This window comes from Caulobacter radicis (genome assembly GCF_003094615.1).
Taxonomy (GTDB): domain Bacteria; phylum Pseudomonadota; class Alphaproteobacteria; order Caulobacterales; family Caulobacteraceae; genus Caulobacter; species Caulobacter radicis.
In genome coordinates, this window is record NZ_QDKO01000023.1 from 1 (window position 1) to 57,019 (window position 57,019).

48 protein-coding genes (1 of these 48 cut by a window edge) are annotated in these 57,019 nt (G+C 69.1%); 20 read left to right on the forward strand and 28 right to left on the reverse strand.

Annotated features, from left to right (window positions below; genetic code table 11):
* A partial coding sequence (locus tag DDF62_RS14320; RefSeq protein WP_133244926.1) for a cation:dicarboxylate symporter family transporter occupies positions 1-229 on the forward strand: 229 nt, incomplete at its 5' end.
* 103 nt (positions 230-332) lie between these two features.
* Positions 333-1,778, forward strand: a complete 1,446-nt coding sequence (locus DDF62_RS14325) for an OprO/OprP family phosphate-selective porin (RefSeq protein WP_116489718.1) — start codon at positions 333-335, stop codon at positions 1,776-1,778.
* Here DDF62_RS14325 and DDF62_RS14330 read toward each other — a convergent pair.
* The 5 genes from DDF62_RS14330 to DDF62_RS14350 all read right to left on the reverse strand — a co-directional run bounded on the left by DDF62_RS14330 (position 1,775) and on the right by DDF62_RS14350 (position 8,058).
* Positions 1,775-2,734, reverse strand: coding sequence for an alpha/beta hydrolase fold domain-containing protein (locus DDF62_RS14330; RefSeq protein WP_116489719.1), 960 nt, complete (start codon positions 2,732-2,734; stop codon positions 1,775-1,777). The two genes, DDF62_RS14325 and DDF62_RS14330, sit on opposite strands and share 4 nt — an antisense overlap.
* Before the next feature lie 69 nt (positions 2,735-2,803).
* On the reverse strand, positions 2,804-3,364 hold the full coding sequence (locus tag DDF62_RS14335; protein ID WP_116489720.1) for a winged helix-turn-helix domain-containing protein: 561 nt from the start codon (positions 3,362-3,364) through the stop codon (positions 2,804-2,806).
* Positions 3,365-3,529: 165 nt separating this feature from the next.
* Positions 3,530-6,001, reverse strand: coding sequence for an ATP-binding cassette domain-containing protein (locus DDF62_RS14340; protein WP_208866866.1), 2,472 nt, complete (start codon positions 5,999-6,001; stop codon positions 3,530-3,532).
* A complete protein-coding gene (locus DDF62_RS14345; protein ID WP_116489722.1) occupies positions 5,998-6,876 on the reverse strand; it encodes a branched-chain amino acid ABC transporter permease in 879 nt (292 codons plus the stop codon). Before DDF62_RS14345 ends, DDF62_RS14340 begins: the two co-directional genes overlap by 4 nt.
* A 3-nt stretch (positions 6,877-6,879) precedes the next feature.
* Positions 6,880-8,058 carry an ABC transporter substrate-binding protein gene (locus DDF62_RS14350; RefSeq protein WP_208866867.1) on the reverse strand — a complete coding sequence of 393 codons (1,179 nt, stop codon included), beginning with the start codon at positions 8,056-8,058 and terminating at the stop codon, positions 6,880-6,882.
* A 273-nt stretch (positions 8,059-8,331) separates the two neighbouring features.
* On the opposite strand from DDF62_RS14350, the gene DDF62_RS14355 reads away from it, so the two are divergent.
* From DDF62_RS14355 to DDF62_RS14370, 4 genes are all read left to right on the forward strand, one after another.
* Positions 8,332-9,117 carry a GntR family transcriptional regulator gene (locus tag DDF62_RS14355; RefSeq protein WP_101719162.1) on the forward strand — a complete coding sequence of 262 codons (786 nt, stop codon included), beginning with the start codon at positions 8,332-8,334 and terminating at the stop codon, positions 9,115-9,117.
* 8 nt (positions 9,118-9,125) lie between these two features.
* Positions 9,126-9,758: a flavin reductase family protein gene (locus DDF62_RS14360; protein WP_116489724.1), complete on the forward strand. Its 633-nt coding sequence runs from the start codon at positions 9,126-9,128 to the stop codon at positions 9,756-9,758.
* 401 nt (positions 9,759-10,159) lie between these two features.
* Positions 10,160-13,453, forward strand: coding sequence for a TonB-dependent receptor (locus DDF62_RS14365; RefSeq protein WP_208866868.1), 3,294 nt, complete (start codon positions 10,160-10,162; stop codon positions 13,451-13,453).
* Between the two features lie 8 nt (positions 13,454-13,461).
* Positions 13,462-14,865: an amidohydrolase gene (locus tag DDF62_RS14370; protein WP_208866869.1), complete on the forward strand. Its 1,404-nt coding sequence runs from the start codon at positions 13,462-13,464 to the stop codon at positions 14,863-14,865.
* An 87-nt stretch (positions 14,866-14,952) separates the two neighbouring features.
* On the opposite strand, the gene DDF62_RS14375 is transcribed toward DDF62_RS14370, so the two are convergent.
* From DDF62_RS14375 to DDF62_RS14395, 5 genes are all read right to left on the reverse strand, one after another.
* Positions 14,953-15,777 carry an alpha/beta fold hydrolase gene (locus DDF62_RS14375; protein WP_116489726.1) on the reverse strand — a complete coding sequence of 275 codons (825 nt, stop codon included), beginning with the start codon at positions 15,775-15,777 and terminating at the stop codon, positions 14,953-14,955.
* Between the two features lie 147 nt (positions 15,778-15,924).
* The gene (locus tag DDF62_RS14380; protein WP_116489727.1) at positions 15,925-16,896 is read right to left on the reverse strand and encodes an MBL fold metallo-hydrolase; all 972 of its coding nucleotides are present in this window, start codon (positions 16,894-16,896) and stop codon (positions 15,925-15,927) included.
* 34 nt (positions 16,897-16,930) lie between these two features.
* Positions 16,931-17,782, reverse strand: coding sequence for a fumarylacetoacetate hydrolase family protein (locus tag DDF62_RS14385; RefSeq protein ID WP_116489728.1), 852 nt, complete (start codon positions 17,780-17,782; stop codon positions 16,931-16,933).
* Positions 17,783-17,823: 41 nt separating this feature from the next.
* Positions 17,824-19,509 carry a D-lactate dehydrogenase gene (dld, locus tag DDF62_RS14390; protein WP_116489729.1) on the reverse strand — a complete coding sequence of 562 codons (1,686 nt, stop codon included), beginning with the start codon at positions 19,507-19,509 and terminating at the stop codon, positions 17,824-17,826.
* Between the two features lie 2 nt (positions 19,510-19,511).
* Complete coding sequence (locus DDF62_RS14395; RefSeq protein WP_116489730.1) at positions 19,512-20,375, reverse strand: alpha/beta fold hydrolase; 864 nt, start codon at positions 20,373-20,375, stop codon at positions 19,512-19,514.
* A gap of 295 nt (positions 20,376-20,670) precedes the next feature.
* On the opposite strand from DDF62_RS14395, the gene DDF62_RS14400 reads away from it, so the two are divergent.
* On the forward strand, positions 20,671-21,564 hold the full coding sequence (locus DDF62_RS14400) for a LysR family transcriptional regulator (RefSeq protein WP_116489731.1): 894 nt from the start codon (positions 20,671-20,673) through the stop codon (positions 21,562-21,564).
* A 38-nt stretch (positions 21,565-21,602) separates the two neighbouring features.
* On the opposite strand, the gene DDF62_RS14405 is transcribed toward DDF62_RS14400, so the two are convergent.
* From DDF62_RS14405 to DDF62_RS14430, 6 genes are all read right to left on the reverse strand, one after another.
* Positions 21,603-23,042, reverse strand: a complete 1,440-nt coding sequence (locus DDF62_RS14405; protein WP_116489732.1) for a TolC family protein — start codon at positions 23,040-23,042, stop codon at positions 21,603-21,605.
* Positions 23,042-24,109, reverse strand: a complete 1,068-nt coding sequence (locus tag DDF62_RS14410; protein WP_116489733.1) for an efflux RND transporter periplasmic adaptor subunit — start codon at positions 24,107-24,109, stop codon at positions 23,042-23,044. The genes DDF62_RS14405 and DDF62_RS14410 overlap by 1 nt, the downstream gene beginning before the upstream one ends.
* Entirely contained in the window at positions 24,093-25,790 is a 1,698-nt protein-coding gene (locus tag DDF62_RS14415) for an ABC transporter transmembrane domain-containing protein (protein ID WP_208866870.1), read from the reverse strand. Before DDF62_RS14415 ends, DDF62_RS14410 begins: the two co-directional genes overlap by 17 nt.
* A gap of 191 nt (positions 25,791-25,981) precedes the next feature.
* Positions 25,982-26,677, reverse strand: coding sequence for a hypothetical protein (locus tag DDF62_RS14420; protein ID WP_116489735.1), 696 nt, complete (start codon positions 26,675-26,677; stop codon positions 25,982-25,984).
* An 18-nt stretch (positions 26,678-26,695) separates the two neighbouring features.
* Positions 26,696-28,009, reverse strand: coding sequence for an ABC transporter ATP-binding protein (locus DDF62_RS14425; protein WP_116489736.1), 1,314 nt, complete (start codon positions 28,007-28,009; stop codon positions 26,696-26,698).
* A 12-nt stretch (positions 28,010-28,021) separates the two neighbouring features.
* Positions 28,022-29,779, reverse strand: a complete 1,758-nt coding sequence (locus DDF62_RS14430; RefSeq protein ID WP_116489737.1) for an ABC transporter permease — start codon at positions 29,777-29,779, stop codon at positions 28,022-28,024.
* A 442-nt stretch (positions 29,780-30,221) separates the two neighbouring features.
* On the opposite strand from DDF62_RS14430, the gene DDF62_RS14435 reads away from it, so the two are divergent.
* On the forward strand, positions 30,222-30,956 hold the full coding sequence (locus tag DDF62_RS14435; protein WP_116489738.1) for a hypothetical protein: 735 nt from the start codon (positions 30,222-30,224) through the stop codon (positions 30,954-30,956).
* On the opposite strand, the gene DDF62_RS14440 is transcribed toward DDF62_RS14435, so the two are convergent.
* A complete protein-coding gene (locus tag DDF62_RS14440; RefSeq protein ID WP_116489739.1) occupies positions 30,906-31,646 on the reverse strand; it encodes a hypothetical protein in 741 nt (246 codons plus the stop codon). The genes DDF62_RS14435 and DDF62_RS14440 overlap by 51 nt on opposite strands.
* A 516-nt stretch (positions 31,647-32,162) precedes the next feature.
* Between DDF62_RS14440 and DDF62_RS14445 the strand changes: the two genes are divergently transcribed.
* The 10 genes from DDF62_RS14445 to DDF62_RS14490 are packed head-to-tail and all read left to right on the forward strand — an operon-like array spanning position 32,163 to position 40,172.
* Entirely contained in the window at positions 32,163-32,969 is an 807-nt protein-coding gene (locus DDF62_RS14445) for an N-formylglutamate amidohydrolase (RefSeq protein ID WP_116489740.1), read from the forward strand.
* A complete protein-coding gene (locus DDF62_RS14450) occupies positions 32,959-34,152 on the forward strand; it encodes a carboxylate-amine ligase (protein ID WP_116489741.1) in 1,194 nt (397 codons plus the stop codon). The genes DDF62_RS14445 and DDF62_RS14450 overlap by 11 nt, the downstream gene beginning before the upstream one ends.
* Before the next feature lie 10 nt (positions 34,153-34,162).
* The gene (locus DDF62_RS14455) at positions 34,163-34,930 is read left to right on the forward strand and encodes a 2OG-Fe(II) oxygenase (protein WP_165832251.1); all 768 of its coding nucleotides are present in this window, start codon (positions 34,163-34,165) and stop codon (positions 34,928-34,930) included.
* Between the two features lie 9 nt (positions 34,931-34,939).
* A complete protein-coding gene (locus tag DDF62_RS14460) occupies positions 34,940-35,356 on the forward strand; it encodes a DUF2000 family protein (protein WP_116489743.1) in 417 nt (138 codons plus the stop codon).
* Positions 35,357-35,408: 52 nt separating this feature from the next.
* Positions 35,409-35,789 carry a hypothetical protein gene (locus DDF62_RS14465; RefSeq protein ID WP_116489744.1) on the forward strand — a complete coding sequence of 127 codons (381 nt, stop codon included), beginning with the start codon at positions 35,409-35,411 and terminating at the stop codon, positions 35,787-35,789.
* Between the two features lie 35 nt (positions 35,790-35,824).
* Positions 35,825-36,304, forward strand: coding sequence for a hypothetical protein (locus tag DDF62_RS14470; RefSeq protein ID WP_116489745.1), 480 nt, complete (start codon positions 35,825-35,827; stop codon positions 36,302-36,304).
* A 29-nt stretch (positions 36,305-36,333) separates the two neighbouring features.
* A complete protein-coding gene (locus DDF62_RS14475; RefSeq protein WP_133244927.1) occupies positions 36,334-36,792 on the forward strand; it encodes a hypothetical protein in 459 nt (152 codons plus the stop codon).
* Between the two features lie 60 nt (positions 36,793-36,852).
* Positions 36,853-38,094: a hypothetical protein gene (locus DDF62_RS14480; RefSeq protein ID WP_116489747.1), complete on the forward strand. Its 1,242-nt coding sequence runs from the start codon at positions 36,853-36,855 to the stop codon at positions 38,092-38,094.
* 18 nt (positions 38,095-38,112) lie between these two features.
* Positions 38,113-39,234, forward strand: a complete 1,122-nt coding sequence (locus DDF62_RS14485) for a hypothetical protein (RefSeq protein WP_116489748.1) — start codon at positions 38,113-38,115, stop codon at positions 39,232-39,234.
* Positions 39,231-40,172 (forward strand): helix-turn-helix domain-containing protein, encoded by a 942-nt coding sequence (locus DDF62_RS14490; protein WP_116489749.1) that lies wholly within the window; start codon positions 39,231-39,233, stop codon positions 40,170-40,172. The genes DDF62_RS14485 and DDF62_RS14490 overlap by 4 nt, the downstream gene beginning before the upstream one ends.
* A gap of 84 nt (positions 40,173-40,256) precedes the next feature.
* Here DDF62_RS14490 and DDF62_RS14495 read toward each other — a convergent pair whose 3' ends face one another.
* Genes DDF62_RS14495 through DDF62_RS14510 form a run of 4 tightly spaced genes read right to left on the reverse strand, consistent with a single transcriptional unit; the run spans position 40,257 to position 46,000 of the window.
* Complete coding sequence (locus tag DDF62_RS14495) at positions 40,257-41,339, reverse strand: Gfo/Idh/MocA family protein (RefSeq protein WP_116489750.1); 1,083 nt, start codon at positions 41,337-41,339, stop codon at positions 40,257-40,259.
* Positions 41,340-41,353: 14 nt separating this feature from the next.
* Positions 41,354-42,640 carry an MFS transporter gene (locus DDF62_RS14500; RefSeq protein ID WP_116489751.1) on the reverse strand — a complete coding sequence of 429 codons (1,287 nt, stop codon included), beginning with the start codon at positions 42,638-42,640 and terminating at the stop codon, positions 41,354-41,356.
* 2 nt (positions 42,641-42,642) lie between these two features.
* A complete protein-coding gene (locus DDF62_RS14505; RefSeq protein WP_116489752.1) occupies positions 42,643-43,707 on the reverse strand; it encodes an LLM class flavin-dependent oxidoreductase in 1,065 nt (354 codons plus the stop codon).
* A 16-nt stretch (positions 43,708-43,723) separates the two neighbouring features.
* Positions 43,724-46,000, reverse strand: a complete 2,277-nt coding sequence (locus tag DDF62_RS14510) for a TonB-dependent receptor (protein WP_116489753.1) — start codon at positions 45,998-46,000, stop codon at positions 43,724-43,726.
* Positions 46,001-46,170: 170 nt separating this feature from the next.
* Here DDF62_RS14510 and DDF62_RS14515 point away from each other — a divergent pair, with 170 nt between their 5' ends.
* Positions 46,171-47,061 carry an alpha/beta hydrolase gene (locus DDF62_RS14515; RefSeq protein WP_116489754.1) on the forward strand — a complete coding sequence of 297 codons (891 nt, stop codon included), beginning with the start codon at positions 46,171-46,173 and terminating at the stop codon, positions 47,059-47,061.
* Here the strand turns inward: DDF62_RS14515 and DDF62_RS14520 are convergent.
* From DDF62_RS14520 to DDF62_RS14550, 7 genes are all read right to left on the reverse strand, one after another.
* The gene (locus DDF62_RS14520) at positions 47,055-47,849 is read right to left on the reverse strand and encodes an ABC transporter ATP-binding protein (protein ID WP_208866871.1); all 795 of its coding nucleotides are present in this window, start codon (positions 47,847-47,849) and stop codon (positions 47,055-47,057) included. The genes DDF62_RS14515 and DDF62_RS14520 overlap by 7 nt on opposite strands.
* On the reverse strand, positions 47,846-48,844 hold the full coding sequence (locus DDF62_RS25860; RefSeq protein WP_116489756.1) for an ABC transporter permease: 999 nt from the start codon (positions 48,842-48,844) through the stop codon (positions 47,846-47,848). Before DDF62_RS25860 ends, DDF62_RS14520 begins: the two co-directional genes overlap by 4 nt.
* Positions 48,845-48,854: 10 nt before the next feature.
* Positions 48,855-49,922: an ABC transporter substrate-binding protein gene (locus tag DDF62_RS14530; protein WP_116489757.1), complete on the reverse strand. Its 1,068-nt coding sequence runs from the start codon at positions 49,920-49,922 to the stop codon at positions 48,855-48,857.
* A gap of 188 nt (positions 49,923-50,110) precedes the next feature.
* Positions 50,111-50,869, reverse strand: coding sequence for an SDR family NAD(P)-dependent oxidoreductase (locus DDF62_RS14535; RefSeq protein WP_116489758.1), 759 nt, complete (start codon positions 50,867-50,869; stop codon positions 50,111-50,113).
* Between the two features lie 9 nt (positions 50,870-50,878).
* Positions 50,879-53,146 (reverse strand): TonB-dependent receptor, encoded by a 2,268-nt coding sequence (locus tag DDF62_RS14540; protein ID WP_116489759.1) that lies wholly within the window; start codon positions 53,144-53,146, stop codon positions 50,879-50,881.
* A gap of 236 nt (positions 53,147-53,382) precedes the next feature.
* Positions 53,383-54,216, reverse strand: coding sequence for a phosphate/phosphite/phosphonate ABC transporter substrate-binding protein (locus tag DDF62_RS14545; protein ID WP_116489760.1), 834 nt, complete (start codon positions 54,214-54,216; stop codon positions 53,383-53,385).
* Positions 54,213-55,040 (reverse strand): fatty acid desaturase, encoded by an 828-nt coding sequence (locus tag DDF62_RS14550; RefSeq protein WP_208866872.1) that lies wholly within the window; start codon positions 55,038-55,040, stop codon positions 54,213-54,215. Before DDF62_RS14550 ends, DDF62_RS14545 begins: the two co-directional genes overlap by 4 nt.
* A 509-nt stretch (positions 55,041-55,549) precedes the next feature.
* On the opposite strand from DDF62_RS14550, the gene DDF62_RS14555 reads away from it, so the two are divergent.
* A protein-coding gene (locus tag DDF62_RS14555; protein WP_116489762.1) for a TonB-dependent receptor plug domain-containing protein crosses the window boundary here: on the forward strand, positions 55,550-57,019 show its 5' portion. Its footprint extends 1,164 nt past the window's final position; the window shows 1,470 of its 2,634 coding nt (coding positions 1-1,470); its start codon is at positions 55,550-55,552; its stop codon lies off the right edge, out of view.

Consider the following 57,019-nt stretch of genomic DNA (forward strand, 5'->3'; position numbering starts at 1 on the left):
CACCCTCTCGGTGGTGCCCAGCGTCCCCGTCGCCGGCATGGCCCTGATCCTCGGCGTCGACCGCTTCATGAGCGAGTGCCGATCCCTGACCAACTTCATCGGCAACGCCGTGGCCACCGTCGTCGTCGCCCGCTGGGACAAGGCCCTGGACAAGGAGCAGCTGGACGCCGCCCTGGCCGGCCGGGCCGCGCCGATCGACGCCGAGCCGCTGCCGGCGCCCGCCGAGTAGGCCGCTCCACTTGCCCGCAAGCTGGGCCGCTTCCGTGGCGGCCTTTCCATCCCTCTTCGTCTCCCTCCCGCGCCCCCGCGCGGGAGGCGGGGAGAACGCAGCCATGTGCATGCTTTTCGCCACCACGGCCCTCGTGGCCGCCAGCGCCGCCGGCGCGGCACAGGCCCAGGACGCCGACCTCGCCCTCCTGAAAGCCCAGATCCATGCCCTGCAGGCGCGCATCGACGTGCTGGAGCGCCAGGCGCCCGTCACGACCGCGCCCCAGGCGGTTTCCGCGCTGGTCGCCGCCGCCGCGCCGGTCATCCAGACCACGCCGCCCAAGGCCGCGCCGGAGCCGATGCGCTGGGAGAACGCGCCGCGCTTCACCGATCCCTCGGGCGCGACGTTCAAGCTGCGCGGGCGGATCCTGCTGGACGCCGTCGACGCCTTGGCCCAGCGCGACGGCCTGGCCGACTATCACGCCCGCGAGCTTCGGGCCCGGCAGCTGTTCCTCGGCGTCGAGGGGCAGAACGGCCGTTGGGGCTATCGCCTGGAAGGCGGCGCGGTCAGCGGCGGCGCCTGGGGCTGGGACGACGCCATCATCGACTATCGCCTCGACAAGCAGACCAGCCTGCTGGTCGGCAACCAGAAGGCCGCCTCGCTGGAGGGGCTGACCTCGTTCAAGTCGATCACCTTCATGGAGCGCGGCGCCTATGGCGACGTGATCGACGCCGGCTACGTGCTGGCGCTGCAGGCGGTGCGCACTGGGACCAACTGGTCGCTGTGGGGCGCGCTGCAGGGCGACAACATCAACCGCACCGACGCCGTCGGCGGTTATGACCCCAACCAGGCGGTCGAGCGTATGGGCGCCACCGTGCGCGCCACCTGGTCGCCGCAACTGTCGGACGCCGACCGCCTGCACCTGGGCGTCTGGGCGCGGCGGCGAGACCGGGGCGGGGAGACCGGCTTCACCTATTCGGCGGCGGCCAACACCGCCTTCCGGCCGCAGGCTTCGAGTGGCGCGACGCTGTTCTCGACCGGCGCGGTCGGCGACGGCGACACCACTCTGGGCCTGGAGGCGGCCTGGGTGCATCGCGCCCTGTCGCTGCAGGGCGAGGCGGCGCGGATCCGGGTCGACCGCATCGGGACCGATGTCAGCGCGGCGCTGGGCGGGCCGAACTTCGACATCGTCACGGCCTACGCCTCGGCCAGCTGGTTCGCGACCGGCGAGACGCGGCCCTATAATCCCAACGGCTCGTTCGGCCGGATCCGGGTGGCCCATCCGCTGGACCGGGGCGGCTTGGGCGCGCTGGAGTTGGCCGCCCGCTACGACTACGCCGACTTCAGCGACATGGCCGCCAATGGCGTCGCCCCGCTGGCGGCGCAGACGGGGCTGGCCACGGCCGGGACCTATCGCGCCGTGACGCTGGGCGCCAACTGGTACCCCTACAGCTACGTGCGACTGTCGGGGAACCTGACCCGCGCCCGGATCGACAACCGGCCGATCGCCGGCGGCGAACTCGACGCCGACGTCACCGTCGCCCAGGCCCGGCTGCAGCTGGAGTTCTAGGGGGCGGCGGCCTGGTCGTTCAAGCCCAGCACCGAACGCAGGAAGCTGGCGACCGTGCGTACCGCCGCCCGCGTGGGCGGCGTGTCGCGCAGCGCCTCGAGCACGGCGAAGTCGTGGATCGTCCCGATCGTCCGGACGGCGGTGACCTCGACCCCGGCTCGCATCAGCTTGCGGGCGTAGGCCTCGGCGTCGTCGCGGGTGACGTCGGCCTCGGCGGTGACGATCAGGGTCGGCGGCAGAGACGAGAGGCGGCGCAGCGGCGTGTCGAGCACGAAGGCGGGCGTGTCGTCGTCCGGCGCCGCGCCCAGGCAGGCCTCGCAGTAGCGCAGGTCGTCGGCCGTGGGGCCTGGTCCCTCGGCGAAGGCCCGGCTGGAAGCGCTTTGCCCCACGGGCGCGGTGATCGGGCACAGCAGGACCTGACCTGCCAGCGCCGGCCCCCCGGCGATCCCCACCCGGAGCGCCATGCTCGCCGCGATCGCGCCGCCGGCCCCGTCGCCGGCCAAGGCGATGCGCTCGGCGTCGAGGTCGAGGCTCGCCGCGCGCTCTGTGAGCGCCAGCAGGGCCAGGTAGGCCTGCTCGATCTGGGCCGGATGCCGCGTCTCGGGCGCCAGGGCGTAGCCGACATCGACGACCGCCGCCTCCGCGCCCAGGGCCAGCCGCCGTATCAGCCGCTCATGCGTGCCGCCGCCGCCCATGATCCAGCCGCCGCCATGCAGGTAGAGCACGATCGGCAGGGGCGCGGACCGGCCCGGTGGCCGCAGGACGCGCAGCGGCAGGCGCTCGCCGTCGGCCAGGGTCAGGACCAGGTCGAGCACGTCCACCTCGGGCAGGTCCGACTGCGGCGCCTGGGCCTTGGCGAAGGCCGCGCGCGCAAGGTCCAGCGACTGGTTGCGCAGGGGGGCGGAAGCACGGTCCAGGCGCTCGTCGACGAACTGCTGGGTGACGGGGTCGAGCACCGGATGGGCCGAGGCGGGGGGGCAGCACCGGGCCGGCGGCGAGGTCGTTGCAGGACAAGGCGGGGTCCTTCAGGCCAGGGCGTCGCGGCCCGAGCCGGGCAGGTCGAGCGCGGCGGCGGCGGTCCCCGCGACCAGTTCCGACTGGGCGACGGGGGCCAGGTCGACGAACACCCACGGCAGGCCCTGCGCCAGCGCCACGCGCTCGGCGACGGCCGTGGCCACGGTGGTCTTGCTGATGCCGCCTGGGCCGATCACCGTCATGAAGCCGCGCTCGGGCAGAAGCTGGACCAGGCTGTCGACGATGGCGTCGCGGCCGACGATCCGGCGCGCGCCGGCCCGGGGGCGGGCGGGGGCGATCGGCGTGGGCGGCGAAATGGCGGGCGCCGCGCCCGGCCGCTCGACCGGGGCGACGAAGCGATAGCCGCGGCCCTGTTCGTTCAGCACGTAGCGGGCGCCGTCGCGGCCGTCGCCCAGCGCCTTGCGCAGGCCGGCGATGTGGACGCGCAGGGTGCTCTCGTCGACCACCACGTCGGCCCAGACCCGCGCCAGCAGCTGGTCCTTGCTCAGGAGGTCGCCGTCGGCGTCGATCAGGGCCAGGAGGATGTCCAGGGCCCGGCTGCCGATCGTCACAGGCCGGCTGTCCTCGCTCAGCAGGCGGCGTTCGCGGTCGAGCGTGAACGGGCCGAAGGCGAGCAGGGAAGCAGCGGCGGTGCTGGACGGCGTGGGGCGGTTTCGCGCGGATTCGTTTTGCGCCGATAGAACTAATCTTGCGCGATGGCGTGACCGTGACCCCGTTCAGCCGCCGAGATAGGCCGCGTTCACCGCCGGATCGGCGGCGATCTGCGCCGAGGTCCCGTGGGCCACGATCGCGCCGCCGCTCAGCACATAGGCCCGGTCGGAGACCGACAGCGCCAGCCCGGCCATCTGGTCTACGATCAGCAGCGTCAGGTCCTGGTCGCGCAGGTCGCGGAAGGCGCCGAAGATCTCGTCGATCACGCGCGGGGCCAGGCCCAGCGACGGCTCGTCCAGCAACAGCACCTTGGGACGGCTCATCAGGGCGCGGGCCAGGGCCAGCATCTGCTGCTCGCCGCCCGACAGCAGGCCCGCCCGCTGGTGCAGGCGTTCGGAGAGGCGGGGGAAGCGGGCCAGCATCTCCTGGGTGCGGGCCTCCAGGTCGCGGCGGTCGAGGAAGGCGCCCAGGCGGATGTTGTCGCGCACGGTCAGTTCGGGAAACACCTGCCGGCCCTCGGGCGACAGCACCACGCCCTTGCGCACGCGCTCGTTGGCGGAAAGGCCGTTCAACAGGCCGCCCTCGAAGGCGACCTGGCCCTCGGCGGCCGGATGCAGGCCGGCGATGACCCGCATCAGGGTCGACTTGCCCGCGCCATTGGCGCCCAGCAGGGCCACGGCCTCGCCCTGGCGCACCTCGATCTCGACGCCCGACAGCACAGGGGCCGCGCCATAGCCGGCGGTCAGGTTGACCACCCGCAGGGCGTCCATCCGGCTGACCGGTCCGCGATCGACGGGCGCGGAGGCAGGGGCCGCGCCCAGATAGGCCGCGCGCACGGCCGGATCGGCCTGGATCTCTTCCGGCGTTCCCTGCGCGATCTGCACGCCGGCGTTCAGCACCACGACGGCGTCGGACACGCCCATGACCAGGCCCATGTCGTGCTCGATCAGGCCGACGGCGACACCGGCCTCGGCGATCTCGGTGAGCAGGGCGGCGAGACGGCGTTTGTCTTCCTGCGACAGGCCGGCGGCGGGTTCGTCCAGCAGCAGCACGTCGGGGTCCAGCGCCAGGGCGCGGGCGATCTCGACCAGGCGGCGGTCGACATGGGCGAGGTCTCCGGCGGGAAGCGTCGGGTCGCCGGTATAGCCGCAGGCGGCCAGCAGGGCGCGGGCTCGTTCGCGCTGCTCGGGCGCGGCGAAGCGGACGAGGGGCGCGCCCAGCCGGCCCCGGCGGGCGGCCAGCAGGACGTTGTCCTCGACGCTGAGGCTCTGGAACACCTGCGAGGTCTGGTAGGAGCGCGCCACCCCGGCCCGGGCGGCGGCGAAGGCCTGGCGGGGCAGGGGCGTATCGCCCAGCAGGCAGCGGCCGTCGGTCGGGCGGTAGAAGCCGCTGAGCAGGTTCATCACCGTCGACTTGCCCGCGCCGTTGGGGCCGATCAGGGCCGTCACCCGTTCGGGGAGCAGCGAGAAGCGGGCGCCGTCCAGGGCGCGCAGGCCGCCAAAGCGCATGCCCAGGTCCTCGGCCGTGAGGGCGAGGCGGGGGCGGGCGGCGAGGAGTTCGGCGAGGGGCAGGGCGTGCTCGGCGACGGCGGGAGCAGCGGGCTTGCGCTTGAGCGGCGGTGCGTCCCACAGGCCCGTCAGGCCACGCGGCGCCAACCACAGCACCACCATCAGGAGGGCTCCGAACACCAGGATGCGATAGGCCTCGAACCCGGCCAGCAGCTCGGGCAGCAGGCCCACGACCAGCGCGCCCAGCAGAGGCCCCACGCGCGTACCGGATCCGCCCAGCACCACCACCAGCACGAACAGGATCGACTGGGTCAGGTTGAAGGTCTGGGGCGTCACGAAGCCGGCCATCGGCGCGAAAAGGCCGCCGGCGGCTCCGGCGAACAGGGCCGACAGGGCGAAGGCCAGGGTCCGCACGACGGTGGGGTTCAGGCCCACCGACGCGGCGGCGACATCGGTGTCGCGCACGGCCCGCATGGCCGCGCCCCAGCCGCCGGCCGACAGCCGCGCGAAGGCCAGCAGCGAGGCGGCCGCCACGGCTACGGCCAGCATGGCCAGGCCGTTGGCGTCCAGGGTCTGGCCAAGCAGGCTGGGGGCGGGGATGTCGAGGATCCCGTTCTGGCCGCCGGTGACGTCGCGCAGTTCGACGAGGCCGTGCTCGACGATCAGGCCGAAGGCGATGGTGACCATCGCCAGGTACGGCCCCTTCAGGCGCAGGGCTGGGATCGCCATCAGGGCGCCGACGCCGCCGGCCAGCAGGGCGCCCAGCGGCCAGGCGATCCAGAAGCTGACGCCCAGGCGCGTGGTCAGCACCGCCACGGCATAGGCCCCGATGGCGTAGACGCCGGCGTGGCCGAACGACATCTGGCCGCCCAGGCCGATCAGGATGTTGAGGCCGACGCCGACGATCACCAGCAGGGCGATCTGGCCCAGCACGAAGGCGTAGTAGCTGTCGAGGACGCCGGCCAGGACGAGGGCGGCGACGACCGCGCCCAGCGCGGCCAGGGTGGAGCCGAGGGAACGCATGCTCATACCTTTCGCACCTCGGCCCGGCCCAGCAGGCCGTCGGGGCGCAGGGCCAGGGCCAGGATCACCAGGCCGAAGGTCAGCATCTGGGTGTAGCCCGAGCCCAGCACGCTGGCGGAGGCGGCCTCGACCACGCCGAACAGCACGCCGGCGGCCATGATCCCCCACGGGTTCTTGAGGCCGCCGAGGATGGCCACGGCGAAGGCCTTCAGGCCCAGGACGACGCCCATGTCGGGCTGGATGGTGAACAGCGGCGCGACCAGGGCGCCGGCCATGCCGGCCAGGGCCGAGGAGACGGCGAAGGCCGCCGCGATCATCGCGCCGACGGGAATGCCCATCAGGCTGGCGGCGTCGCGGTTCTGGGCCACAGCCAGGATCGCCGTGCCCAGCAGGGTCTTGCGGCTGATCCAGTGCAGGGCGGCGGCGGTGGCCAGGCCCACGACCGGGATCAGCAGGTGCAGCGGATAGACGCCCAGCGAGGCGCCGCCGACGCTCACCGACGAGGCGGTCAGGATGGAACTGAGGCTGCGCGGCTCGGTGCCGAACAGGAACAGCGTGGCGTTGTCGGTGACCAGGCCCAGGGCGACGGTGGCCATCAGCCAGGCGTCGGACCTACGCTTGAGGAATGGCCGCACGGCCAGCCCCTCGACCAGCAGGCCGTAGAGGCCGCACAGCGCGATCGTGGCGGGCGCGGCCAGCAGCATCGGCCAGCCCAGGGTGCGTTCCAGCGTGAACAGCAGCACCGCGCCCAGCATGGCGCTGGTCCCTTGCGCGAAGTTCAGCGCCCCGCAGACCGAGAAGGTGATGTGAAAGCCCAGCGCGATCAGCCCGTACATGCTGCCGAGCGCCAGGCCGCTGAGGAGAGGAGCCAGAAGATCCATGGCCTAGCCGCGCTGGACCGGCACGATGGCGTCGCCCTCGAAGCGGGCCCAGACATAGTCCTTCTGCGTCAGGGCGTCGTGGCGGCCGTCGGCGAAGGGGCGCTCGTAGGTCTTGATCAGGCCCTCGTAGCGCTCGATGGCGGAGAAGCCCTTGCGCACGGCGTCGCCGTCGGTCGAGCCGGCCTTGTCGATGGCCAGCGCCGTCAGGCGCAGTGCGTCGTAGGCGTTGGCCACGCCCACGGCCGGCGAGATGTCGGCCGGCGACTTGATGTCGGGATACTTGGCCATCAGGGCGGCCAGGACCTTGTCGCGCGCGGGGGTGATGGGGCCCGCGAAGCTGTAGGTCTGGACGAAGGTCACGCGGCCGGCGTTGGGGCCGGCCAGTTCGCCAAAGCGCCCGCCAGCCGGGCCCCAGTGCGAGACCACCGGAACGCTCCAGCCCATGCGGTCGAGCGAGCGCACCACCTGGGCCGACGGACCCACCGTGCCGACCAGCAGCAGGGCGTCGGCGCCGGCCGCGCGCAGGCGGCCAAGCTGGGGTGTGACGTCGACGTCCGACGGCTCGAAGCGTTCGGAGCCGGCGAGGGGGGAGCCGGCCGCCTCCAGCGCCGCCTTCAGACCCTTCTCGTTGGACTCGCCCCAGGGATTGTTGAGCAGGATCAGGCCGGGGCGCCTGGCCGCGAAGGTCTCGCGGGCGTAGGCGACCATGGCCTTGTCGACCTCTTCGTCGACGGCCGAGACGCGGAACACGAAGTTGGGGCTGGTCCCGTTCTGGGTGATGGCCGTGCCGGCCGCCCACGGCACCATGAAGGGAACCTTGGCCTGGCTGGCGATCGGCACGATGGCGCGGGCCACCGGGGTGTCGAGCCCGCCCAACAGCACGGCGACCTTCTCGCGGTGGATCAGTTCGCGGGCGGCGGTGACGCCCCGGGCCGGGTTGCTCTCGTCGTCGCGGCGGACCAGTTCCAGCCTGCGTCCGCCCAGCACGCCGCCGGCGGCGTTGATCTCGTCTATGGCCACGGTCAGGCCCCGGGTGATGGCCTCGCCCGAGCGGGCCGACTGGCCGGAGAGGGCGGTGACCAGCCCGATCTTCACCGGCCCCGCGCCGCCCTGGCCCTTGCAGGCGGCCAGCAGGACGGCGAGGCTTCCGACGGCGAACATGCGGCGGGACGGATTCGACACGAGACACCTCTTGAGCTGGCGCGACGCGTGGGCGGCGGGCCGTGTTCGAAGGCGAGTTAATCGCGTCGCTCGCGCATCGGCTCATAAAATCGTCGACGATTTGAAGAATTATGCGTCGACATTCTGACTGTGCAGAAAGTCGACATTCGCCATTGCAAATCTGCTCGCGATCGCGGCATCGTGTCGTCAAGGCGGTGGGTTGGCGCGGATCCCCGGTTGCATCGGGCTCGATGCGGGCGCCTACAACCGCAATCACCAGTTTCGGCGGATTTCATGACCCAGACGCCCTCGGCCAAGCCGCGCAAGACCGCCTCGACCGCCGCCGGCGCGCGCAAGGCCGGCCGTGGTCCGGCCAAGACCGACATGGCCGGCATCGCCGCCGTCGACGGCGGGGCCGATGTGGAGCAGCGGATCTACCAGTCGGTGTTCGACGGCGTGCTGAACCAGCGTCTGCCGCCGGGCACCAAGCTGCCCGAGCCGGCCCTGTGCTCGCTGTTCGGCGTCAGCCGGGCGGTGGTGCGCAAGGTGCTGCAACGGCTGGAGCATGACCGCATCGTCGAGCTGCGGCCCAATCGCGGCGCTGTCGTGGCCGCCCCGACGCCGGAAGAGACCCGCAAGATCTTCGAGGCCCGCCGCGCGCTGGAAGCCGCCCTGGTCGAACTGGCCGTCCAGCGCCACAGCGGCAAGGACATCGAGGAACTGCACGCCCTGCTGCACCAGGAAGAAGAGGCCATGGCCAACGCCTACCAGCCGGCCTGGGCCCAGACGGCGCGCAATTTCCACCTGCGGGTGGCGGCCCTGGGCGGCAACCCGATCCTGCTGGCCTACCTGACCGAGCTGATCTCGCGCTGCTCGCTGATCGTGGCGTTGTACGAGCCGGCCGGCAATGCGGCCTGCGAGCACGAGGAGCATTGCGACATCGTCGACGCCATCTCCAAGGGCGACGCCAAGCGCGCCGTGGCGGCGATGAACGCCCACCTGGTCGGCCTGGAGGAACGGATCTGCCTTGAGCGGCCGTCCTCGGTGAAGACCCTGGCCCAGATGCTGAACCTGGCCTGAGCCGCGCCATGCACGTCGATTTCGCCAGCATCACCGCCTATCAACGCTACAAGCTGATGGCGAGCCTGATCGTGCCGCGGCCCATTGCCCTGGTGACCACGATCAACGCCGACGGCGTGGTCAATGCTGCTCCGTTCAGCATGTTCAACATGCTGGGCGAGGAGCCGCCGCTGGTGATGATCAGCATCAATCTTCTGGCCTCGGGCGGGCTGAAGGACACGGCCGCCAACATCGTCACGTCCGGCCAGTTCGTCGTGCACCTGGCCGACGAGGCCATCGCCGCCAAGATGCACGCCTGCGGCGAGGCGCTGCCCGCCCACCAGAGCGAGCTCGACAAGGTGGGGCTGACCACGGCGCCCTCGGTCGAGATCGCCCCGCCGCGCATCGCCGAGGCTCCCGTCGCCTTCGAATGCGCCCTGTGGGAGACGATCCGCACGGACAGCCGGCTGATCTTCTTCGGCAAGGTGCTGCACCTGCACGCCCGCGAGGGCCTGATCGACACCAAGGCCTGGCGGGTCAGCCTGCAGGACTATTTCCCCGTCGGCCGCTTCGGGGCCAGCTTCTACGTCACCACCCGCGACCGGTTCTCGCTCGAGGACGAGGCGGGCAAGGTGCGCGAGACCGAGATCGACCGCATCTAGGTGTCGGGGTGGCGGGCTCTCTATCGGGCCGCCCCTCAACCCGTCTTCGCGGGGAAGCTCGGAGGTAGTGGCTGGTGTCGCGGCGAGGCGATCCAGCCCGGCTCGTCCGCGCCCGGAAGATCGTCGACGATCCGTCGACTCCCCACCCGCCCCAAAACTTCATTCGATGATCCGCGGCGCCCCAAGGCCGGGCGCCTCGCCATGCCGCGTGGCCGAAAAAACCGGCAGACATAACGTCGACACTGATTTATCAAATCGTCGACGATTTAATTTTAGATCATCGACGAAATTCCAGTTTCCCTGAAGTCGTCCCTGGCGGCCCGGCGACCGTGCCGATCCCGCCGCCGAGGACACGGCCGCGTGGGGATACGCGCGCCGCACTCGCAACAGGGGATATGGCGATGACGTTCATGAGAAGGCTTTCGGCCGGCGCCGCGATCGGGGTGATCGCGATGGTCGCCGCGCCCGCGGTGGTCCAGGCGCAGGTGATCACCGGCGCGATCCAGGGGCGGCTGACCGACGAGGCCGGCGCGCCGGTGGCCGGGGCCCAGGTGACCATCGTCCACGCGCCCTCGGGCACGACCACGACGGCGACCACCAGCGCCGACGGCGCCTTCTCGGCCCGCAACCTGCGTCCGGGCGGTCCCTACCGGGTGACGGCCAACTCCGAGACCTACGGGACCAAGACCGTCGAGGTGCCGGCGATCAACACCGGCGACGCTTTCCAGCTGAACTTCGCGCTGGACGGCGGATCGGTCGACGCGGTGGTGGTCACCGCCGCCTCGGTCGGCGCCAAGGACCTCAAGACCGGTCCCAGCTCCAACTTCAGCGCCGCCCAGATCCAGCTGGCGCCGTCGATCAGCCGTGACCTGAAAGACCTGGCGCGGATGAACCCGTTCGTGGCCATCGACTCCACCAACAGCAAGGCGTTGATCTGCGGCGGGGCCAACAACCGCTCCAACTCGCTGACCATCGACGGCGTGCGCCAGAACGACGACTTCGGCCTGCAGGCCAACGGCTATCCGACCCAGCGCTCGCCGATCTCGATGGACGTGGTCGAGACCCTGGGTGTCGAGCTGGCGCCCTATGACGTCAATTACGGCTCGTTCGGCGGCTGCACCATGAACGCCACGACCAAGTCGGGCGGCAACGCCTTCCACGGCATGGTGTTCTTCGAGAACACCAACCAGAACCTGCAAGGCAAGAAGTTCGAGTACGACGACTTCCAGGACGGTTCGCGCCAGAAGCGCACCCTGGGCGGCAAGTTCTCGGAAAAGACCTGGGGCGCCACCCTGACCGGCCCAATCATCAAGGATCGCCTGTTCTTCACCGCCAACTACGAGAAGTTCGAGCGCGTCGAGCCGTCGCTGACCGGCCCGGTCGGTTCGGGCATGCCCAACGAAGTTCCGGGGATCACCGTCGCCCAGGCCGAGCAGGTGCGCGAGATCATAAAGCGCGTCTACGGCTACGACCCGCTGGGCTATTCGGCCTCGCAGTTCCGCAATCTCGACGAGAAATACTTCATCAAGCTGGACTGGAACATCAGCGACCGACATCGCGCGACGGTCTCCTACCAGCGCACCTACGGCTCCAACCTCAACGCCTCGGGCAACACCCTGACGGGCGCCTCGACGTCGCTTGGCCTGCTGTCGAAGTGGATCGAGCGCGAGAACAATCTCGACGTCTACAAGGCCCAGCTGTTCTCCAACTGGACCGACAACTTCACCACCGAGCTGTCGGCCTCGTACAAGAAGATGGACAATCCCTCGACGCCGCTGGCGGGCACGGACTACGCCCAGTTCCGGGTGTTCGTGAACGGCGCTGGCGTCGGGCCCAGCATCTATGCCGGCACCGACGCCTCCTATCAGGCCAACGAGCTGACCACCTACCTGCAGCAGTACCGGGCCAAGGGCGTCTACACCCTGGGCGCCCACAAGATCACCGGCGGCTATGAGCGCGAGGGGCTGAAGATCTGGGACGTCTTCGTCCAGAACGCCAACGGCGCCTATGTCTTCGACTCCATCGCCGACCTGGAGGCCAGGCGGGCCTCGTCGCTGGCCTACGCCAACGCCGGCGACAACATCAAGGCGCACGGCGGGGCCACGATCCACTCGGCCATGAACACCGTCTACCTGCAGGACGAGTGGGCGATCCTGCCGAACCTGACCCTGAAGGCGGGCCTGCGCTACGACTGGTTCGAGCAGAGCGACAGCCCGCAGGCCAACCCCGTGATCATGGCCCGCTACGGCCTGGACAACAGCGCCAATCTCGATGGCAAGCACCTGTTGCAGCCGCGCTTCGGCTTCAACTGGCAGCCGGACCCGACCCTGACGGTCTATGGGGGCGTGGGCCTGTTCGGCGGCGGCTCGCCCACGGTGTGGACGGCCAACACCTTCTACAATACCGGCATCGTGCTCGGTAACGTCAACTGCGCCCGCACCGCCACGACCAGCGCCGCTTGCCTGGCGGGCCTGAACAACGTCGACGCCAAGACCGTCAACCCGGCCGTTCAGCAGCTCAACACCGCCAGCGCCGCGACGGGGCAGGGGCTGACCAACATCCTGGATCCCGACTTCAAGCCGCAGTCGTCGTGGAAGGCCTCGATCGGCGTCCAGAAGTACTTCGACCTGGGGCGCTTCGGCGGCGACGACTGGCGGGTCAGCGCCGAGTACATCCGTACCGAGGTCAAGGACGCCGTCACCTGGCGCGACCTCTACAGCGAGGCCAATCCCGGCCCGGCCGCCCCGGATGGCCGCCCGACCTTCCTGCGCGGCCGCGACAACCGCTACGACATCCTGGTCACCAACACGAGCCAGGGTCACACCGACCAGTTGGGCGTGGCGCTAGGCAAGCGCTGGTCGGGCGGCTGGCTGGACGGCCTGGACGCCCAGGTCTCGCACACCTACATCAGCTCCAAGGACGTCAATCCGGGCATCAGCACCGTGGCGGCGGCCAATTACAACGGCGTGGCTGCCGACGATCCCAACGACCCGGGCCTGGCGACCTCGAACTACGAGTTCCGCAATCTCTCCAAGCTGTCGCTCAGCTATCGCCGCGAGTTCTTCTCGGGCTATCGCACCGGGATCAGCCTGTTCGCCCAGCGCCGTTCGGGCCTGCCGTTCAGCTACACCTTCGACGTCGGCGCCAACGCCGCCCAGCCCGGCGACGTGCTGGTGGGCGAGAACGGCTCGAACGCCTCGCGCAATCGCCAGCTGCTATACGTGCCCAAGACCCAGAACGGCCTGGTCACCGCCACCAGCGACCCGATCATCTCCTACGCGCCGGGCTTCGACTTCGCCGCCTTCAACGCCTTCCTGCAGAAGACCGGCCTGATCGACTACGCGGGCAAGATCACGCCGCGCAACGCCTTCAAGTCGCCCGAGGTGACCACGATCGACGTGCGCCTCAGCCAGGAGGCCCCGGCCTTCTTCCCGCACGCGGCCAAGGCCGAGATCTATGTCGACATCGAGAACCTGGGGAACATGCTCAACAACAAGTGGGGCGTGATCCAGCAGGTGCCCAACCCCTACGTCTCGTCGAATATCGTGGCCCGCAACTGCCAGTTCGCCGGCGTCGGCTGCGCCGCGGGGCAGGGGAATTTCTACCAGTTCGACAAGTTCACGTCGAAGGCCGCCACCAGCTTCAACACCCAGTCCGTCTGGCAGGTGAAGCTCGGCGTCCGCTACAAGTTCTAGAGGCCGATATGAGCGATCGCATGTTCAACACCCCTTCCGTTTCCGCCGCCCCGACGGCCGATCTCTCCCGCCGCGCGCTGCTGGGCGCCGGCGGCCTGGCGGCGGGGGCTCTTGGCCTCGCCGCTTCGGCCCCTTCGGCTTCCGTCGCCGCTCCGGCCAAGGGGCCGGCGGCGGGCGCGACATACTTCCTGCGCAACGTCCGCCTGGAGACCGGCTACGAGCGCGAGGGCGACGAGGTCGTGGCCACCCGCACCGAGCTGAAGACCCTCAAGATCGAGAAGGGGGCGATCGCCGCCGTCCTGCCGGCCGGCGCGGCGATCCCGCCCGGCGCGGTCGTCCACGACGCCGGCGGCCTCTTGATGCTGCCGTCGTTCCGCGACATGCACATCCACCTCGACAAGACCTTCTACGGCGGTCCCTGGCAGGCGCCGCGCAAGCGCAAGGGCGGCATCGCCGGCCAGATCAAGCTGGAGCAGAAGCTACTGCCCGAGTTGCTGCCGACGCTGGAGCCCCGCGCCGAGGCCCTGGTGGCGCTGCTGCAAGGCTATGGCACCACCTTCGCCCGCAGTCAGTGCAACGTCGATCCGGTGATCGGGACCAAGCACGTCGAGAAGCTCAAAGCCGCGCTCGACCGCCACCAGCCCGACTTCGGCTACGAGATCGTCGCCTTCCCGCAGCACGGCTTCGCCAGCATCGGCCTGGAGCAGCAGATGCGCCAGGCCGTGCGGGCGGGCGCGGCCTATGTCGGCGGCATCGATCCCACCACTGTCGACGGCGGCATGGAGCGGTCGGTCGACCTGATGATGCAGGTGGCGCTGGACGAGAAGGCCGGGGTGGACATCCACATCCACGAGCCGGGGGAGAGCGGCGCGGCCGCCATCTCGCGCATCACCGACATCACCGCCCGCAATCCGGCGCTGAAGGACCGGGTGACGATCAGCCACGGCTTCTCGCTGATGTCGCTGGAAAAGCCGGCCCTGACCGAGCTGGCCGGGCGCATGGCCGCGGCGGGCGTGTCGGTGGCCTCCACCGTGCCGTTCGGCGGCCGGGTTATGCCGATCCCGGCCTTGCAGGCGGCGGGCGTCAAGGTGTTCACCGGCACCGACAGCGTCATCGACCACTGGTCGGTGTTCGGCAGCGGCGACGTGCTGGAGAAGGCCAAGCTGGCCTGTCAGCTCTACGGCTGGTCGGACGAGCAGGCCATCGGCCAGGCCCTGAAGATCCCGACCGGCGGGATCACGCCGCTGTCGCCGACGGGTGAGCAGCAATGGCCCAAGGCCGGCGACGCGGCCGACTGCGTGTTCGTGGATGCGGCCAGCTCGGCCGAGGCCGTGGCCCGTCTGACGCCTCGGCAGGTTGTCCTGCACCGGGGTGTCGTGGCGGCGGGCGGGTTCAAGGCCGCCCGCGCCTGATCCCGGATCGACCCGCTCCGTCGCCACGACGGGGCGGGTCGACGCCGACCTTGAGCCTTTGGGCCACGACCAGGGCCCGTGCCGGACTCAGTCGCCGGCGAACTGGGCGAGGTCGGCGTTGAGTTGGGCCTGATGGGTGACGGGGAAGCCGTGCGAGGCTCCCTCGTAGATCTTGAGCGTCGCGTTCGGCAGGATTTCGGCCGCCCGCCTGGAGGTCGTTTCCAGCGGGACGATGTGATCGGCGTCGCCATGGATGACCAGGACGGGGAGGGAGATCGCTTTCATCTCCTCCCGGAAATCCGTGGCCCAGAACTGCTCGATGCAGGCGTACTGGGCGTGCAGGCCGCCCGACATGCCCTGTCGCCAGAAGGCCATGCGCCAGCCTTCGCTTCTGGCCGCGCCGTCCTGGTCCAGGCCGAAGAACGCCTCGGGGAAATCGAGGAACAACTGTGAACGGTTGTCCATCAGCGCCGTGCGCACGCCGTCGACGACGGCGATCGGCACGCCGTCGGCATTGCCCGCCGTGGCTCCCATCAGCGGCGTGATGGCGCCGAGCAGGGCGAGCTTGGAAACGCGGCCGGTTCCGTGGCGGGTGACGTAGCGCACGATCTCGCCGCCGCCCATGGAATGACCGACCAGGATCGCGTCCTTCAGGTCGAGGGCGTCGATCACGGCGGCCAGATCGTCGGCGAACGTGTCCATGTCGTAGCCGGCGGCCGGCTGATCGGAGCGGCCATGGCCGCGCCGATCGTGGGCGATCACCCGGAAGCCGGCATTGGCGAGAAACTGCATCTGCCCGTCCCAGGCGTCGCTGTTGAGCGGCCAGCCATGGGAGAAGACGATCGGTCGGCCTTCTCCGAAATCCCGGAAGTAGATTTGCGCGCCATCCTTGGCGGCGACGAAGTTCGTCATGTCGTATCTCCATTGCAGACGAGCGTTCGCATTCACGGACGGGGCTGTTGGCCGTCCGCGTTGCTGGAACCGTTGGAACTCACTTGAGGGGAGCGCGCCGGGGGCCTTTCGCGGCCAAGCGCGGGGGGCGTGCTCCCGGGGCCGTCGCTATCGGTTGAGCGTGTAGTTCGCGGGAACCCAGGCGTAGCCGTGCGCTTCGCTGGCGGCGATGTGACCGATCCCCGGGAAAGAGATGTGGGCGGCGGCGATCCACCAGCCGTTGCCTACCGCGTCGGCGAGGAGCTTGTCGCGGCTGGCGATCGCGCCGGGAACCTTCCAGTCGTACTTGATCGCCACATGCGGATCGTCGAACTGGACGCCGGCGACGTGGACCGTGTCGCCCCAGAACAGCATCGCGTCCTTGCCGTCGTGCAGCAGGTAGCTGGTGTGGCCGGGCGTGTGGCCTGGGCTGGGAACGGGGCGCAGGCCCGGGATCAGGTCCTGGGCGGCGTCTTCGAACGGGATGAGCCTGCCGGCCTCGACGTAGGGGCGTAGAACGCCCTGCACGGAGGGAAAGAACGGCTTCAGCAGCGCGTCGACCTCGGCCTGGTTCTTGTCATCGGTCCAGAAGTCGAAGTCGCGCCTGGAGACGTGAACCGCGGCGTTGGGGAACACCATCCGGCCGTCCTTGACCAGGCCGCCGACGTGATCCTCGTGCAGGTGGGTGATGAAGATGTCGTCGATCTGTTCCGGCGCGTAGCCCGACGCGCGAAGCGCCTGCGAGAGGCCGCCCGCCTCCTTGCCGTAAAGGTCGCCCGCGCCGGTGTCGACCAGCACCAGGCGATCGCCCGTATTCACGACGAAGGCGTTGATCATGCCCTCAACCGGCGAGGCGAGGTAATGCTTGGCCAGGAGCTTTTCGGTTTCGCCCGGCTTGGCCCCGACGGCGAGCTTGTCGACCGGGAAGGGATGGGTTCCGTCCAGCAGGGCGGTCACCTCGAACCTGCCGACATGCATTCGATAGAAGCCTGGCGCCTGTCGCTGGGCCGCCATGGGCGCGGCGGCCAGCGAGGGCGGCGGCGCCATCGCCACGGCCATGGCCGGCAGCAAGGTCGCCGCAAGCGCGGATCTGAGTTTCATCGGGTTCTCCTGTGCAAATTTGATGGGGGCGGTGTCAGCGTGGGTCTTCCCAGGCCAGGATCCGCTGCGCCTGGACGCCCAGCCCGTCGATGCCGAGCCTCACGGTGTCGCCGCCCTTGAGGAACCGCGGCGGGGTCAGGCCCAGCCCGACGCCCGCCGGCGTGCCGGTGGCGATCACGTCGCCGGGTTCGAGGGCGAAGAAGCGCGAGAGGTAGCTGACGAGGCGCCGGACGCCGAAGACGAGGTTGCGGGTGGAGCCGTCCTGATGTCGCTCGCCGTTGACCTCGAGCCAGATGCCGAGATCGCCGGGATCGCCGATCTCGTCGGTGGTCACCAGCCAGGGGCCGAGCGGAGCGAAGCCGGGGAAGCTCTTGCCCTTGGTCCACTGGCCGCCGCGTTCCATCTGGTAGGACCGCTCGGAGACGTCGTGGAACAGACAGTATCCGGCGACGTGGTCGAGCGCGTCGTCCTCCTCGATGTAGAGGCCGCCCTTGCCGATCACGATGGCCAGTTCGACCTCCCAGTCGCCCTTCTCGGCGCCCTTGGGCAGGCGAACGGTGTCGTTGGCGCCGCTGGGGCGGCTGGCCTTGATGAAGACTGTCGGCTCGGTGGGAACCGGCAGGCCCACCTCGGCCGCGTGATCGGTGTAGTTGAGGCCGATGCAGATGATCTTGCCGACCTCGGCCACCGGCGGGCCGTAGCGGACGGGCGCCTCGATCACCGCAAGCGTGTGGACGTCGATCGCGGCGAGCCGCTGGAGTTCGGCCTGCGACAAGGCCTCCTGGCCGATATCCGCGACATGGGCGGAAAGGTCCCGAAGCCGGCCTTCGGCGTCGAGGATCGCGGGGCGTTCGTGACCGGGCGGGCCGATGCGCGCGAGTTTCATGGAGGGGTCCCTTTCGTGGTGTGGGGCTGGGGGCTTCCTGGTCAGGCCCAGTTGGCGTTCCTGGAGGTGTGACCGACGCCGGGATTGAGGCTGTTGGTCGGGTCCAGCGCGCGGTAGTGCCGTTCCAGCGCGGGCTTGGCCGGGTAGAGGTGGCCGACATTGTGCTCGGCGGGATACTCGGCCCCGCGCGCGTCGAGCAGCGCCAGCATGGCGTGCTCGAAGGCCTGCGGGTCGCGACCCTTCTTCAGCAGGTAGTCGCGATGGAAGACGTGGCAGAAGAAGTGGCCGCAGTAGCTGACGCCGACGATCTGGTCGGCGAGATCGGCAGGCAGCTTCTCGTCCCAGTCTTCGTCATTGCGTCGATGGGCGACGTCGAGCGCGACGAAATCCTCGACCTCGTCGCGGTGAAGCGCGCGGTAGCGGATCGATGCCCCGGCGACGGCGAAGCGGTGCAGGAAGGCGCGGTCGCCCTCGTCGGGCGTGCACTCGAAAAAGGCGCCCTGGGCCGACGGGAAGGCGTCGGACAGGAAGGCGCGCGCCTCATCGACGCCCGCGCCGCCCATCTTGAGGATGAGGTGGTGCTCGTAGCGTTCGTCGAAGTCGCGGATCCGGGCCGGCAGGTGTTGGGGAAACAGGCCGGCGACAACCTGCATCGCCCGGTCCGAAAGGTCCTTCGGCGCCCAGGGAGCGCGTGAAACCAGGCTGTCGAAACGCCCCTTCAGCGCGAACAGCCGGGGCAGGTGGCGCGCGCCCAGATGGCGGACGGCCAGGAAGGTGTCCTTGCCGTAGCGCGCCGTCAGGCGGAACGCCGAGCGATGGATGTATTCGCCCTGGATCGGCAGCGACTGGAACGCGCCCAGGATGTGGCGACGGACGGCGGTCAGTTCGCCGGGGTCGTTGGTCCCGATGTAGAAGTCGACGATCCGTTCCTCACGGGGAAAGGTGTCGAGCCGTACGGCGAAGACCACCACGTGGCCGCCGCTTCCCGAGGCCTCGAAATGGTGTCGGGGGTCGTTGTTGAAGCGCGCGGGGGTATCGGCGTCGACCTCGCGGACATGGTCCTGGTAGCGCGGGTCCGAGCCGAGCCGGGCGGGATCGTCGACAACCTCGCCTTCGGTGAACTGGCCCGCGTCGAGGCGGGCGAGGATCGTCTCCGGATCCTCGCCGAGCCGCACCCCGAGGTGGTTGACGAGCTGGACCGCGCCGTCGTCAGCGATCCGGGCGTAGAGCGCCATCTGGGTGTAGGCGGGGCCGCGGTGGATCAGCGCGCCGCCGGAGTTGTTGCAGACGCCGCCGACGATCGAGGCGCCGATGCAGGACGAACCGATCCGCGAATGCGGTTCGCGCCCGATCTCGGCGGTCTTCTCCTCGAGCTCGAACAGGCGCGAGCCGGGCAGGCAGATGGCCTGGGTCCCGTCGCGCACCATGTGGATGCCGTCGAGCCGCGTGGTGCTGACGATGACGACGTCCCGATCGTAGGCGTCGCCGTCCGGCGTGGAGCCGCCCGTCAGGCCGGTGTTGGCGGCCTGCATGATGATGATCACGCCGCCCCGCGCGCAGGCGTTCACGACCCGCCACAGCTCGACCAGGCTGCCTGGGCGGGCCACCGCCAGGGCCGCGCCGGACCCGAAGCGGAAGCCGGTGCGATAGCGCCTTGTCCGGCCTTCGCCGACCAGAAGGTGGCGATCGCCGACGATGGTCCTCAGTTCACGGAGCAGCGCGCTCATGGTCAGCCCTTCCAGCCTTGCAGGAATTCCAGCAGCAGCGCGTTGACCGCCTCGGGGCGTTCCTCGTGGGGCAGGTGGCCGCAGCGCTCGATCGGAACGGCGCGCAGGTTGTCGGCCATCTCGGACCAGACCTTGGGCATGTCGAACATCTTGCCGACCGCGCCGAAGTCGGCGCCCCACAGCGCCAGAGTCGGGCAGGTGATCTTGACCTCGGCGTCAGCCGTGTCCTGCGCCACGTCCTCGGCGTTGGCGCGGTAGTCGGCCATGGCCCCGCGCACGGCGCCGGGCGCGCGATATGCGCGCACATAGGTGTCGAAGGCCTCGCCGGAGATAGCCGTGGGGTCGTAGCTCCAGTCCGAGAAGAACCAGCGCAGCCACTGCTCCTCCCGGCCGGCGATCAGCGTCTCGGGCAGGTCGGGAACCAGGTGGAACAGGAAGAACCAGTAGGCCTTGGCGATCTCGGCGTTGATCTCGCGCGCGACGATGCGCGTGGGCACGTTGTCCATCACCACCAGGCGGTCGACCCGCTCGGGGTAGTCCTTGGCGAAGCGGGTGGCGACGCGGGCGCCGCGGTCGTGGCCGACGAGCGCGATCTTGCCGACGCCGAGCTGGTCCAGCAGGGCGGCCAGGTCCCTGGCCATGTTGCGCTTGTCGTAGCCGGTCGCGGGCTTGTCGGTCTCGCCGTAGCCGCGCAGGTCCGGCGCGATCACCCGGTAGAGCTCGCCCAGCACGGGGATCTGGTGGCGCCAGGCATAGTTGGTTTCGGGAAAGCCATGCAGCAGCACGACCGGCGGGCCTTCGCCGGCGTCGATGTAGCTCTGGCGGATACCGTTGGCGCGCAGGGTATGGTTGACGACCTGGGTCATCCTGCAATCCTTGTTCTGGCGAAGAGGGAAAAGGCCGGGCGGCGATCAGCGCCGCCGAGATGCTGCGATCACCCGCAGGGGCGTGGCGATGGTCGCAGGCGCGGCCGTGAGAGGCGATGCGCCTCTGCTTCAAGCGCGGACAAGCTGTTCATGTTCGCCTCTGCGACAATGACCGGCCACCGGGAGCCAGCGGCTGTCCGCTGGGGTGGCTGTGACGATGAAGGCGATATGGAACTATATCTGGGATCGCTGTAGACGCAGATGTCGTTACGTCGGCCCAACGGAATTCGAGATAATGGACTTTGCCGAGATCGAGATTTTCGTGGAGGCCGTGCGGGTCGGCAGCCTGGCCGGCGCCGCGCGACGCCTGGGGCTCAGCGCCATGGCCGCGTCTCGCAGCCTTAGCAACCTCGAGGCCGAACTCGGCGTGCGGCTGATCCACCGGACCACGCGCTCGCTGTCCCCCACCACCGACGGCGAGATCTTCCTGCCGCATGCCGTGGCCCTGCTGGAAGGACGAGCGGGCGCGCTGGCGGACCTGCGCCCGGACGGCAAAGGCCTTGCCGGGCGCCTGAGGATAACCGCCTCGACCGCCTTTGGTCGCAAGGTCGTCGCGCCGATGCTGCCGTCCTTCATGCGGGATCACCCCGCGCTTCAGGTCGATCTGCTGACGACCGACGATCAGGTGGACATCGTGGGGCAGGGCATCGACGTCGCGATCCGCATCGCGCCGCTCAGGGACAATCGGCTCGCGGCGAAACGACTGGCTGACAGTCCAAGGGCTCTATGCGCCTCGTCCGCCTATCTGGAAGCGTTCGGCCGGCCCAAGACCCTGGCCGACCTCGCCGCCCACCAGTGCCTGGTCGCCACCGGCGCGTCGCACTGGGCGTTCGTTCGCGAGGGAAAGTCGTTGAAGCAGAAGGTCGCGGGGCGTTTTTCGGCCAGTTCGATCGAAGCTGTCTACGAGGCGTGCCGGGGCGGGCTTGGTATCGCCAACCTGTCGCGCTGGTACGTCGATCCGGCCTTCGAACATGCGGATGTTCAGCAGATCCTGCTGGAGGACGCCGAGCCCGAGCCGCTGGGGATCTGGGCCGTCTATCCCAGTTCGCACATGATCCCGCCGAAGGTCCGCACGTTCGTCAGGAGTCTCGAGCAGTCGCTTCCCGCGACGGGGCCGACCTGCCCTTGAGCATCAGCCTGGCGGCGTCCCTGCGCGCGCGGCCTGCTTCATTCGATCGCGTCCAGGCCTAGAGCGGCCTGGTCCACCGTCGCGGCCGCCAGCTCAGCGCGGGTCGTGGCGATGCGGGCCCTGGCATCGACCAGGCGAACGGCCGCGTCGGTCGCGGTCTCCTCGCGCTGGTTGACCAGAAAGAAGTCGCTGGAGCCCAGTTCGAACCTGCGCCGTTCGGCCGCCGCCAGGCGGTCGGCCAGGTCGCGCTCCTGCTCGGCCGCCCTGGCCAGGCGCTCGGCCGCATGCAGGGCGACGCCTATCCCCTCGACCTCGACGGCGATCTGGTCGCGCAGGAAGCGCCCGCGAGCCTGGAGCGCGTCGATCTCGGCTCGGGTCTCGTCGAGCTTGCCCCTGGCCGCCCGGTTCTGGAGCGGGATCGAGAAGCGAAAGCCTATGACCGCTTCGGTCGGCGTGCGGCTGGGCCCGCCCAGGCCTTCGGAGCCGACATCCTTGCCGACCTCCAGCCGCAGGTCGAAGCGGGGCTTGAGGTCGTTATGCGCCAGCGCGAGTCGGGCCTGAGACTGGTCCACGCGCGACAGCAGGCCCCGCAGGTCCGGGCGCGTGGCGGCGGGATCGGCGTTCGCGGCCGCGACCTTGACGCCGGCGAGCGCATCCGCCGCCATCGGCAACCGGCCTTCATCCACCATGACCGGCCGGCCCTCTGCGTCACGATAGTAGAGGGACAGCGCGTTGGCGGCGACCTGCAGGTCGCCTTCGGCGCGCACCACCAGCGCGCGGCGGCGCACCAGGTTCTGTTCGTTCTCGGTGAGCAGGATCTCGGGCTTCGCGCCCAGTTGGACTTGCCGCTGGATCCCGCCGCGCCGGCTTTCGGCCAGGCCCAGCAGATCGCGATAGGCCTTCAGCCGCCAGCCCGCCGCGATCCAGTTCTGATAGGCGATGATCGCGCGGGTCTGCACGCCGATCGCCACCGCCTGGCGCTCGAAGCGGGCGATGTCGATGTCGGAGGCGGCCAGGGTGCGACGCGTGCGGCGCTCGTCGACCAGGCGGTCGCGCAGCAGCGCGTAGAGCACGCCGATCTTGGCTTCGCCCAGCGCGTTGGTGTGGGCCTGATCCTCGTAGACGGGGAAGTCGCCGCGCGAGAGGCGATAGGCGCCGTACACATAGCCGCCGTTGTCGCCGAACGGCCGCGTGGCGCGCGCCTCAACCTGGTCGCCGTCATAGTAGCCGAGCGCGCGCGAACGGCTTTCGACGGAGAACACCGTGTCGAAGGCGCCTTCGGCGGTCAGCGCGCGGCTCCGGGCCTGGCGTTCGCGCGCCAGTTGCTCGACGATCTGCGACGAGGAGCGCGCCGAGACGGTCAGCAGTTCGGCGAGGGTGAGCGGCGCGGCGCTCTTTTCGGCCGTGATCGGCGCCTGGGCGGCGGCCAGGCCGGGCGCCGAGCAGAGCAGCATGAGGGTCAGGGACAGTCGGAGCATCACTTGGTCTTGGCCGCATCCTTGTCGTCGCCCTTGGCCGGGGCGCCGGCGGGCGTCGCGGCGGCCTGGCCGAAGTCGAGCGGGAAGTCGTTGAGCTGGCGCCAGAGTTCGTAGCCGACCGAAACCGTCTCGCCCTGCACCCAGCCGCGCACCTTGCCGCCCAGCCGGGCGAACCGCTGGTCGGGCCACGGGGTCTTGCCGGGCATCGGCTCGACGAGGATGCGGAACAGGCCCGAAGGCGCGGCCGTCGGATCGATCGAGCGGACGCGGCCGTCGAACAGGCCTTGGGCCACCGCCGGCCAGCCGCTGAACTGGATCGCCGGCCAGCCTTCGAACTCGAGCCGGACCGCGCGACCGGGGCGCACCAGCGGCACGTCGCGCCCGTCGATGAACAGCTCGACCACCCGTTCGGTGTGTTCGGGGGCGACCACCGCCAGCACCGTGCCGGCCGACACCAGGCCGCCGCCGGCGGCGGCGTTGATGTTCTGGATGCGTCCGCTGCGGGGCGCGCTGACCATCTGCGCGGATTGGCGGTTCAGCTGCACGTCGATGCGGTTGAGCTTGGCGCGAGCCTCGGCCAGCTTGGCCCCCGCGTCGGCGACCTTGATCTGGGCCTGCTCGAAGTCGCGGCGCGCGGCCAGGCCTTCGGCCAGCAACTGGCGCGTGCGGCCGACGTCGATGTCGGCCACCGACTGGGCCTGGCGGACGGCCGCGATCTCGGCCTCGACCTGCGCGCGCTCTTCGGCGAGGCGCGTCAGGAGGTTCGGATCGAGGTCGGCGATGCGGGCGATCGGGTCGCCGGCCTCGACGTGCTGGCCGTCCTGCACGTACCAGCGCTCGACCCGGCCGCCGACCAGCGCCGAGACGTCCTGGGCGCGATCGGTGGGATCGGGGGCCGCCACCAGCCCTCTGCCCTGGGCGGTCTGCATCCAGGGCACGAAGAACAGGATCGCCAGCGAGGCGACGATGCCGGCCGAGACCATCCAGCCCAGCGCCACGACCAGCCGGGGCGGGCGCTGCTGCGCCAGGGTCTTGAAGTGGGAAAGGTGCTCAGGACGGTATGGCATGGGCTTCCCCCCGGTTGGCGAGGTGGTCCTGAAGGTCGGCGAGCGAGGCGAAGCGGCGTTGCTCGGAGAGGCCAAGGTGCAGCCAGCCGTCGAGGACCATGTCCTCGGGCCGGCCGGTGAACAGCAGGGTGGTGGCGCCGCGCGCCTTGAGCACCTGGAGGACTGCCGCCAGGGTCCGCGAGGGCAGGAGATCGTACAACTGCCCCAGCACGAGAAGCTTGGGCTCGACCAGCAGGGCGTTGGCCAGGCGCAGCGCCATCATCGACCCCAGGCTGAGGGGGTGGCCCGTGGCGGCGAGCGGCGTGTCCAGGCCCTTGGGCAGCTGGGCGATGCGTTCCTGCAGGCCGACCACGGCCAGCGCCTCGAGCATCCGGGTCGCCGAGACGTCGCTGGCGGCCATCGCCAGATATTCGCGGATCGTGACCTCGGCGATCGTCGGCCGGTCGAGCACCAGCACCTGCGAGCGCAGCAGGTACATGTCGAGCGCCTCGAGGTCGGCGCCGCCGATCGAGACGAGGCCGCGCTCGGGATGGACGTGGCGCTTGAGCACCAGGGCCAGCTTGCGCTCGGCGCCAGGGTCGGCGGCGACCACCAGTTGCTCGCCGGCGGGGAGGGCGAAGTCGAAGCGGGCGTCGTCCAGCTTGACGTCCATCAGCCGCAACGCGCCGTCGGTCGGCGCGCCCGCGCCGCGGGCCGGCGGCTTTTCCTGCGGGATGGAGAAGAGCAGGGACAGTTCTTCGGCGCTGGCGACCAGGTCGTAGAAGGTGTCGAGGTAGTAGCCCAGCTGCGAGACGCCGTAGAACACGCCCGAAAGGATCAGTTCGGCCGCCACCAGCTGTCCGATCGACAGCTCGCCGCGCAGGATCAGGTTGCCGCCGAGCATCAGGAGGGCGGCGCTGGCCAGGGCGTAGATCAGGAGGTAGCTCAGGGTCTGGGCGAAGCTGGAGCGGAAGTAGCGCTTGTGCGCGCCGACATAGGCGGCGGTCATCGCTTCGGACCGGTCCATGGCGAAGGCGAGGTGGCGACTGGACTTGTAGAAGCCGTTCGACCCGCCGACGCTCTCGAGCCAGCGCGCGGCGTTGTGCTTGGCGTGGCTGAGCGCGACCGCGCCGGTGATCGCGCCACGCCGCCAGATCAGCCAGACCAGGACGACGGCGACGACCAGCACGACGTTGAAGGCCAGGAAGAACGGGTGATAGAAACTGGTCACCGTCAGTCCCACCATGCCTTGCAGCAGGATGGTGAAGGCGCCGATGACCAGGCCCGGCACGGCCTTCTGGACGACGGTGAGGTCGAAGTAGCGATTGAAGAGATCGCCTCGGCTGGCGTCGCCGAAAAAGGGGTTCTGGGCGTGCACGGCCCTGATGGTGATCTCGGCCACCACGCGCGAGAACACGCGGCGTTCGAACGCCGCCATCAGATAGACCCGCAGGGCGCTGAGCGCGGCCACGATCAGCAGCAGCGCCAGCAGCACCCCCGACAGCGTCCATAGGGGCGCGGGCAGGGCGATGTTGGCCACGCTGTTGATCAGCAGCTGGACCGAGATCGGCGTCGCGAGCGACATCAGGCCTATGGCCAGGGTGTAGACGATGCCGAGCTTCACATAGGCGACGTCGGGACCCACGATCTCCGACAGCCACCTTGTCGCTTCCCTAAATCCGATACGTTCGGTCGTCGCCACGTCCGCCTCTGCCTGATCTCGCCGACGAACGCTTCGTCCATGCCGCGAGGTCGGCGAGCCGGGGCCTTCGGAGCATCGGAGGCGAAGCATTCACCCCGAGGTGGGCGATACACCGGCGTCAGGCGCCGCATCTCATCAATGGCGTGACAAAGTGTATAAGCTTGGGCTTCCAGGCGGCGAGGGGCGGTTCCTCAGCGTCTGAGGGTGAGGCCCAGCGATACCGCCCTTGGGCTGCCGCCGTCGATCCGTCGGCCGGCGACGATATCGAGGTCGGCCCTGCCGCCGCCTGGCGTCCAACGCACGCCGAACTGTCCGCCGGGGCGCCCGCCAGCCCGGCGAAAACTTTCAGCCATCAGGATGATGTCGCGGTCCAGGGCCAGCTCGAGCTGGGCGCCGTAGAAGGCCGCGTCGCGTCGAGCGTCGGTGCGGACGTGGCTCCAGCCGGCGTTGAGGTTGAGGCGCGCGCGCCGGCCGACCGGCACGGTCAGCGGGACCAGCAGGCCGGCGGCCTCCAGCCTTCCGGTCCGCGCGCCATAGGCGGCCGAACCCGCCAGTCCCAGGCCCAGGCCGCTTTCCTCGGGGCGCAGGTTCAGCTTCAAGGCCGGGCCCAAGAGGGTGTCGGAGGCCTCGCCGGCGCTCCAGGCATGATGGATCCCTGCGCCCAGCTCCAGCCGCGGCCAGGCCCTGTGCGTGCAGGCCGGTGCGAAGTTCACCAGCCCCCGGCGCGACGAAAAGCGCGTCGTCCAGGTTTCCAGGTGGCAGGCGCCCGGGGTCTCGACCGCCGCGTCGTCGATCACGTGCTCGCCGCCCGAGGCCCGCGCCATGGGCGCGGCGAGGAGGCTGGACGCGGCGAAGGCCGCGCCCAGGATCAAGGCTTTGCTGATCATCTTGCGCCCCTCGCGACCCTAGGCCGGGTCGTCCAGCGAGAAACGCTCGGCGCCCTCGTCGTAGGAAAAGATCTCGGCGTAGCGGCCCCAGTTGATCACCGCGCGCTGGGTCTGCCGGGCGTAGCTCGGCGACATGGAGTCCTCCAGTTCGTCGAGAAAGCGGCTGGCCGGCGCCACATGGCTGGGGCGTTCGTCCAGCACGCGCCGGATGTGGGCCGCCAGCGGCACGTGGGCCAGAAGCTGCTGGGCGAAGATCTGCTTGCGCGCGTCGACCTCGGCCTCGGCGTAGCGCCGGGCCGTGGCCGTGAGCGCCAGATCGCCCTCGCGCAGTTCCGCCAGGCGCAGCAATTGCAGCGTCTCGGCGATCGGGAACAGCTCGTCGGCCTCGTACTGGAGCGCCTGGGCCAGATCGGGCATGGGCGCGCGGCCGTCGAAGGGGGCGGCGTGCACCGCCTCGATCAGGCCGGCCATGACGTTGGTCGACACCCGCGGCAGCACCATGCCAAGTCCCGAGCCCGGAAAGGCGCCGTCGTTGGCCGTCGGCGCCTGATCCGGCCGGGTCATCTGGGCATAGATCCGTTCGACCTGGGTCCGGAAGGCGGGGTCCTGGCGGTTGCGCGGCTGGGGCAGGTCGACCTTGATCGTCGAGACGACGCGGCCGGGATTGGACGAGAACACCAGGATGCGGTCGCACATCAGCACGGCCTCCTCGATGTTGTGGGTGACCATCAGGATCGACTTGATGGGCATCCGGCCCTCGCTCCACAGATCGAGCAGGTCCGTGCGCAGGGTCTCGGCGGTCAGCACGTCGAGGGCCGAGAACGGTTCGTCCATCAGCAGGATCGAGGGATCGACCACCAGGGCGCGGGCCAGGCCCACGCGCTGGCGCATGCCGCCCGACAGCTCCTTGGGATAGGCGTTCTCGAAGCCGTCCAGGCCGATCAGGTCGATGGCGGCCAGGGCGCGGCGGCGGCGCTCGTCGGCGCGCACGCCCTTGGCCTCCAGCCCGACCTCGACGTTCTGCAGCACGGTGAGCCAGGGGAACAGCGCGAAGCTCTGGAACACCATGCCGACCGTGGTCGGGCCGTCGGAGCGCGGGGGGAATGCGATATCGCCCGAGGTCGGCTTGATCAGTCCGGCGATCGAGCGCAGCAGGGTCGACTTGCCCGAGCCCGAGCGGCCCAGCAGGCCGACGATCTCGTTTTCCTCCAGGGTCAGGTCGACGTTGTCGAGCACCAGCAGATTGGCGCCCTCGGTCTTGCCGTAGAGGTGACGGACGGCTTTCGCCTCGACGAGCGGGGCGGTGGTCTTGATGGGGGTGAAGCAGGTCATGGATGCTCTCCCTTAGGCCAGACGGAGACGGCGCTCGGCGAAGCGGTGCATCGGCCGCCAGAGCACGCGATTGAAGGCGATGACGAAGACGGACATGACGGCCACGCCCAGGGCTACGCGGGCGCTGTCGCCGGCGGCGGTGGCCTTGGCTATGTAGGCGCCCAGGCCGGCGGCCTCGATGTGTTCGTGGCCCCAGCTGACCGCCTCGGCGACGATGCTGGCGTTCCACGACCCGCCCGAGGCGGTCAGCGCGCCGGTCACGTAGTAGGGAAAGATCCCTGGGATGGCGACCTGCCGCCACCACTGCCAGCCCCTGAGGCCGAACATGCCGGCGGCCTCCCTGAGGTCGCCTGGAATGGCGCTGGCCCCGGCGATGACGTTGAACAGGATGTACCACTGGGTTCCCAGCACCATCAGGGGCGACAGCCAGATGTCGGGGTTCAGGCGCAGGGCGACGATGGCCGCCACGGCGAACGGAAACAGCACATTGGCCGGGAGGGCGGCCAGGAACTGGGCGATGGGCTGCAGGCGCTCGGCCCAGGCCGGGCGCAGGCCGATCCATACGCCGATCGGAACCCAGACCAGGGTGGCCAGGGCGATCAGGACGACGACGCGAACCAGGGTCGCCAGGCCCAGAAGCCCCACCTGGCAGAGGTCGGCGAAGGCCAGGCGCGCGCCGAGGAACGACCACAGGAGCCAGGCGCCGCCCGCGACGACGGCCGCCACCAGGACCGCCCACAGGCCGTCCAGGATCCGCCCCAGCGCCGGAGACGGCGCGGGCAGACGCGGGGCGGGCAGGGCGATGGGCGCGCGCAGGTCCGAAGCGGCGCGAAACAGGCCGGCCAGGGGCTTGGCCAGCGACCGCGTCCAGGCCGCGCGACGCAGCAGGTCGTAGGGCCACGAGGCCGGGCGCTGCTGGCTGGCGGTCTGCTCGAAGCGGAACTTGTCGGCCCAGGCGACCATCGGGCGGAACACCAGCTGGTCGTAGAGCACGATCACGACGGCCATGGCGGCGACGCCGAGGGCGACAGCCCCCATGTCCTGGCGGGCGATGGCGATCGACAGCCACGATCCGATCCCGGGCAGGGTGACGGTGGTGTCGCCCACGGTGATGGCCTCGGAGGCCACGACGAAGAACCAGCCGCCGGACATCGACATCATCACGTTCCACACCAGGCTGGGCGTGGCGAAAGGCAGCTCCAGGCGGGTGAAGCGCCGCCAGGGCGAGAAGCGAAACTGGCGGCTGACCTCGTCCAGATCGGCGGGGATGGTCCGCAGCGACTGGTAGAAGCTGAAGGCCATGTTCCAGGCTTGGCTGGTGAAGATGGCGAAGATCGCCGCGCACTCCACGCCCAGCTGGCGGCCCGGGAACAGCCCCATGAAGAAGGTGACCGTGAAGGTCAGGAAGCCCAGCACCGGCACGGATTGCAGGATGTCGAGGGCCGGTACGATCAGCAGTTCGGCCTTGCGGCTCTTGGCCGCCAGGGTGGCGACCGTGACCGTGAAGACCAGCGAGGCGCCGAGGGCCAGGAACATGCGCATGGTCGTGCGCAGCGCGTACTCGGGCAGACGGACGGGATCGAGCGTCACCGGAGCGGCGTGCAGGGCCGCCAGCGGGCGGCTCATGTCCTCCGCGCCGCGCAGGACCAGGACGGCCAGGGCGGCGAGCAGGACGAAGGCGACCAGATCCGCCCAGGAGGGGACGGTTCCGGCGCGAAGGAAGCGCGCGAACGGGCGCGCGGCCTTGAGGTCTCCGGAGAGGAAAACCATGGGGCTTCACCTTGTGACTGGGCCGCGAACGGCCGTCAGCAAGGAGCCCGTAGAACCCCTAGCGCGACGCCTTCCGCGGCGAGATGGATCGACTGTGACTGTCGCTGGGCATGGGGATTAAGGTTTCCGTTGATCGCGCCGTCGCCGCATGCGGCGTCGAGCGCGGCGGCGGGATGCGCCTGTGGAACGGCGTTGTCAAGCCGTTCGACGACCCGCCATGGCCCGGGCCGGGCAGGCGCGGTGGTCCTTGAGCCCCCATAGTGGGGACGAGCTGGAGAACGACGGTCGCTTTACGGCGCCGTTAAGGTTGACCATAAAGCCCGTGTCGGCCTAATCGGGTTGTACGCAGACAAAATTCGATCTTGTCGCGATTTCGCAAGGCCGGGCACCGAAAGCAGAATAATTGTCGCCGCCACTCATCCTATTGATCGGCGAAGGTCCGTTGGTCGAGCCCGTCCTGGCGCATTTGCCGGCCGCCGGGCGTAGGATCGAGGCGGTCTTCTATTGCGGGTCCAAGTCGATCGGCGGGCAGGAGGGACGTCGGATCGACGTCGCCAATCCGGAAGAGGCCTATACGCAACTGGAGCGATGGTACGGCGCGGACGCGCTCGTGGTCGGGTCGATCGCCGCCGAGGTTCGAACCCTGCCGCCCGAACAAGCCAACCTTCTTCTTCTGAAAAAGAACGAGGAGAAGTTGGGGGCCTATGCTCTTCTGATCGATATTCTGCAGAACGCGGGAATAAATACCGTTCTGCTCAAGGACGTTCTGAGGGATTGCGCCTTTCCCAATGGGCGTTTTCTTGGACGAGAAGCCACCCCGGACGAGCTGCTGCTGGTCGAGCCCGTGAGGGTGAAGGCCCGCAACAGTCACGCAGAGCAAACCGTCCATCTGTTCGGTCACGGCAAGGCGCCGGAAACCCGATCGGGCGATCCTGCGACGGCGCTGCGCGCTTTATCCGACGCTAAAGGCTACTACGCCTATCTTTCGGCGGTCCCGGTGCACGACGGACTGTCGGGCTCCCCCGCCGTCACCCCCGAGTTGATCGAGGCGGCGCACCAAGCGCAGTTGACGGGGGTCTTCGTCGAGACGCGAGGGGCAGCGATGCTGCTGGCCTCCAATGTCGGGTCAGGCGAAAGCCAGGCGCTCGACGGCCAGCTCTTTTTCCACGGGCTCTGAATCGTTCTTGCCCAGGCGCCGAATGGAAATCGGCTCGTCGGGCTGAGACTGAATGAAGCTCTCGATGAAAGCGGTGCCTATCCGCAAGGTATAGGCCGGGTCCATTTCCTCGAAAGCGCCTTCCTTCCAGGAAAAAGCGGCCGCCTTCTGAGGGGAGTGCGGGTCGAGTATGGCCATTCGGTTCAAGAGAAGAATGTTGTCGAGCGGGTCCCAGAGGTCGATGTCCGCGCCTCTCGAGTTCCTTTTCTCCGCTTCTTTCTTCCTTCTCTGGTCAGCGCGATCCTTGCTCGCCGCCAGGAAGGCCGAGTAGGAAATCCTGTTCTCGACGAAAACGTCGATCATCAGGTCGTCTCGATCCATCAGGCCGTCGATGACCGGCCATATCTCGTCCTTCACGCGCTGGAAGTCCGTCAGAACGAGCCATATGCGCTTTGCGTGCTGGGCCCGATCAAAAAAAGCCTGCTTTTCCGTCGGCTTTTCTATCCGGTCGCCAAGCGCCTGGTAGTGCTCTTGAATGAAATCCAAGACCGCGGGCGCGAAGGTCGGGTTCTCGACTTTGACCGCCTCGTAGATCTTCGCGATCTCGCGATACTTGAAGTAGGTGGTCGAGGTTTGGCGAAGGCCGCGGCTGACGGTTTGACGGCTGCGGTCAAGAATCCTAGCGGCTCCGGCCGAAGTCAGGCCTGCCATCTCCAGTAATCTTGCGTCCAAGTCCGCCATGTCCAGCCCGGAACCTCAAGTTGCTGGCGCTCAGCCTAGCGGAGGTAACCGATAGACTGGATCTATTAATCGCGCCCTAAGATAAGTCGTAAAAGAGCGTAAACGCACCATTCCGTTTCTGAATGGTGCGAGTCGATCGCCAGCGTTGCTGGCGAGGTTGCTCATTAACGCCTTGTAAACGAATTCGTCAATCTCGGTGTGGCCTTTGTGTTGCGCATGTTGACGCGTTTCGCGCGTGCGAACGCTCGGTTGGTGCGTTCTGTTCCGCTTTGATCAGCAAAAATGCTCGAATTTAACACGTATGGTCGCCTGATTTCCGCGTTTTCCAGCTTGCGTTCGTTCTGGGGCTGTGTCGGCGTCTGGTCGGGCGGTTGCGGTGCGTTCTGGGGGTTATGTGGAAGCGGTTGGTGTCTTGATGATGACGAATGTTGACGAAAGGTTGCTTCGGGGTTAACGGTGCTTCTCGGGGATTGAGGGGAGCATCACATGACCACCACCCGCCCGCATATCGCTGCGACAGCTACGGCTGCGCCCGCGACCGTAGAGATCCTTTACTGTGTGCCCCACGCCTCCGGCGACCTGCCGCACTGGCTCGAAGGGCGCGAGACCGAGGTTCTCGCCACCCACGAAGGCTATGACATCGGCGCGTACGACCTGGCCGTCGAGATGGCCGCGCGCACCGGCGGCGAGGTCGTCGCCGCCGTGATGTCGCGCACGGTGATCGACGTGAACCGCATGCTGAACGCCGACGCGATCCCGCGCTGTGATCAGCAGGGGCGTCCGTTCGCGCACAATGTCGGCATGAAGCCGGGCGACCTGGCCGCGCGCCTCGATACGTGGCGCGGCTTCCATGGTGATCTCGGCCGCACCGTCGAAGCGGCTCTCGCGAGCGGCGGCGTCGTGCTCGTCGACACCCACAGCTTCACGCGCCAGCTGGGGGAGGGGGCGCCTCGCATCGTCGATATCGGCGTCTGCGCGCCGGAGGGCGGCGGTTTCGCTCTGCGGCTGTTCCGGACGCTCGAAGACCTGGCCGCCTCGGGTCGTTTCCTCGTGCAGGACGAGACCGGAGGGCGCGTCCCGGCCATCCGCCTGGACGAGCCTTATCCCGGCGCCCACCCCGGCGCCTTCATCGGGCGCACCTATCACCGGCCGGGCGTGGACACCGTAACCCTGGAGGTCTGCGACGACCTCCTGCGCAGCGCGCAGGCCGTGGATCGCGTCGCCGACCTCATCGTCGCGGCGATCGCCGCCGCCCTCAATTCCAACCAACGGAGAGTGCCTGATGCGACTTAAGCCCGTCATCAACAAGCCGACCCTCGGAGTGGAGGAGGAGCTCAAGGTGGTGTCGCTCATCACCGGCGCCCTGGTGAACGTCGACGAGCGCCTGTGGGCCAGGATCCGCGAGAAGGTCGGCCAGAGCGCCACGCCGGAATACAAGAAGGGGCAGGTCGAGCTGCGCACCGGCGTGCACACCGAGATCGACGACCTGCGCACCGAACTCGCGGCTCTGCGCCATCGGGTCAACGCCATCCTGGCCGAAGAAGGCCTGGCCCTGATGGCGTCCAGCACCCACCCGTCGGCCGATTGGCGCCGGGCCGAGGCGCGTGACGGTGAGCGCTATCGCTGGATCGAGCGGCAGAAGGGCGACGCCGTCAATCGCCTGCTGGTGTCGGGCTTTCATACTCACTTCGGCACCTTCACCGACGACGCCACGCGCGTCGATCGCATCGCCCGCTTTCGTCCCCTGCTGCCGCTGCTGATCGCCGCCAGCACCGCCTCGCCGTTCTACGATGGTCGATACACCGGCTTCCGGGGCTATCGGCGACAGATCCAGACCGGCCTGTCCTGCCAGACGCCGCCGAGCTTCGAGTCCGCCGAGGCTTATCATCGGCACATGGCCGACCTGAAGGCCATGGCCGTGATCCAGGCCGAAACCGACGTCTGGGGCGACATCCGCCTGGGGACGCTGGGCAAGCCGACGGTCGAGGTCCGCTGCATGGAGGCCTCGGCCTGCGTCGACGACGGACCCGCCATGGCGGCCCTGATCCAGGCCGCCGAGCTCGATATCCGCCTGAAGTCGCCGCCGCGACCCAAGCTGCGCGAAGGCGACATGGCCCGCGACGAGATCGCCGCCTGGCAGGCGGCCCGGTGCGGGGCTTCGGCGGTCATCTGGGACCATGACCTGGCCGAGCCCGCGACCGTCGCCGAGGTGGCCGACCGCCTGATCGAGAAGCTGGGCGATGCGATCGAACTGCTGGGCGTTCGCCCCTGGATCGATCACTTCCGGTGGATGCTGCATGGCGGCACCTCGGCCGAGCGCATGCTCGCGGTGGCCGGGTTGGGGCCCGACGCGATCGCCGGACCGATCACGCCGGAAATGGCCGACCGCGTCATCCGCTCGGAGGTCGCCAAGACCGCCGAAGGGCCCTCGGTGCGTTGGCCGCCCACCCACTTCCAAGCCCATCTGGCCGCCTAAGGGGGAAACCATGGCCGTTCATATCGACGACATCAAAACCGAGACGATCGAGGCCCTGATCTACGGCGAAGGCCGTCCGCTCACGCTGGCCCCCGTGATGACCAAGGAGGAGCGAGAGTTCGCCTGCCGGAAGATCCGGCAACTGACGAGCCGATCGACCTACCTGTGGGCGAAGGACCTCAAGGTCGTGGGCACCTCGGTGGGCGAGGCGCATGAGTCTCCCGAGACCGAGAGGCGTTATTTCGACGAGGCTCCGGCCACGTCGGAGCTTCTCGCCCGAGAGGTGTTCCCGTTCGGCTCCCCGGTCGAGCGGATCGTCAGGAAGGTCGCCGAAGTCTGGCCGCAAGGCGTGGTCGTGCCGGACAAGGACGGCCGCGCCTTCCTGCCGCACATCGTCCGGCGCTGGGCGATCGGCGGCGGCGCCAATCCCCACATCGATCAGTCCCGCACCCACCTCCTGGGGCCGCTGGGGATCGGTCGCCGCATCGGGCTCAACGTCTACATGTCGATGCCCGAAATCGGCGGCGCGATCGAGTTCTGGAACCGCTCGTTCAGCGACGAGGAATACGTCCGCCTGAAGCGGCCGGACTACGGCCTGGATCGCGAACTTCTGGGGCCCGCCGATCTCACGCTGCGCCCTGAAGAGGGGCAGGCGGTGCTGTTCCGCGCCTGGGAGCCGCACGCCGTCGAGCCGGTCGGCGGCTCGGGGGACCGCATCACCAACGCCGCCTTCCTCGCCGTGGGCGAGGCGGGGCGACCGCTGGCCCAGTTCGCCTAGGAGGTCGACATGCACAAGTCGATCATCATCCTGGCCGAAACCCTTCGCGGCCGCCCTGCCGAGGCGCTGAACGTCATGGGGCATCTGTCGCAGGCGATCGGCGCCCAGGCCAAAGGCTCCGCCGACGCGCGCTTCGTCGACTACCAGGACCAGGAGGGCGGTCGTTATCCCGGGATCTCCTGGTGGCCGCTGATCTGCCTCTCGGGCCGGCCCACCAAGATGTGGGCCTACTGGGACGAGCTGGTTTCGCGGGATCTGCCGCGCGGCGCCTTCTTCGAGACCATGCTGACGGGGGGGAGCGAGGAGCAGGTCCGCAAGACCGCCGAGCACGCCCGGCCGGACCTGCCGCTCCTGGGCGTGGCGGTGTTCGGCGAGGCGGCCGTGCTCGACCCGCTGGGGCGCAAGTTCAGTCTTTGGAAGGCCTAGCGCGCCGCCGCCGCGGCGCGTGATGCCGATCGTTCGAAGAGGAGACCATGTCATGACCAAGTTCGAAGGGGCGGGCGTCATGCCGATGCCCGACGGAACGCCGGGCTGCATCCTGCCGGTCGCGCCCCTGCCGAGCGTGGCGAGCGCCCTGGAGCATATTGGGGGGATCGTTTCGGATCCGACCCCGCCCTTCGCGGAGCCTCTCCAGCCCTCGCTCGCGGCCTCGCCAGGCCTGATCGTCGATCCCGTCGACGACGGCGGCCTCGCCGACTGCGGCGGCTATCCCGGACCCGGCTGCGATCCGTTCGGCGCGCCACACCACGTCGTTCCCGACGGCGAGTTCGGCGGCGCGTTCAGCGGGCACGCGAACCCCGGTCACGTCGACGCCTGCGCCGCCGGCCACTGTCAACCCGCCGGTCCGGACGTCGTCTGACGCTTCCTTGATCCCGTAACAGAGGAGATTTCGCCGTGGACGACACCCAACAAACACCGCTCGAGCAATGCAACGACCTGGCCGAGCCCATGGGACAGATCGCCGGGGCGGGCGCCGCCGTGCCCGCGGGCGCCGGGGCGCTTATCGCGACGAGCGAGACGGGGCCGTTCGCCATAGTCGCCGGGGGCGGCGCGGCGGTGGCGACCTACGAGAGCGTTTCGAACCTCGTGGAGAACGCCTGGCCGAACCTGTGCGACGCCCTGATGGAGGCGGCCACCGCCCCGCCGCTCGACCTCAACCTCGACCACAATCTGCCGCCGCCGCCGGACGCCCCCGCCTGGAGCCCCGATCTGGTGAGCGCCGATCCCTTCGGCGGGGCGGACTATTCCGGCGGCGTCGATACTTCGAGCGGCTTTGCGGCCTCGACGCCGTCGTACGACGGCGGCGGGAGCGACTACGGCGGCGGCGGCGGCGGAGGTGACGGCGGCAGCAGCGACGGGGGCGGCGCGGCCTAGGCGCACCATCGCAAGCACGGAGACCAAGGATGGCTGGAAATCTCACGCCCGCAGCGCCTTCCACGCCTCAAGAGGGCGGCAACGAGGTCGCGTTGGTCAGCGGCATGGTCGGGGCGGTGGCCGCGGTCGTGACCGACCAGTTGCTCGAGCACACGCCGGCGGCGCCGGTCGCCGGCTACCTGGCGGCGGCGGCCGGCAGTGCGGCGGCCTATGTCTGCGAACATGGCGGCGTCCTGGAAGCGCTGACCCAGATGTTCGCACCGGAGCCGGCCGTCGCGCCGGCGCATGTCGCGAGCTTGCCGGTGACGCCGACGCCGGTCGCGACGGCTCCAGCGACCGACTGGTCCGGGGCGCTCCCGGATCCGGCGTCCTGGGATCCGGCCCCCGACTACACTTACCTTCTACTGACCCACGCGGCGCTCTGCGGCCACGAAGACGCCCATCAGCCCATCGGCGACCCTCCTCAGGCGCCCGACGCGCCCAGCTGATCTCGAGGATCCCGCACAAGCATCGGTCCGAATACTTCGACATGAAAGGAAGTATTGATAATGGATACGTCCTATATCCTGGGATATACGCTGATGGGGGCCGGATCCGGCGTCGTCAATCGGCTGTTGCAGAACTTGTGGCCCACCGAGCTGGAGAAAGCTCAGGTCCGCAACATCAACGAAAACCTGCTGTTTCAACGCGAGCGTTTGGCGGTCGAAGGTCGCCGCGCCCTCGAGGAGCAGAGCTTCCGTAGAGATGCGCAGATCAGGCAGATCGAAGCGAACATCGATCTGGAGGACCGGCGCCAGCAACTGAACCAATGGCCGCTGGCCTGTCCGCCGCGAAGCCTCAGCCATGCGTCTCGCCTGCACGGCGGGCGCTCGTTGAACGTCATCGCCAAGTACAGCCGCAGTCTGGCGCTGGAGCAGGCGGTGCTCACAAAGCGCCTCGTCGAGATCGACACGGCCCTGTCCAATGTCGACGATATCGTCGTGGGGCAGTTCGGCTCGGACGTGCTCTTCTATCGCGACTCCTTCACGCAACACTTCCAGACGGGACGAGGTCTGGCCTCGTCGATCTGCAGCCAGCTGGGCCAGGAGCCGACCGCGCTGATCGAGATCGCCGCCCCCAGCGCGGGCGTGGTGACCTTCGGTGTCAGCTGCTGGGGCTGGGCCGGGGATCAGGGCGAACTGGATGTTGGCCAGAAGCTGCACCTGAGCGTGTCAGACGACGGCCTGGAGACGGAGGCGGCGATCGAGACGGCGCTGCTGATGCTCGTCACGGCGCTGAACGATCGCTTCCAGACGGTCAGCCGCATGTCGGGGCGTCCGCGGCTCCAGACGGCCCAGATGCTGGCCAAGCTGCCGGACATCGGCCTGAAGGGCAGGGCGGGCGTCGGCCGTTCGCTCGAACCTCAGTCGGCGCATCACCTCCTGGTCGCTTCGCAGATGGCGACCTTCGAGATGATCGCCGCGCGCAGTCCCCTGCTGGCCGCCGAAATGGCGGCGCGCGGGGCGCTGGAGGCCTTCCGGGCCGAGCGAAAGGACATCGCCGAGCAGCTCCTGGGGCAGGCTCTGGGCTACTACCGCCTGGGGGTCTCCGACCCTCCGGAAACCGAAGCCGACACCATCGCGGCGATCTCGAGCCAGCCGGTCCGCCGGACGCCGACCTTCCTGCAGGAGGCGTTGGCCGCGATCCGCGGCGTGACCTTCACGGTCGAAGACAAGGACACGAACACTGCTTTCGAACCCGCGACGTCGCTGGCTGAAACGGCCCGGCGCGTGGCTCGCGGCAACGCCTAAGGCAAAGGGGATAGACGTATGAAGATCGCACTCCTCGGCGCTCGCGCCGTCGGCAAGACCTCCTACTTCGCGAGCCTCTATCGCGAGGTTTCCTCATCAACCTTCCTGCCGCTGCTCGACGCGGCGCAGATGCGCGACGCCAGAGGTAAGGGGCAGAGCCTGCAATCGGGCCTGCAGATCTCGGTGCAAGGCCAGCTCAAGAGGGATTTCGAGCTCTATTCGAAGAACCTGGCCTCCAATCCGCCGGTCTTCCCGCCGCGTTCGATCGATATCGACACTCTGGATCTCAACGTCGTCTTCCAGTTTCGCAAGATCGGCGAGAACACGCGGACCTCCGCGTTCCATCGGGAGATCTCGTTCATCGATCACGCCGGAGGCGCCCTGCATGCCGCCGTCGATGGTTGGGAGCGGATCACCGCCGAACTCGACACGGCCGACGTCTTCATCACCTTCATCGACGCCACGGCGATCCTGACGCTCGATCCGACCGAGCGGAACGAGCGCCTGGGGCTGGGGGCCATCGGCGACATGATCCGCAAGCTGCGCGAGCGGATCGACGAGTTCGACATCATCCCGATCGTGTTCGCCGTGTCCAAGTTCGACGAAGTTCAAGCCGACCCCGACGGCGAGGCGCGGGTTATGCGCTTTCTGCACGAGGAGTTCATCAAGCCCTATTCCGAGCAATGGGGGAACGTGGCGATCTTCGTCTGCCCGATCGCGGTGCTCGATCCGAAGACAGGCGGCTTCTCGCCTATGAACCTGAAATGGCCGTTCATGTTTGCGGCCGGCGCCACGGTCCTGCGCAACAGCTTCCTGCTCTACGCTCGAATGGAGCGTGAAAAGGCCGCGCAGCGCGGGATGGAAGCCGAGGCCGAAACCCGCCGACGCCTGCGCAGGGAGTCGCCGTTCAAGCGCCTGCGCCTGTGGTTCAACGAGGGGTTCAAGACGGCCGACACTTTCCAGAGCCGGGCCGACGACTATCGCCGGCAGGCGCGCCGCTCGCTCAAGGCCTCGGAGGGCGACAAGGAGCTGGCGAGCCTGGTCTGGCGGTGCGTGCAGGAATACGCCGACGACACCGGGTGCGTGACCTACCTCGACGGTAAGGAAGTCAACGTCCTCGAGATGATGGAGGCCCTATGACCTGGGACGTCTTTCTGCTGGGGACGTTGGTCAACTCCGATTTCCTCGTGTTCACCCGGCCCTTGATCGGTGCGACCGCCAAGGGCCGCTACATCAATCCGTTGATGCGCGAACGCGCGCGCCAGGAGGCGGACGTCCTGGCGTTCCAGTTCCGCGACGGGGATCGGCTGGTGATCGGCCTGCAGGCCGACGCGTCGGCCTTCCTCGACGAGAACCATCGCTTCGCGCGCGAACGCTCGATTTCCAATCCCGCTGGCGGCAGGGCAAATCCGATGATCCTCGCCTATGTCGCCCCCCACGAGACCGCCGCGCCGAGCCTGGAGGTCCTGCGCCACGCCGCGGCCGAGGACGTGGAGGTTCTGCTCGAACGGGCCCATGCCGGGGAACGCGATATCGACCACCAGCGCAGCTTCGATCACGACACGAGCCCGGCCTCGGCTTGGAGCCAGGCCGCGCGCAGCCTTTCGCAAGGCAAAGAGCAGCTGGCGATCTTCGTCGACGGCGAGCGACGGGCGCCGTCGCTGCTGGTCGACGAAAGTCCGGCCTCGGGCGGGGAACCGGAGCCCGCGCGCCGCCGGCGAACGCCGTCTGTCGACCTACAACAAAGTGAGGTGCGGCTAGTCCCGGAGGCCTGGCCTCGCCATCGCGACGACGGGCGGTGGTTTGCTGCGAAAGAGCCCAGGCTCCTCTCCTGGCTGAAAAGGCTGCCGCTTCCAGATTTCCCGAGCCTTTGGGGCGAGCGCCGGCACGATATCGAAAAGGAGATGGTGAATATGATGGTGGACGGTAAGACGACCGCGGCGATCGCCCAGGCGTGCGGCGTTCACGAGGCGCAGGTGATCGATTACCTGCGGTCGATCGACATGCTTTGCCGGACCGGCGCGACCGAGCCGACTTCTACCATCGCCTTGCCGAAGGTCGACGACCGCCTCGACTAGACGGCCTGGGGGCACCACGTGCGCCCGCGCAGAGGCCAGGGCTGTCGACCCGCAGGGGTCTGAGAAGTTCCGCGCGGGCGCCCGTCAGAACCCCAGTTCGCACAGCTCCACGACGCGTTTTTCCCGCGCGCTGATCTCGGCGGCGACGCCGATGGCGACGGCGCGCAGGCCGTCCTCGGCGGTGACCTGGATCGGCGCCGCTCCCGCCACGGCGGCCAGGAAGGCCTCCAGCTGGTGGAAGGTGGCGCCGTGATGCGAGCCCGCCTCCAGCGCCGCCTGGTCGACCGCCACATGGGTGCGGCTGACCTGCTTGGGCGCCAGGAAGCCGACCCGGGGGCTGAAGACGACGTCGCCGCTGGGGATGAACACCTCCAGCTTGGCGGTGTCGCCCACCGCGCCGATCTCCTCCTGGTTCTCGGCCCCGTCGGCGAACATGTTCAGGTCGAGCATGGCGCGCTGGCCGCCGGCGAAGTCGACGACCGTGAAGCTGTTGTCGATGATGTCCGGCGTGCGGCCGTCATAGCGCTCGTCCAGATGGTTCACGTCCATCGCGCCCGAGCAGTAGACCCGCACCGGCTCGTCGCGGACGATCAGGCGCATCAGGTCGAAGAAGTGGCAGCACTTCTCGACCATGGTGCCGCCGGTGTTGGCCGAGAAGCGGTTCCAGTCGCCGACCTTGGGCAGGAACGGAAAGCGATGCTCGCGGATCGACAGCTGCACCAGCCGGCCGATCTCGCCGGCATGGACGCGCTCGACGAAGGCGGCGACCGGCGGCATGAAGCGGTACTCCATGCCGGTCCAGAAGACGCCGCCATGGGTCTTGGCCTGCTCGACCGCCCAGCGGGCGTCCTCCAGGGTCGTGCACAGCGGCTTTTCGCACAGGATGTGCAGGCCGGCCGCGAACAGTGGTTCCAGCTCCTGGCGGTGGGTGAAGTTGGGCGAGGCGACGATCACCGCATCGACGAGGCCGCTGGCGGCCAGGGCCTGCGACGTCTCGAAGGTCGCGACGTTCGGGTCGCCGGCCTCGCTCAGAGCCCAGTCCAGCGAGCTTGGCGTGGGGTCGGCCAGGGCCGTCAGTCGCGCGCCGGCCAGGAGCTTCAGGTTGCGGATGTGCTCGCGGCCCATCATGCCGGCGCCGACGATCCCGAACCTTAGGGGCTGCGTCATGTCTCTACTCGAACTCACTCGGAGGGAAGGGGCTGGGCCGAGGGCAGGTGGTCGTCCTCGGCCGGGGTCAGGCGCGGCAGCCACAGTTGCAGCCAGGCCAGCGCCACGAGATATGAAGCGGCGGCGATCAGCAGCAGCGGCAGGTAGCCGTGGCCGCCGGTTAGGATCTTGCCGGCCAGGTAGACGATGCCCATGCCGGCGAAGTTGCCGCACAGCGCGCCGAAGCTGGTCACCGCGCCGATCCGGCGGGCCGGGATCACGTCGGTGATGGTGGCGAAGATGTTGACCGAGAAGCCCTGGTGCGCGGCGAGGGTCAGGCCCAGCAGGCCCACGGCGATCCAGTGGTTCTGGGCCAGCACCGCTAGCGGCACGGGCAGCACCAGCAGGGCGCAGACCAGCATCGATGTCTTGCGCACGGCGTTGAGGCTCCAGCCCCTCGCCAGCAGGCGCGCGCCGATCCAGCCCGCCGCGATCGAGCCCAGGGCCGCCAGGCCGTAGACGCCGGCCAGGGCGGGACCCAGCTGCGCCATGGTCAGGTCGAACACCCGGTGGAAGAAGTCCGGGGCCCAGAACAGCATCAGCCACCAGACCTGATCCGACAGCGCCTTGGCGCCGGCCAGGCCCCAGGTGCGGCGGTCGTGCAGCATGGCCAGGGTCTGGCCCTTGTCCTTGGTCTGGGCGGGTTCGTGCGGCAGGTCGGCCTTGCGCGAGACGGCGAACCATGCGGCGACCCAGACGAAGCCCGCCGCCCCGACGATCACGAACGAGGCGCGCCAGCCGACCGCGGCGGCCAGCAGCGGCAGCAGCAGCGGCGTGGCGATGGCGCCGATGTTCGGCGCGCCGTTCGAGATGCCGACGGCCAGCGAGCGCATGCGGTCGTTGAACAGCGCCCGCAGCGCCTTGATGCCGGCCGGCGTGCCCATCGACTCCGTCGCGCCCAGCGCCACGCGGGCCAGGCCGAACTGGCCGAAGGTCACCGCCACGCCGTGGGCCATGGCCGCCAGGCTCCAGGCCGCCACGCCGACCGGCGCGGCCAGGCGCGCGCCCAGCTTGTCGACGATCCAGCCGGTGAAGGCGAAGGCCACGGCGGCCGAGAACTGGAACAGGGCCGCCAGGGTCCCGTAGTCGGCGTCGGTCCAGCCGAGGTCCTTTTCGATCACCGGCTTGAGGATGGCGATGATCTGGCGGTCGACATAGTTGAGGATGCCGGCGCCGATCAGGAAGGCCAGAAGCAGCCAGCGTCGATTGGAGGTCGCTTGGCCCGTCGTCTCCGACGGCGGCAGGTATGCGCCGTGCGCCATGCTCAGAGCTCCAGAGGGCCGTGCGCGAGGCGCGGCAGCACGTGGCGGGCGAACAGATCGGCTTCGGCCTGGTGGGGGTAGCCCGACAGGATGAAGGCCTCGATCCCGAGCTCCTGATAGGCCTGCAGCTTGGCCAGCACCTGGTCGGGATCTCCGACGATCGCCGCGCCGCAGCCCGAGCGGGCGCGGCCGATGCCGGTCCACAGATTGTCCTCGACGAAGCCGTCGCCGGCCGAGGCTTCGCGCAGCTCGGCCTGGCGGCGCACGCCGGCCGACTGGCTGTCGAGCGAGCGGTTCTTGATCGCCTCGCCGATCTTGGCGTCGAGGCGCGAGAGCAGGCGGTCGGCGGCCGCGCGGGCCTCTTCCTCGGTCTCGCGCACCACCACGTGGACGCGATAGCCGAACTTCAGCTTGCGGCCGCGCTTGTCGGCGCGGGCCGTCAGGTCGGCGATGGTGTCGCGAACCACGTCCAGCCGGTCGGGCCACATCAGATAGACGTCGGCGCCCTGCGCGGCCGCTTCGCGGGCGTCCTCCGACAGGCCGCCGAAATAGAACGGCGGAGCGCGGCCGGAGACGGGCCGGATGCGCGGCGGATCGAGCTTCAGCTTCCAGAACTCGCCGTCGAAGTCGACGCTCTCACCGTTCAGGAAGGCGCGCAGCAGGGCCATGGCCTCGACCGTGCGGCGATAGCGCGGGCCGCTGGCCAGGGTCTCGCCCGGCAGGTCGCTGGAGATGATATTGATCGTCAGCCGGCCGCCCAGCATCTGGTCGATCGTCGCCAGCTGACGGGCCAGCTGGGGCGGCCAGGCCTCGCCGATGCGCACGGCGGCGAGCAGCCGCATGCGCTTGAGCAGCGGCGCGATCCCGGCCGCGAAGGCCAGGGTGTCGATGCCCAGGCCATAGCCCGACGGCAGCAGCAGGTTGTCGAAACCGCCCGCTTCCGCCGCCAGGGCGATGTTGCGGCAATGCTCCCAGCTCGACGCCAGCGCCGGGTCGGGCACGCCCAGGAACTCATAGTCGTCGTCGCAGAGCGCTGAGAACCAGGAGACTTCACTTGATGCGGTCATGCTGGGAGCGCCTCGATCAACGGCCGAAGTTGGCGCGCAGGCTAACCCCGAAATAACGCTCGGAGTCGCGCGGAACCTGCTGGCGCACATAGGTGCTGGGGATCCTGGCCGTCGTGTAGAAGCTGTCGCCGATGTTCTTGGCGATGAACGACAGGCGATAACGATCCTCGCGGTCGACCAGCGAGACGGTCGCGTCCCACAGGCTGAAGCCTTCCGGCGCGGGGCCGAGGTTGGGGTTGTTGACGTTCGGGCGGCCCGCGCCCTGATAGGCGATCGACGAGTTCAGGCCGATGTCGAAGGGCAGGGACGGGGTCTCGACCAGATAGTCCACGGCCGCCGACCAGCGCCACTTCGCCGGACCCAGCGGCTGGCCGTTGATCGCCGAGCAGGTGGCCGGCGAACCCGCCGGGCAGTGGAACTTCTCGATCTTGGCGTCGGTGTAGGCCGCGCCGCCCGACAGGGTCAGGTTCTTGGCCGGACGCGCCTGGGCGTCGAGCTCCAGGCCCGCGGTCGAGACCTCGCCCGCATTGACCAGGCGGCTGACGATCGTGCCGGCCACGGTGTCGAAGTTGGTGGTCTGGAAGCCTTTGAAGTTGGTCGTGAAGGCCGCCAGGTTCAGCACCAGCCTGCGGTCCAGGAGCGTGCTCTTCAGGCCGGCCTCGTAGGCGTCGGACTTCTCCGGATCCAGCGGCAGGGTGTCGAAGGCCTGCATGTTGAAGAAGACGTTGATCGCCGGGCCCTTGTAGCCGCGCGAATAGTTCACGTAGCCCAGCACGTTGTCGGAGAGGTCGTACTGCAGGCCGATCCGGCCCGAGACGCCGTCGGTGCTCTTGGAGCCCTGGGCGGCGAAGCTGGGGCGCACGCCGGCCGTGGCGGTGGGGAAGGCCGAGACCCGGGCGAAGTCGAAGCTGATCTCGTCGTGCGACCAGCGCAGGCCGGCCACGCCGCGCAGGCGCGGGGTGAAGTTCAGGTTGGCCTGGCCGAAGGCGGCGTAGTTCTCGAGCTCGGTGGTGAAGTTGGCCGTGCCGTTCGAGGTGACGACAAAGGTCGAGGAGCCCGTGGCGCAGACGCCGCCGGCCAGGGTGGTGGCCGCGCAGGCGACGTTGGTGCGGTTGAAGTAATTGTCCTGCTTGGTCTTGTAGTAGAAGGCCCCGACCACGTAGTCGAGGAAGCCGCCGGTCGGCGAGGCCAGGCGCACTTCCTGGGTGAACTGGTTGAAGTCCAGAACGCCCACGTCCTTCGACGAAGCCGTACCCACGCGCCGGCCGGCGATGGAGGTGTAGTCGCCGTCGCGCACCTCGGTGTTGCCCCAGCCGCGCCAGGCGGTGATCGAGGTCAGGGTGTAGTCGCCCAGCCGGTAGTCGACCTGGCCCGAATAGCCCCAGGTGCTGTCCTTGGTGACCGGAGCGACGTCGTTGTTGATATCGCGGTTGCTGGGGCTCAGGACCAGCGGCGCCTGCTGGCCGATGATCGCATCGCCGGGCGTCGCATAGCCGATGGCGTCGGCCGAGCCGTTGTCGACGGCGTTGACGCTGTCGGCGATCAGGCTGACGGTCAGGTCGTCGCTGGGCGTCCATTCCAGCTTGCCGCGGAAGCCCAGGCGCTCGTAGCCGTTGACCTTGGAGCCGTCGTAGACGTTGGTCGCCGAGCCGTCGTACTGGCCGTACACCGCCGTCAGGCCGCCGCGCAGGGTCTGGCTGATCGGGCCCGAGACGCCGGCGCGCAGGCGATATTCATCGCCCTCGAACCAGCTGCCCTCGACGAAGCCCTTGGTGGTGGCCGAGGGGCGGCGCGTGACGATCGAGACGACGCCGGCCGAGGCGTTCTTGCCGAACAGCGTGCCCTGCGGACCGCGCAGCACCTCGATGCGGTCGACGTCGAAGAAGTCGAAGAAGGCCTGGCCCGAGCGGGCGTAGACGACGCCGTCGACCACCGTCGAGACCGCCGGCTCCGAGCCGGCCGAGAACGAGGTCGTGCCGATGCCGCGGATGTTCAGCGACGAGTTCACATTGGTCGTGCCCTTGCGGAACGTCAGCGACGGCACCTGCTGCACCAGCTGCTCGGCCGAGAAGGTCTGGCGCTTTTCGAGGTCGTCCCCCCGGACGACCGTCACCGCCACCGGCACCTTCTGGACGTTCTCGGCCCGGCGCTGCGAGGTGACGACGATCTCTTCCAGCTGCGTGTCCGAGGCGGGCGCGTCGGCGGCCCAGGCAAGGGCGGGCAGGCTGGCGCCGATCAGCAGCGCCGAGACGGCGAGGGCGCGACCGCGAGGGCGCGAGACGGAAGACGGCATTGGAAATCCCCCAGATGGCTTGGCGCCGACGGTCGGCGGCGAGCCGTGGCGGAGTAGCTTGAGGGGGGCAAATGTCGTTATTCAATTTTTCCTATCGGATTAATAGGATTTCCAAAAGGGGCTGATCGGCCACCTCTGCTAGGGGCGGTCGTCCGACCAAGGAAGACCGCATGAACAGACGCATCCTACTCGCCGGCGCGTTCGGCGCTTCGGCCGTCGCGAGCGCGAGCGCCAGCGCCGCCGCCACGAAGGCGGGCCCGGCCGAGACGATCCCCTTGTGGCCGGCCGGCGCGCCCGGCGGCGAACAGGTCACGGTCGGCGAGACCGTGCGCGAGGTCGAGGACCAGGGACGCAAGGGACGCGACATTTCCGGGGTGCGGGAGCCCCGCCTGAGCCTGCATCGTCCGGCCGGCCTAGCCGATACGGCGGTGCTGGTCATTCCCGGCGGCGCCTTCAACCGCGTGGTGTTCGACAAGGAAGGCGAGGAGGTCTGCCGCTGGCTGGCGGGCGCCGGCTATGCGGCGGGCGCGTTGCTCTATCGCCTGCCGGGGGAGGGCTGGGCCGACGGCCAGGATGTGATGCTGCACGACGCGGCGCGGGCGCTGCGCCTGCTCGCCCGCCGCACGGGCGCGCGCCGCATCGGCGTGCTGGGCTTCTCGGCCGGCGGGACCATCGCTGCGAGCCTTGTCGCCCGCGGCGATGAAATCCGTTATCCGCCAGTCGATCAGCTCGACCGCGACCCTCTCCGGATCGATTTCCTTGGCCTGGGCTACCCCTATCTGAACGTGCCGGCCTCGCCCCGGCGGGGGCTTTATCCCGGTCCGCCCAAGTCGCCGCCGCCGACCTTCTTCTTCCACGCCGCCGATGATCCGCGCGTCACTGTCGACAACAGCCTTCAGGCCTTTCAAGGGTGGCGGCAGGCCGGCGCCCAGGCGGCCCTGCATGTGTTCGAGCGCGGCGGTCACGGCTTTGGCCTGCGCGCTCCCAAGGGCTCGTCGGCCGCCGCCTGGCCGGATCTCTTCCTGACCTGGGTGCGTGCGCTCGGCGCCCCTGGTCAGTGAGGCGCCAGCCCAGACAGGATCTCCTGCCGCAGCGCCACGAAGGCGGGGTCGTCCCGCCGGCGGGGATAGTCGAGCGGCACGGCCAGTTCCCGGATGATGCGGGCCGGGCGATCGCTGAACACCAGGATCCGCTGCGCCAATAGCAGGGCCTCCTCCACGTCGTGGGTGACGAGGACGCTGGTGAAGCGGCGGGCCTGCCAGATCTTCAGCAGTTCCTCCTGCAGGGTCATTCGCGTCAGGGCGTCCAGCTTGCCCAGCGGCTCGTCCAGCAGCAGCAGGCGCGGATCGTTGACCAGCACCCGACCCAGAGCCGCCCGCTGGGCCATGCCGCCGGAAAGCTCGTGCGGCAGGGCGTCGGCGAAGGCCTCCAGGCCAACGAGGCGCAGGATCTCGTCGACTCGCCCCTTCTGCGCCTTGAGCACGCCGCGGGTCTCAAGGCCGACTGCCAGGTTCTGTCGCACCGAGCGCCACGGATAGAGCGTCGGGTCCTGGAACACGAGCAGGCGGCTGGGATCAGGGCCGGTGATCCTGACGCCGTCCGCGCCGATCTTGCCTTCGCGCGGCGCATCCAGGCCGCTGAGCAAACGCAGCAGGGTGGACTTGCCGCAACCGCTGGGGCCCAGCAGGGCCACGAACTCGCCCGCTTCGATGGTGAAGCTGACGTCGTCGAGCACCGGCAATTGCCCGGTCTTGGTCGCGAAGGCGTGGCTGACCCTGCGGACCTGCACCGACAGGCCGTGAGCCGAGGACGCGGACGGGACGTCGAGGGTCTGTTCGAGAGCGGTCACCAGCGCACCATGCCTTTCTGCCAGGCCAGCACCCGGTCGCGGACGGCGAACAGCAGGGCGATCAGGCCCGAGAACAGCAGGGCCATGATGATCAGCGCGCCGTAGAGGTTGGCGTAGGCGGCCCAGCCTTGCGCCCATTGCAGGTACCAGCCGAGACCGGCCTTCACCCCCATCATCTCGGCCACGATCAGCACCGCGAACGAGGCGCCCAGCCCCATGAACAGGCCGACGAAGACGTGCGGCAGGGCGGCCGGAACGGCGACCTTGCGGATCAGGAACGAGCGCGAGGCGCCCAGGGTGCGGGCGATGTCGTAATAGCCGCTGAGCACGCTGCCGACGCCCGAGGCGGTGAGCACCGCCACCGGGAACAGGGTCGAGAGACCGATCAGGAAGGTGCTGGCGCTGCGTGCGCCGGGAAAGAAGAAGAACGCGACCGGCAGCCAGGCGGTGGCTGGCAGCGGCCCGACGAACCGCAGGATCGGATGGCCCCAGTAGCTGGCGGTCTTCGACCAGCCGACCGCCACGCCGATGGCGAAGCCGAAGAGCGCGCCGGCGAAGTAGCCGGGCAGCAGCAGGGCCAGCGAATGGACGACGCTCTCGACCAGCCGGCCGGCGTCGTCGGTATAGACCTCGAGGATCGACTGCGGCGGCGGGAAGAAGGGCAGGGGCAGGATGCCGGTCTTGGCGGTGAGCACCTGCCAGGCGCTCAGGGCCAGCGGCAGGGCGATCAGCCAGCGGCCGGCGGGCTTCAGGCGGCCGGTCAGCGTCCAGGACGCGCCGGCGAGCGACAGCGCCAGCAGCGGCGCGGCCAGCGCGAATTGGAACAGGGCCCAAAGGCCGGTCCGGGCCCAGGGCGTCAGGTCGGGCCAGGCTAGGGTCAGGGCGCCCGCGCCGATCCAGACGAGCGCGGCGGCCAGGCCTTCGCTCCAGATGGGCGCAACGGTCCATCGCGCCAGCGGCGGGGCGGTGGGGCGGGCGACGTCGATGCCGGTCATGGTCGGCTCCTCAGGCGAAGACGTTGTCGACGATCCCGGCCGCGAAGCGGTCGGGGACGAGGTTGGGCTTCATCACCCCGACATCGCGAAGCTCCTGGGCGTAGAGCGCAACCTCATGCTGCAGGTCGCGGCCGACGGGGTGCTTGTCGTGGGTCTGCATGCGCAGCACCGCCACGAGATCCTCCTCGCTGGCCTTGGCGTAGGGCGCGAAGGCCCGGGCGGTGGCGTGCGGGTCCTGCGAGCACAGGGTGGCGGCGGTGACCAGCGAGCGGGCAAGGGCGGTGGCGGCGGGGCGGTCGTCGCGCAGCAGGTGGCCGCTGGCCCCCAGCACGCAGCAGAAGCGGTCCTGCCACGGCGCCGAAAGGTTCGACAGCACCTCGACCAGGTCGCCCTTGGAGGCCTTCTGCAGCAGGTAGAGCAGGGGATCGGAATCCACGAAGGCCTGGATCTCGCCCTTCTCGGCGGCCGCCGCCAGCAGCGGGGCTGGGAAGGCGCGCCACTCGACGTCGCGGTTGGGATCCAGGCCGTTGGCCTTCAGCAGCACGGCCAGGGCGTTGCGGCCCGAGCCGCTGATCTCGGCCAGGCCGATGGTCTTGCCGCGCAGGCTCTTGACGTCGTCGGTGATCCCGTGGCGGCGGGAGCCGACCACGCGCAGGCAGCCGCCATGGGTGCCGGCGATCAGCTTGACGTCGAAGCCCTGCTCCAGCGGCTTGATCCAGCGCAGGATCATGCCGACCCCGGCGTCGGCCTTGCCCGTGGAGATGGCTTCAAGAAGCTGGTCGGTCGAGCCGGCGAAGTTGACCAGTTCCACGTCCAGGCCGTTGTCGGCGTAGATGCCGTATTCCTTGGCCAGCAGGGCGGGGGCCAGGCAGATGGCGTTGGCGTTCCAGGCCAGGCGGATCTTGCGCTTGCCGTCGGCGGTGACGGGGCGCTTGGGTCCCGCCGTGCCCCAGGCGACCGCGCCGGCCACCCCGGCCGCCGCCAGCCCGCCGCCGGCCACCAGCAGGTTGCGGCGGCTTAGCAGGGAGGGCTTGGGTCTGGCCTCCGGTTCGGCGATGTCGTCGAGGTCTTCGGACATGGCGTCTGTCGTCTTTCTTCGGAGGGCGGTCTTTGTGTCCGACGCTTAGCCGGAGCGAGAAAAAGCGAACAAACGCGCAGTTCTCATCAGCGGTATCAGCGCGACTGATGCGTTCGCCGGGGCTTGGGGAATTGGCGTCCGTCTTCGCTTAATCTTGGAAGCGGGCCAGAATTACTGGGGCCGGAGGCTCAGTAATCGATGGTCTTGGGGACGCCGCCGCCCGCGGCGATGGTCTGGCCGTTGATCGCGCCGCTGAGCGGCGAGGCCAGCACGGCGACCAGCCAGGCGATCTCCGAGGCGTCGACGATGCGGCCGATGGTGTTGCCCTGGGCGATCCTGGCCTCGGCCTCCGGCGTCGTCTTCTCCGTGCGCGTGCCGCCCGGATGGATGACGTTGGCGGTGATCCCGCGCGGCCCCAGTTCGTCGGCCAGGTTCTTGGTCAGGGACGAGACCGCGCCGTTGCGGATCGAGGCCACGTAGTGGCCGGTGGTCCGCGCCGCCAGCCCGCCGATGTTGATGATCCGACCCCAGCCGGCCTCGGCCAGATGCGGCGCGACCGCCCTGGCGGTGCGCAGATAGCCGGCGACCTTGACGTTGACGTCGGCCAGCAGCGCCGCGCCATCCACCTCGGCCAGCCGGGCGGCGGGGGCCGCGCCGCCCGGCGTGGCGGCGTTGTTGACCAGGATGTCGATCCCGCCCAGCTCGGCGATCGCGGCGCGCACGAGATTGTCGACCGAGGCGTCGTCGCCGGTGTCGGCGCGGATCGGCGTCACCCGCCGGCCCAGGGCGTTGGCCAGTTCGAAGGTCGCCGCCTCCAGGGCCACGCTGTCGCGCCCGGCGATGGCCACCTCGACGCCTTCGCGGCCCAGCGCCAGGGCGATGGCCTTGCCGATGCCCCGGCTGCCGCCGGTGACGATGGCGCGCTTTCCCGCCAGTTTCAGGTCCATGACGGCCTCCTAGAACTTGCGATTGACGTAGAGGTTGACCATCCGCGGCTCGTTGTAGGCGCGGTAGTAGAGGGGCGAGGTCCCGGCGTTGCTGGGCGAATAGCCGCCGGCCTGGCCGCGCCGCAGGTCGAAGAGATTCTTGACCTGCACGCCGGCGGTCCAGCCCTCGTCGTCGGCGGTGTAGTTGACCGTGGCGTTGACGAAGGTCTGCGGCCGCACCTGGGTCTGGGCGGTGTTGTAGATGTCGACGTAGCGGCGGGACTCGTACTGGGCGTCGGCGCCGACCCGCCATGCGCCCGGCGTGTCGAGCGGCAGGCGATAGTTGGCCGAAAAGCCCAGCTGCCAGCGCGGAGCGTAGGGGAAGTCCAGACCCACCAGCGTCTTCCGGCCCGCCACGTTGTTGGGCAGGGTGGCGGTGAAGGTGTCGTAGGCGGTCTCCAGATAGGCGGCCGTGGCCGACAGGCGCAGGCCCTCGATCGGCGCGGCCGCCAACTCGACCTCGACGCCCTGCGAGTGGGCGTCGCCGGCGTTGATCAGCTGGTTGACGACGTTGCCCAGGGCCGCCGTCGCCGTGGCCCGGACCTGGAAGTCCTCGATGTCGTTGTAGAAGGCCGCCAGGTTCGCCGTCAGGGCGCCGTCCAGCCAGCGTGTCTTGATCCCGAGCTCATAGGTGCTGGTCGTCTGAGGCAGGTACGGCGTCAGCGAACCGACCACGGTGTTGGTGCGCAGGTCGTAGCCGCCGCTCTTGAAGCCCTGCGAATAGGAGCCGTAGACCAGAACGTCCGGCGTCCACTGGAACTGCAGGCCAAGCTTCGGCGTGAAGCTGTCGAAGCTGGTCCACGGCGCATGGACGTCGAAATTGGTGGTGTAGGGGCCGTACAGCTTCTCGAACTGCCAGGGATCGTAGTTCCACTCCTGCGGGTCGTGCAGGGCGGTGTTGGATTTCTGCTGGCCGAAATTGTCGAAGCGCCGACGGTCCTCGGTGTAGCGGCCGCCCAGCGTCGCGGTCAGGCGCTGCGTCAGCTTGTAGTTCACCTGGCCGAACACGGCCCAGCTTTCGGTGCGCAGGTAGTTGTTGGTGTGGGTGACCGTGCCGACGTTGTCGTTGGGGCTGCCGGCCGACTGGCTGAGCCGGTGATTGTGGAAATACTCGTAGAAATAATAGACGCCGGCGACGAAGTTCAGGCGATCGAACTCGCCGTTGAGGTTGAATTCCTGGGTCCGGTAGTGCTGGTCGAAGCCGGCGTAGCTGTCGCCCTTGATCTGGGTGACGCCGTCGTTGTCGTAGTAGATCGGGCCGTGCATGCCGCGCACGGCGGTCACCGACTTCAGGCTCAGATTGTCGGTCAGGCGATGCTTGATGGTCAGCGAGGCGCCGTAAACCGTGGTCCTGTTGTAGGGCAGGGTGTCCGACCAGGTCAGGTCCGGATCGGTCTTGCCGTTTCCGCCGACCTGGCCGTCGGGCTGGTTCACAGGCGTGTAGTAGCTCTGGCTGGAGCGGTCCCACATGCCGTCGGTCGAGAAGCCGATGCTGGTGTTCTCCGTAAGCTGCGAGAACAGCTTGCCGCGCAGGACGGTCAGGTCGAGGTCGTTGACGTCCTTGTTCAGCGGCACGCTGTGCTGCCAGCCGTCGCGGGTGTGGCGGATCACCGACAGCGAGCCGTTCAGCTTGTCATCGCTCAGGATCGCGCCGTTGATGCGGGCCTTGAAGTCGAGGTTGTCGTAGCTGCCGAGCGCCAGCCCGACCTCGCCGCTGCGCTGGGCCGTCGGCTCCTTGGTGATGAAGCGGATGGCGCCGGCGCTGGAATTGCGGCCGTAGAGCGTGCCCTGCGGTCCGCGCAGCACCTCCACCCGCTCCAGGTCGGGCGTGTCGTAGAGCGAGCCGACGGTGCGCGCCAGGTAGACGTCGTCGACGTAAACCGCGACCGAGGGCTCGGGATAGGTGTCGATCTCGCCGATGCCGCGGATCGAATACTGCTGGGTGGTGTAGGCCGTGGAGCGACGGGGCGCGAGCAGGCCCGGCACGCGGCCGGCCAGGTCGCGGAAGGTGGCGATCTTCTGCTGTTCGATGGCTTCGCCGGCCAGGGCCGTGATGGCGATCGGCGTGTTCTGCAGGTTCTCCGACCGCTTCTGGGCGGTGACGATCACCTCCTCGACCTTGCCGTCGGCGGCGTCGGGCGAGTTCGGCGCGGCGTGAGCCGTCGAGGAGAGCGCCGCGAAGGCGGTGGCGGCCAGCAGGCGGATGCGAAGAGCCGGCGACGGAATGAAGCTTTGCATAATGCCCCGAGAGAGTGGCCGACAAGCGCGGCGGTGGTCGGGGCGTCAGGGGCGTCTTTGTCGCGATGAATGAAATCTAGGTTTCTTGCTTGGCGTGTTGAGGTTTTCTGAAGTCGTAAATCTGGCCGTTATTTCTCTTTCGAAAACAATGGTGCTTATTTAGGTGTCTCGATTTTGTATTTTCGCGCGGAAATCTGAATAATTCGAATGAAGGTTATGAGCGCTGGTTCGCCGCCTCAATGCAGCTTCGGATAGGCAAGGCCGCGGGCCAGATCCTCCAGGTGCACGACCGCGCGATAGTGGGCGGCCGGCAGCAGGTCGAAGCCGTCGAGCAGCAGGGCGTGGCGAGCCGAGCGCAAGGCGGGGTCGGTCGCGACCTCGTCCAGCACGGCCAGGGTCGTGGCGTGGACGGACGCCGGCAGCGCGGCCGAGGCGATCAGCGGCAGGCCGGGCGTCGCGGCGGTCCAGGCCAGCACGCGCAGGCCGCCGGCGAGCGCTGGGCGATGGCGCTGGATGTGGGCCCAGGTGACGCAGTCGACCGCCGCCACGTCCGCGTCGCCGTCGATCACGGCCTGGGCGCTGGCCACATGGGCCCCGGTCAGCACGACGGAGCGGAAGAACCGCTCGCCGCCGGCCAGGGGCGCGATCTCGGCCCGAAGCAGGTTCATGCCGGTGTTGGAGGCCGGATCATTGAGCGCGCAGCGTTGGCCGCGCAGGTCCGCCAGGTTGGCGGCCGGATCCTCGGCCCGCACCAGTATGGCGCTGCGGTGCAGGGCGCCGTCACAGCCGGCGGCGCGGTAGCGCGGCGTGGCCAGCACCCGCACGGCGCCCTTCAGTTGCTTGGCCAGGGGGTAGCCGCAGGTCTGGGCCAGCAGCAGGTCGGGGTTGCGCCAGACGTCCTCCAGCGGCTCGTCGCGGCTCAGGCGCGTCGGCGCACGCACGCCGCGGGCCTTCAGCCGCCTGGCGATGGCCGACCACAGCTGGTCGTTGGCCTCGCGCAGTTCGGGCAGGTCGTACATCGGCAGGGCGGCGACGGCGGCCACGGGGCGGTGGCGACGGGCGAGGGTCATGACGAGGTCTCCAGCGCCTTGCGGTGGTCGGCGTGGTCGTGCGGGGTCAGCAGGTATCGACGGAAGATCTCGCCATAGCCGTCGTAGGCGAGGCCGCCATTGGCGGCGAGCAGGCGGGCGCGCTCGCGGGCGTAGCGGCCGGGCAGGCGGTACCAGGGCGTGCCGGGGCTGTCGTGATGGGCGGCGTGCAGGTTGTTGTTGAGGAACAAGAGGCCCAGCACGGGCGCGTTCTCGACCACGGCCACGCGCCGGTCGTGAAGGCAGTGGGCGCGATGCTCGGCGAACGAGCGGATCAGCGACAGGGCCGCGCCCGGATAGACGAAGCACAGCAGATAGCGGTCGAGCGAGAGGCCGCAGGCGAAATGCAGCCAGGCCACCACGACGGCGACAAGCGCCAGGTGCGTCGCCCAGATCCGGCGCGCCGTCGCCGCGTGAGGCGAGCCCAGGCCTCGGGCCTCCCGGACGAGGAAGGTCGCGATCTCGATCGGCGGACCCAGCAGCAGCCGGCCCGCCAGGGTCGATCCGGCGAACGCCGAGACCCGCGCCCAGCGCGAGGCCGTGGGCGGCAGGTAGCGCGACTCCGGGTCGTGCTCTGGGCTCGTCAGGTCGTGGGTGGCGTGGTGGGCCAGGTGCGTGCGGCGATAGAGCGGGTAGGGCAGCCACAGCGACAGCGGCGCGAAGGCCAGGGCGTCGTTGACCCGTCGCCATGGAGTCGGATGGCCGTGGATCGCCTCGTGCTGGAACGAGCCGTGCCAGGCCAGGATCCAGCCGCCCAGCGCCGCCAGCAGCGGCGTCGGGATCTTGGCGCTGGCCAGGGTGAGCATGATCCAGCCGCCATGGATGACGGCCCAGAGGATCAGGGTGGGAACTTCGAGACGGCTCGGGAGCGAAGGTGAATCAGGTCGGGGCGCCGACGACATCTATGCGACTTCCAACGGGGGGAGCAGGCGCGCCTGCCGGGGTGTGACGTCAAAAATCTACAAATTGAGTAGGAATTGGGTCGAGGGAGTTTTTCTGGCGATGCGTTCAGGCCCGGCGGACGCGAAGCCGCCTTGGCGAGGAGGGCCGCGTCGCCGTGAAGACGTCGCGCCTTCCACGCGTGGCGAGCTAAAATCCTATAAAACAAGTAGAAATATATATGCTGAGCGCGGCGCGGCGTTGGCGCGCGAGCCGCCAAAATGAGGAAATTTGAGCCAAGCCGTTGGCCTAAATGAATTTGTTTCGACTGCCCGTGTCGAATTGAACCTTACTCCGACGATAGAAAAACTGGAGCGATAAGCGCCACGAGCGGCCTTAAGGCGGCCCCACTGTTTGTTTCTGGGGCTTACCGTTCATGTCCAAGTCGACGCTTGCGCTCGCCGCGCTTCTGGCTTCCGCCGCCATCCCCACCTTCGTCCACGCCCAGGCCGCGAACGCGCCGGCCGACGCCTCCTCGACGGCGGTCGACGAACTGGTCGTCACCGGCACCAACATCCGCGGCGCCTCGGCCAAGGGCTTCAATCCGGTGCAGGTGATCGGCATCGAGGAGGTGAAGACCTCGGGCAAGGTGACGGTGGCCGACCTGCTGCGCTCGATCTCGGCCAACACCGGCAACTCGACCAACGAGACCAGCAACAGCGGCTGGGCCTCGGGCTCGGCCGGCATCGGCCTGCGCGGCCTGTCGCAGAAGAACACCCTGGTGCTGCTGAACGGCCGCCGCGTCGCCAACTACGGCTTCCCGTCCAACGGCCTGTCGGACACCTTCGTCAACCTGAACGCCCTGCCTCTGGTGGCGGTGCAGCGCATGGAGGTGCTGAAGGACGGCGCCTCGGCCATCTACGGCTCGGACGCCGTGGCCGGCGTGGTCAACATCATCACTCGCCAGAACTTCCAGGGCCTCGAGGGCGGGGCCACCTACGGCACGTCGGGCGAGGGCGGCCTCGACACCTGGCGTGGCAAGCTGGTCGGCGGCTTCGGTGATCTCGACGAGGACCGCTTCAACGTGCTGTTCAGCGTCGAGGCCTACACCCGCGACCGCCTCGACCAGGACGAGCGCGACCTGACCAAGTCGGGCATCTATACCGGCCAACCGGGCGGCCGCTGGAACGGCTGGAGCGCCAAGGGCGCCCGCTTCCTGGTCAATGGCGCGTCGGTTCCGTTCCTCGACGCGGCCGGCAACTGCCCGACCGGCATGGTCCGCACCGCCAGCGCGCCGATCGACGGCCTGGCCGGCGAGACCTGCGCCATCAACCTGTCGCCGTACACCACGCTGATCCCGTCGACCGACCGCTATCAGGGCTATGTCAGCGGCACGTACCGCGTGACCGACAACGTCGAACTCTTCGGCGAGGCGGTCTACAGCTACATCAAGGGCGCCTCGATCTTCGGCTCCAGCCCGTACTTCACGCTCGAGGGCGGCCGGTTCGCGCTGAACGCCACGACGGGCCTGGCCGAGCCGGTCTCGAACCTGCTGCCGGCCAACAATCCCTACAACCCCTACGGCGTGGCCACGCCGATCGAATATACCTTCTTCGACCTGGGCCAATCGCTGAAGACCAACGTCTCCAAGGCCTATCGCGTCCTCGGCGGCGTGCGCGGCAAGAACGAGCGGTTCGACTGGGAGTTCGCCGCCTTCGCCTCGGCCAGCGACGAGCGCGAGACGGTCGCCGCCGGCTTCGCCAACCGCTGGGCCCTGGCCGACGCCCTGGCCAAGGGCACGCTGAACCTGCACCAGCCGGAAGACACTCCCAGGGCCGTGCTGGACGCCATCCGCCTCAGCACCGTCCGCCCGGCCAAGTCGGAGCTGTACGGCGCCGACTTCAAG

What these genes read in the sequence shown, in the direction of transcription:
- DDF62_RS14370 (WP_208866869.1), top strand. Translation starts at nt 13,462, where the DNA reads ATGAGCGATCGCATGTTCAACACCCCTTCCGTTTCCGCCGCCCCGACG.
- DDF62_RS25860 (WP_116489756.1), bottom strand. Translation starts at nt 48,844, where the DNA reads ATGACCGGCATCGACGTCGCCCGCCCCACCGCCCCGCCGCTGGCGCGA.
- DDF62_RS14550 (WP_208866872.1), bottom strand. Translation starts at nt 55,040, where the DNA reads ATGCTCACCCTGGCCAGCGCCAAGATCCCGACGCCGCTGCTGGCGGCG.
- DDF62_RS14355 (WP_101719162.1), top strand. Translation starts at nt 8,332, where the DNA reads ATGACCCAGACGCCCTCGGCCAAGCCGCGCAAGACCGCCTCGACCGCC.
- DDF62_RS14365 (WP_208866868.1), top strand. Translation starts at nt 10,160, where the DNA reads ATGACGTTCATGAGAAGGCTTTCGGCCGGCGCCGCGATCGGGGTGATC.
- DDF62_RS14430 (WP_116489737.1), bottom strand. Translation starts at nt 29,779, where the DNA reads ATGGTTTTCCTCTCCGGAGACCTCAAGGCCGCGCGCCCGTTCGCGCGC.
- DDF62_RS14400 (WP_116489731.1), top strand. Translation starts at nt 20,671, where the DNA reads ATGGACTTTGCCGAGATCGAGATTTTCGTGGAGGCCGTGCGGGTCGGC.
- DDF62_RS14475 (WP_133244927.1), top strand. Translation starts at nt 36,334, where the DNA reads ATGGCTGGAAATCTCACGCCCGCAGCGCCTTCCACGCCTCAAGAGGGC.
- DDF62_RS14455 (WP_165832251.1), top strand. Translation starts at nt 34,163, where the DNA reads ATGGCCGTTCATATCGACGACATCAAAACCGAGACGATCGAGGCCCTG.
- DDF62_RS14325 (WP_116489718.1), top strand. Translation starts at nt 333, where the DNA reads ATGTGCATGCTTTTCGCCACCACGGCCCTCGTGGCCGCCAGCGCCGCC.
- DDF62_RS14465 (WP_116489744.1), top strand. Translation starts at nt 35,409, where the DNA reads ATGACCAAGTTCGAAGGGGCGGGCGTCATGCCGATGCCCGACGGAACG.
- DDF62_RS14450 (WP_116489741.1), top strand. Translation starts at nt 32,959, where the DNA reads ATGCGACTTAAGCCCGTCATCAACAAGCCGACCCTCGGAGTGGAGGAG.
- DDF62_RS14445 (WP_116489740.1), top strand. Translation starts at nt 32,163, where the DNA reads ATGACCACCACCCGCCCGCATATCGCTGCGACAGCTACGGCTGCGCCC.
- DDF62_RS14380 (WP_116489727.1), bottom strand. Translation starts at nt 16,896, where the DNA reads ATGAAACTCAGATCCGCGCTTGCGGCGACCTTGCTGCCGGCCATGGCC.
- DDF62_RS14410 (WP_116489733.1), bottom strand. Translation starts at nt 24,109, where the DNA reads ATGCCATACCGTCCTGAGCACCTTTCCCACTTCAAGACCCTGGCGCAG.
- DDF62_RS14480 (WP_116489747.1), top strand. Translation starts at nt 36,853, where the DNA reads ATGGATACGTCCTATATCCTGGGATATACGCTGATGGGGGCCGGATCC.
- DDF62_RS14500 (WP_116489751.1), bottom strand. Translation starts at nt 42,640, where the DNA reads ATGGCGCACGGCGCATACCTGCCGCCGTCGGAGACGACGGGCCAAGCG.
- DDF62_RS14490 (WP_116489749.1), top strand. Translation starts at nt 39,231, where the DNA reads ATGACCTGGGACGTCTTTCTGCTGGGGACGTTGGTCAACTCCGATTTC.
- DDF62_RS14505 (WP_116489752.1), bottom strand. Translation starts at nt 43,707, where the DNA reads ATGACCGCATCAAGTGAAGTCTCCTGGTTCTCAGCGCTCTGCGACGAC.
- DDF62_RS14545 (WP_116489760.1), bottom strand. Translation starts at nt 54,216, where the DNA reads ATGACCCTCGCCCGTCGCCACCGCCCCGTGGCCGCCGTCGCCGCCCTG.
- DDF62_RS14360 (WP_116489724.1), top strand. Translation starts at nt 9,126, where the DNA reads ATGCACGTCGATTTCGCCAGCATCACCGCCTATCAACGCTACAAGCTG.
- DDF62_RS14345 (WP_116489722.1), bottom strand. Translation starts at nt 6,876, where the DNA reads ATGGATCTTCTGGCTCCTCTCCTCAGCGGCCTGGCGCTCGGCAGCATG.
- DDF62_RS14515 (WP_116489754.1), top strand. Translation starts at nt 46,171, where the DNA reads ATGAACAGACGCATCCTACTCGCCGGCGCGTTCGGCGCTTCGGCCGTC.
- DDF62_RS14535 (WP_116489758.1), bottom strand. Translation starts at nt 50,869, where the DNA reads ATGGACCTGAAACTGGCGGGAAAGCGCGCCATCGTCACCGGCGGCAGC.
- DDF62_RS14510 (WP_116489753.1), bottom strand. Translation starts at nt 46,000, where the DNA reads ATGCCGTCTTCCGTCTCGCGCCCTCGCGGTCGCGCCCTCGCCGTCTCG.
- DDF62_RS14495 (WP_116489750.1), bottom strand. Translation starts at nt 41,339, where the DNA reads ATGACGCAGCCCCTAAGGTTCGGGATCGTCGGCGCCGGCATGATGGGC.
- DDF62_RS14530 (WP_116489757.1), bottom strand. Translation starts at nt 49,922, where the DNA reads ATGTCCGAAGACCTCGACGACATCGCCGAACCGGAGGCCAGACCCAAG.
- DDF62_RS14375 (WP_116489726.1), bottom strand. Translation starts at nt 15,777, where the DNA reads ATGACGAACTTCGTCGCCGCCAAGGATGGCGCGCAAATCTACTTCCGG.
- DDF62_RS14405 (WP_116489732.1), bottom strand. Translation starts at nt 23,042, where the DNA reads ATGCTCCGACTGTCCCTGACCCTCATGCTGCTCTGCTCGGCGCCCGGC.
- DDF62_RS14460 (WP_116489743.1), top strand. Translation starts at nt 34,940, where the DNA reads ATGCACAAGTCGATCATCATCCTGGCCGAAACCCTTCGCGGCCGCCCT.
- DDF62_RS14420 (WP_116489735.1), bottom strand. Translation starts at nt 26,677, where the DNA reads ATGATCAGCAAAGCCTTGATCCTGGGCGCGGCCTTCGCCGCGTCCAGC.
- DDF62_RS14395 (WP_116489730.1), bottom strand. Translation starts at nt 20,375, where the DNA reads ATGACCCAGGTCGTCAACCATACCCTGCGCGCCAACGGTATCCGCCAG.
- DDF62_RS14485 (WP_116489748.1), top strand. Translation starts at nt 38,113, where the DNA reads ATGAAGATCGCACTCCTCGGCGCTCGCGCCGTCGGCAAGACCTCCTAC.
- DDF62_RS14385 (WP_116489728.1), bottom strand. Translation starts at nt 17,782, where the DNA reads ATGAAACTCGCGCGCATCGGCCCGCCCGGTCACGAACGCCCCGCGATC.
- dld (WP_116489729.1), bottom strand. Translation starts at nt 19,509, where the DNA reads ATGAGCGCGCTGCTCCGTGAACTGAGGACCATCGTCGGCGATCGCCAC.
- DDF62_RS14540 (WP_116489759.1), bottom strand. Translation starts at nt 53,146, where the DNA reads ATGCAAAGCTTCATTCCGTCGCCGGCTCTTCGCATCCGCCTGCTGGCC.
- DDF62_RS14425 (WP_116489736.1), bottom strand. Translation starts at nt 28,009, where the DNA reads ATGACCTGCTTCACCCCCATCAAGACCACCGCCCCGCTCGTCGAGGCG.
- DDF62_RS14340 (WP_208866866.1), bottom strand. Translation starts at nt 6,001, where the DNA reads ATGAGCATGCGTTCCCTCGGCTCCACCCTGGCCGCGCTGGGCGCGGTC.
- DDF62_RS14440 (WP_116489739.1), bottom strand. Translation starts at nt 31,646, where the DNA reads ATGGCAGGCCTGACTTCGGCCGGAGCCGCTAGGATTCTTGACCGCAGC.